The organism is Mycobacterium sp. (assembly GCF_044370595.1).
GTDB lineage: Bacteria > Actinomycetota > Actinomycetes > Mycobacteriales > Mycobacteriaceae > Mycobacterium.
In genome coordinates this window covers 1-51,145 of sequence record NZ_JBILVF010000009.1, presented here as the reverse complement: position 1 = coordinate 51,145, position 51,145 = coordinate 1, and the positions used below count along the sequence as shown (strand labels likewise).

The 51,145-nt window shown below is 67.8% G+C and carries 46 protein-coding genes and 1 pseudogene; 24 read left to right on the top strand and 23 right to left on the bottom strand.

The window, feature by feature from the left end:
* A partial coding sequence (locus ADBZ5N_RS02625) for a pentapeptide repeat-containing protein (protein WP_526255926.1) occupies positions 1 to 1,871 on the bottom strand: 1,871 nt, incomplete at its 3' end.
* A gap of 588 nt (positions 1,872 to 2,459) precedes the next feature.
* Positions 2,460 to 3,962, bottom strand: a complete 1,503-nt coding sequence (locus ADBZ5N_RS02620; RefSeq protein ID WP_526255925.1) for an SDR family NAD(P)-dependent oxidoreductase — start codon at positions 3,960 to 3,962, stop codon at positions 2,460 to 2,462.
* Positions 3,963 to 4,011: 49 nt separating this feature from the next.
* Between ADBZ5N_RS02620 and ADBZ5N_RS02615 the strand changes: the two genes are divergently transcribed.
* On the top strand, positions 4,012 to 5,676 hold the full coding sequence (locus ADBZ5N_RS02615; RefSeq protein ID WP_526255924.1) for an ABC-F family ATP-binding cassette domain-containing protein: 1,665 nt from the start codon (positions 4,012 to 4,014) through the stop codon (positions 5,674 to 5,676).
* A gap of 37 nt (positions 5,677 to 5,713) precedes the next feature.
* Here ADBZ5N_RS02615 and ADBZ5N_RS02610 read toward each other — a convergent pair whose 3' ends face one another.
* Both ADBZ5N_RS02610 and ADBZ5N_RS02605 read right to left on the bottom strand, forming a co-directional pair.
* Positions 5,714 to 6,499: a glycoside hydrolase domain-containing protein gene (locus tag ADBZ5N_RS02610; RefSeq protein WP_526255935.1), complete on the bottom strand. Its 786-nt coding sequence runs from the start codon at positions 6,497 to 6,499 to the stop codon at positions 5,714 to 5,716.
* 134 nt (positions 6,500 to 6,633) lie between these two features.
* Entirely contained in the window at positions 6,634 to 7,347 is a 714-nt protein-coding gene (locus ADBZ5N_RS02605; protein ID WP_526255934.1) for an SIR2 family NAD-dependent protein deacylase, read from the bottom strand.
* Between the two features lie 233 nt (positions 7,348 to 7,580).
* Here ADBZ5N_RS02605 and ADBZ5N_RS02600 point away from each other — a divergent pair, with 233 nt between their 5' ends.
* Complete coding sequence (locus ADBZ5N_RS02600) at positions 7,581 to 7,961, top strand: Rv1152 family transcriptional regulator (protein WP_526255923.1); 381 nt, start codon at positions 7,581 to 7,583, stop codon at positions 7,959 to 7,961.
* Here the strand turns inward: ADBZ5N_RS02600 and ADBZ5N_RS02595 are convergent.
* A complete protein-coding gene (locus tag ADBZ5N_RS02595; protein ID WP_526255922.1) occupies positions 7,944 to 8,771 on the bottom strand; it encodes a class I SAM-dependent methyltransferase in 828 nt (275 codons plus the stop codon). The two genes, ADBZ5N_RS02600 and ADBZ5N_RS02595, sit on opposite strands and share 18 nt — an antisense overlap.
* Before the next feature lie 42 nt (positions 8,772 to 8,813).
* Here ADBZ5N_RS02595 and ADBZ5N_RS02590 point away from each other — a divergent pair, with 42 nt between their 5' ends.
* Both ADBZ5N_RS02590 and ADBZ5N_RS02585 read left to right on the top strand, forming a co-directional pair.
* On the top strand, positions 8,814 to 9,257 hold the full coding sequence (locus ADBZ5N_RS02590; protein WP_526255921.1) for a PPOX class F420-dependent oxidoreductase: 444 nt from the start codon (positions 8,814 to 8,816) through the stop codon (positions 9,255 to 9,257).
* 30 nt (positions 9,258 to 9,287) lie between these two features.
* Positions 9,288 to 9,494: a DUF5302 family protein gene (locus ADBZ5N_RS02585; protein WP_526255920.1), complete on the top strand. Its 207-nt coding sequence runs from the start codon at positions 9,288 to 9,290 to the stop codon at positions 9,492 to 9,494.
* A gap of 3 nt (positions 9,495 to 9,497) precedes the next feature.
* On the opposite strand, the gene ADBZ5N_RS02580 is transcribed toward ADBZ5N_RS02585, so the two are convergent.
* Positions 9,498 to 11,132, bottom strand: coding sequence for a monocarboxylic acid transporter (locus tag ADBZ5N_RS02580; protein ID WP_526255919.1), 1,635 nt, complete (start codon positions 11,130 to 11,132; stop codon positions 9,498 to 9,500).
* Entirely contained in the window at positions 11,129 to 11,470 is a 342-nt protein-coding gene (locus tag ADBZ5N_RS02575) for a DUF485 domain-containing protein (protein WP_526255918.1), read from the bottom strand. Before ADBZ5N_RS02575 ends, ADBZ5N_RS02580 begins: the two co-directional genes overlap by 4 nt.
* A 461-nt stretch (positions 11,471 to 11,931) precedes the next feature.
* Here ADBZ5N_RS02575 and ADBZ5N_RS02570 point away from each other — a divergent pair, with 461 nt between their 5' ends.
* Positions 11,932 to 12,531 carry an HhH-GPD-type base excision DNA repair protein gene (locus ADBZ5N_RS02570; protein WP_526255917.1) on the top strand — a complete coding sequence of 200 codons (600 nt, stop codon included), beginning with the start codon at positions 11,932 to 11,934 and terminating at the stop codon, positions 12,529 to 12,531.
* An 8-nt stretch (positions 12,532 to 12,539) separates the two neighbouring features.
* A complete protein-coding gene (locus tag ADBZ5N_RS02565) occupies positions 12,540 to 12,686 on the top strand; it encodes a DUF1059 domain-containing protein (protein ID WP_526255916.1) in 147 nt (48 codons plus the stop codon).
* Here ADBZ5N_RS02565 and ADBZ5N_RS02560 read toward each other — a convergent pair.
* The 3 genes from ADBZ5N_RS02560 to ADBZ5N_RS02550 all read right to left on the bottom strand — a co-directional run bounded on the left by ADBZ5N_RS02560 (position 12,683) and on the right by ADBZ5N_RS02550 (position 15,808).
* Entirely contained in the window at positions 12,683 to 14,122 is a 1,440-nt protein-coding gene (locus ADBZ5N_RS02560; protein ID WP_526255915.1) for a wax ester/triacylglycerol synthase family O-acyltransferase, read from the bottom strand. The genes ADBZ5N_RS02565 and ADBZ5N_RS02560 overlap by 4 nt on opposite strands.
* A gap of 87 nt (positions 14,123 to 14,209) precedes the next feature.
* Positions 14,210 to 15,196: an Rv1157c family protein gene (locus ADBZ5N_RS02555; protein ID WP_526255933.1), complete on the bottom strand. Its 987-nt coding sequence runs from the start codon at positions 15,194 to 15,196 to the stop codon at positions 14,210 to 14,212.
* 42 nt (positions 15,197 to 15,238) lie between these two features.
* Positions 15,239 to 15,808, bottom strand: coding sequence for a hypothetical protein (locus tag ADBZ5N_RS02550; RefSeq protein ID WP_526255914.1), 570 nt, complete (start codon positions 15,806 to 15,808; stop codon positions 15,239 to 15,241).
* 191 nt (positions 15,809 to 15,999) lie between these two features.
* On the opposite strand from ADBZ5N_RS02550, the gene ADBZ5N_RS02545 reads away from it, so the two are divergent.
* The gene (locus ADBZ5N_RS02545; RefSeq protein ID WP_526255913.1) at positions 16,000 to 17,205 is read left to right on the top strand and encodes a mannosyltransferase; all 1,206 of its coding nucleotides are present in this window, start codon (positions 16,000 to 16,002) and stop codon (positions 17,203 to 17,205) included.
* Here ADBZ5N_RS02545 and ADBZ5N_RS02540 read toward each other — a convergent pair.
* The 3 genes from ADBZ5N_RS02540 to ADBZ5N_RS02530 are packed head-to-tail and all read right to left on the bottom strand — an operon-like array spanning position 17,147 to position 18,254.
* Complete coding sequence (locus ADBZ5N_RS02540) at positions 17,147 to 17,434, bottom strand: 4a-hydroxytetrahydrobiopterin dehydratase (protein WP_526255912.1); 288 nt, start codon at positions 17,432 to 17,434, stop codon at positions 17,147 to 17,149. The genes ADBZ5N_RS02545 and ADBZ5N_RS02540 overlap by 59 nt on opposite strands.
* An 18-nt stretch (positions 17,435 to 17,452) precedes the next feature.
* Complete coding sequence (locus ADBZ5N_RS02535; RefSeq protein WP_526255911.1) at positions 17,453 to 17,929, bottom strand: hypothetical protein; 477 nt, start codon at positions 17,927 to 17,929, stop codon at positions 17,453 to 17,455.
* Positions 17,871 to 18,254: a hypothetical protein gene (locus ADBZ5N_RS02530; protein ID WP_526255910.1), complete on the bottom strand. Its 384-nt coding sequence runs from the start codon at positions 18,252 to 18,254 to the stop codon at positions 17,871 to 17,873. Before ADBZ5N_RS02530 ends, ADBZ5N_RS02535 begins: the two co-directional genes overlap by 59 nt.
* 51 nt (positions 18,255 to 18,305) lie before the next feature.
* Between ADBZ5N_RS02530 and ADBZ5N_RS02525 the strand changes: the two genes are divergently transcribed.
* The 5 genes from ADBZ5N_RS02525 to ADBZ5N_RS02505 all read left to right on the top strand — a co-directional run bounded on the left by ADBZ5N_RS02525 (position 18,306) and on the right by ADBZ5N_RS02505 (position 23,976).
* Complete coding sequence (locus ADBZ5N_RS02525) at positions 18,306 to 18,692, top strand: (deoxy)nucleoside triphosphate pyrophosphohydrolase (protein ID WP_526255909.1); 387 nt, start codon at positions 18,306 to 18,308, stop codon at positions 18,690 to 18,692.
* A gap of 222 nt (positions 18,693 to 18,914) precedes the next feature.
* On the top strand, positions 18,915 to 20,828 hold the full coding sequence (gene typA, locus ADBZ5N_RS02520) for a translational GTPase TypA (RefSeq protein ID WP_526255908.1): 1,914 nt from the start codon (positions 18,915 to 18,917) through the stop codon (positions 20,826 to 20,828).
* Between the two features lie 108 nt (positions 20,829 to 20,936).
* Positions 20,937 to 22,727: an ABC transporter family substrate-binding protein gene (locus ADBZ5N_RS02515; RefSeq protein WP_526255932.1), complete on the top strand. Its 1,791-nt coding sequence runs from the start codon at positions 20,937 to 20,939 to the stop codon at positions 22,725 to 22,727.
* 32 nt (positions 22,728 to 22,759) lie between these two features.
* Positions 22,760 to 23,614: an N-acetyl-1-D-myo-inositol-2-amino-2-deoxy-alpha-D-glucopyranoside deacetylase gene (gene mshB, locus ADBZ5N_RS02510; RefSeq protein ID WP_526255907.1), complete on the top strand. Its 855-nt coding sequence runs from the start codon at positions 22,760 to 22,762 to the stop codon at positions 23,612 to 23,614.
* The gene (locus ADBZ5N_RS02505) at positions 23,611 to 23,976 is read left to right on the top strand and encodes a hypothetical protein (RefSeq protein WP_526255906.1); all 366 of its coding nucleotides are present in this window, start codon (positions 23,611 to 23,613) and stop codon (positions 23,974 to 23,976) included. The genes mshB and ADBZ5N_RS02505 overlap by 4 nt, the downstream gene beginning before the upstream one ends.
* Before the next feature lie 19 nt (positions 23,977 to 23,995).
* Here the strand turns inward: ADBZ5N_RS02505 and ADBZ5N_RS02500 are convergent, their stop codons facing one another.
* A complete protein-coding gene (locus ADBZ5N_RS02500; protein WP_526255905.1) occupies positions 23,996 to 25,393 on the bottom strand; it encodes a hypothetical protein in 1,398 nt (465 codons plus the stop codon).
* 174 nt (positions 25,394 to 25,567) lie between these two features.
* Here ADBZ5N_RS02500 and ADBZ5N_RS02495 point away from each other — a divergent pair, with 174 nt between their 5' ends.
* The 4 genes from ADBZ5N_RS02495 (at position 25,568) to dapC (ending at position 30,362) form a co-directional block, all read left to right on the top strand.
* Positions 25,568 to 28,081: a bifunctional FO biosynthesis protein CofGH gene (locus ADBZ5N_RS02495; protein WP_526255904.1), complete on the top strand. Its 2,514-nt coding sequence runs from the start codon at positions 25,568 to 25,570 to the stop codon at positions 28,079 to 28,081.
* Positions 28,082 to 28,158: 77 nt separating this feature from the next.
* On the top strand, positions 28,159 to 28,839 hold the full coding sequence (locus tag ADBZ5N_RS02490) for a hypothetical protein (protein ID WP_526255903.1): 681 nt from the start codon (positions 28,159 to 28,161) through the stop codon (positions 28,837 to 28,839).
* A gap of 81 nt (positions 28,840 to 28,920) precedes the next feature.
* Positions 28,921 to 29,244 (top strand): ferredoxin, encoded by a 324-nt coding sequence (gene fdxA, locus ADBZ5N_RS02485; RefSeq protein WP_526255902.1) that lies wholly within the window; start codon positions 28,921 to 28,923, stop codon positions 29,242 to 29,244.
* On the top strand, positions 29,241 to 30,362 hold the full coding sequence (dapC, locus tag ADBZ5N_RS02480; RefSeq protein WP_526255931.1) for a succinyldiaminopimelate transaminase: 1,122 nt from the start codon (positions 29,241 to 29,243) through the stop codon (positions 30,360 to 30,362). The genes fdxA and dapC overlap by 4 nt, the downstream gene beginning before the upstream one ends.
* 77 nt (positions 30,363 to 30,439) lie before the next feature.
* On the opposite strand, the gene mspA is transcribed toward dapC, so the two are convergent.
* The 6 genes from mspA to rpmF form a co-directional block, all read right to left on the bottom strand.
* Positions 30,440 to 31,078 (bottom strand): porin MspA, encoded by a 639-nt coding sequence (gene mspA, locus ADBZ5N_RS02475; protein WP_526255901.1) that lies wholly within the window; start codon positions 31,076 to 31,078, stop codon positions 30,440 to 30,442.
* A gap of 526 nt (positions 31,079 to 31,604) precedes the next feature.
* Positions 31,605 to 32,102, bottom strand: a complete 498-nt coding sequence (locus tag ADBZ5N_RS02470) for a MogA/MoaB family molybdenum cofactor biosynthesis protein (protein ID WP_526255930.1) — start codon at positions 32,100 to 32,102, stop codon at positions 31,605 to 31,607.
* A gap of 80 nt (positions 32,103 to 32,182) precedes the next feature.
* A complete protein-coding gene (locus ADBZ5N_RS02465) occupies positions 32,183 to 33,535 on the bottom strand; it encodes a S1C family serine protease (protein ID WP_526255900.1) in 1,353 nt (450 codons plus the stop codon).
* A gap of 74 nt (positions 33,536 to 33,609) precedes the next feature.
* Entirely contained in the window at positions 33,610 to 35,058 is a 1,449-nt protein-coding gene (locus ADBZ5N_RS02460) for a HAMP domain-containing sensor histidine kinase (RefSeq protein ID WP_526255929.1), read from the bottom strand.
* 271 nt (positions 35,059 to 35,329) lie between these two features.
* Positions 35,330 to 36,016 (bottom strand): response regulator transcription factor, encoded by a 687-nt coding sequence (locus tag ADBZ5N_RS02455; protein WP_526255899.1) that lies wholly within the window; start codon positions 36,014 to 36,016, stop codon positions 35,330 to 35,332.
* Positions 36,017 to 36,097: 81 nt separating this feature from the next.
* On the bottom strand, positions 36,098 to 36,271 hold the full coding sequence (gene rpmF / locus ADBZ5N_RS02450; RefSeq protein WP_293359953.1) for a 50S ribosomal protein L32: 174 nt from the start codon (positions 36,269 to 36,271) through the stop codon (positions 36,098 to 36,100).
* 205 nt (positions 36,272 to 36,476) lie between these two features.
* Between rpmF and ADBZ5N_RS02445 the strand changes: the two genes are divergently transcribed.
* The 7 genes from ADBZ5N_RS02445 to ADBZ5N_RS02415 all read left to right on the top strand — a co-directional run bounded on the left by ADBZ5N_RS02445 (position 36,477) and on the right by ADBZ5N_RS02415 (position 45,631).
* Positions 36,477 to 38,183 (top strand): acyclic terpene utilization AtuA family protein, encoded by a 1,707-nt coding sequence (locus ADBZ5N_RS02445; RefSeq protein ID WP_526255898.1) that lies wholly within the window; start codon positions 36,477 to 36,479, stop codon positions 38,181 to 38,183.
* Positions 38,184 to 38,185: 2 nt separating this feature from the next.
* Positions 38,186 to 39,343 carry an acyl-CoA dehydrogenase family protein gene (locus tag ADBZ5N_RS02440; protein WP_526255928.1) on the top strand — a complete coding sequence of 386 codons (1,158 nt, stop codon included), beginning with the start codon at positions 38,186 to 38,188 and terminating at the stop codon, positions 39,341 to 39,343.
* Positions 39,344 to 39,402: 59 nt separating this feature from the next.
* Positions 39,403 to 40,935, top strand: coding sequence for an acyl-CoA carboxylase subunit beta (locus tag ADBZ5N_RS02435; protein ID WP_526255927.1), 1,533 nt, complete (start codon positions 39,403 to 39,405; stop codon positions 40,933 to 40,935).
* Positions 40,936 to 41,077: 142 nt separating this feature from the next.
* Positions 41,078 to 43,033 (top strand): acetyl/propionyl/methylcrotonyl-CoA carboxylase subunit alpha, encoded by a 1,956-nt coding sequence (locus ADBZ5N_RS02430; protein WP_526255897.1) that lies wholly within the window; start codon positions 41,078 to 41,080, stop codon positions 43,031 to 43,033.
* A gap of 11 nt (positions 43,034 to 43,044) precedes the next feature.
* Positions 43,045 to 44,208 carry an acyl-CoA dehydrogenase family protein gene (locus tag ADBZ5N_RS02425; protein ID WP_526255896.1) on the top strand — a complete coding sequence of 388 codons (1,164 nt, stop codon included), beginning with the start codon at positions 43,045 to 43,047 and terminating at the stop codon, positions 44,206 to 44,208.
* A 1-nt stretch (position 44,209) separates the two neighbouring features.
* The gene (locus ADBZ5N_RS02420; protein WP_526255895.1) at positions 44,210 to 44,992 is read left to right on the top strand and encodes an enoyl-CoA hydratase family protein; all 783 of its coding nucleotides are present in this window, start codon (positions 44,210 to 44,212) and stop codon (positions 44,990 to 44,992) included.
* Positions 44,993 to 45,052: 60 nt separating this feature from the next.
* Complete coding sequence (locus ADBZ5N_RS02415; RefSeq protein ID WP_526255894.1) at positions 45,053 to 45,631, top strand: DUF1707 domain-containing protein; 579 nt, start codon at positions 45,053 to 45,055, stop codon at positions 45,629 to 45,631.
* A 73-nt stretch (positions 45,632 to 45,704) separates the two neighbouring features.
* On the opposite strand, the gene ADBZ5N_RS02410 is transcribed toward ADBZ5N_RS02415, so the two are convergent.
* The 3 genes from ADBZ5N_RS02410 to ADBZ5N_RS02400 all read right to left on the bottom strand — a co-directional run bounded on the left by ADBZ5N_RS02410 (position 45,705) and on the right by ADBZ5N_RS02400 (position 50,881).
* The gene (locus ADBZ5N_RS02410; protein WP_526255893.1) at positions 45,705 to 47,075 is read right to left on the bottom strand and encodes a hypothetical protein; all 1,371 of its coding nucleotides are present in this window, start codon (positions 47,073 to 47,075) and stop codon (positions 45,705 to 45,707) included.
* Between the two features lie 421 nt (positions 47,076 to 47,496).
* The gene (locus ADBZ5N_RS02405) at positions 47,497 to 49,491 is read right to left on the bottom strand and encodes a hypothetical protein (RefSeq protein ID WP_526255892.1); all 1,995 of its coding nucleotides are present in this window, start codon (positions 49,489 to 49,491) and stop codon (positions 47,497 to 47,499) included.
* Positions 49,484 to 50,881 (bottom strand): sigma 54-interacting transcriptional regulator, encoded by a 1,398-nt coding sequence (locus ADBZ5N_RS02400; RefSeq protein ID WP_526255891.1) that lies wholly within the window; start codon positions 50,879 to 50,881, stop codon positions 49,484 to 49,486. Before ADBZ5N_RS02400 ends, ADBZ5N_RS02405 begins: the two co-directional genes overlap by 8 nt.
* Positions 50,882 to 50,957: 76 nt before the next feature.
* Here ADBZ5N_RS02400 and ADBZ5N_RS02395 point away from each other — a divergent pair.
* Positions 50,958 to 51,145: pseudogene (locus ADBZ5N_RS02395) on the top strand (DUF6670 family protein); the annotation flags it as partial.

Genomic DNA, 51,145 nt, shown 5'->3' with positions numbered 1-51,145 from the left:
GTGGCGAGGTTCAAGTTGGTGCCGGTCAACGTCGTGCCGGTCAGGTCCGCGCCCGTCAGGTTGGCCTGGACCATGCTGGCGCGGGTCAGGTCGGCGCCGCTCAGGTTCGCACCGGTGAGGTTCGCACCGCCCAGATAGAACGCTGTCAGATTCCGGCCGCTCAGGTTCGCCCCGCTCAGGTTCGCCCCGCCCAGCAGAGCGCCGGTGAGAATCGTCTCGGTCAGGTCGGCCCCGGGCAGCTGTGTGTAAAAAAGGAGTGCCTCGGTGAAGTCGGTCCGAGTCAGGGTCGCTCCGGTCAGGTTCGCATAACCGAGGTCGGTGCCGCTGAGGTCGATACCGGTCAGATCCAGCCCGGTCAGGTTGGCGTAACTCAGGTTCAGTCCGGCCAGCTTCACGCCGTTCAGATCGACGCCGGTCAAATCCACACCGGTGAGCTTCGCCCCGGTCAGGACCGTGTCGGTCAGGTTCGCACCGACCAGACTGACCCGGGTCAGGTTCGCCCCGGTCAGGTCGGTGCCGGTCAGATCCCTACCGGCGAGGTTGATCCCGGTCAGGTTCGCCCCGGTCAGGTTCGCCCCGGCTACCGTCGTGCCGGCCAGGGGATCGCTGCCGAATCGCCAGGGGCCGGACAGATCGACCCCGGTCAGGTTCGCTCCGGTGAGACTCGCCCCTACCAGGTAGGCGTCTTTCAGTCGCGCTCTGGTGAGGTTCACCCCGGCCAGGTCTTTATCTGCCAGGATCGCGAAGTTCAGCCGCGCCTCGCTGAGGTCCGCGCCGGTCAGGATCGTCCCGATCAGATTCGCACCACTGAGTTCCGCGTTGCGCAGCGTGGCGCCGGTCAGGTTTGCCCCGTTGAGGGCGGTTCCCAACAGGTCCGCGCCGGACAAGTCCGCGTGGGTGAAGTCCGCTCGGGTCACCACCACCTCGCTGCCACGGATGAACGCGTTCCGGAGTTCCGCGCTCATCAGATTCGCGTCGGTCAGGTTCGCGTCGGTCAGGTTCGCGTAATGCATAGTCGCGTTGGAGAAGTTCACCCCCGTGAGGTCCTGGCCGGCGAAATTCACCCAGTTCAGGTCCTGTCCCGAACAGTCCTTGGTGGCCACACACGCCGCGGTTCCCCACCTACCCACCGAGGCGCCGGCCGGGAACAGGGTGCGGCGCACCAACCACAGTGTGCCGGAGAGGAAGTCGGTGACCGGGTTGGCCGGGAAATGCGAGAGCCAGGTGCCGACGGTGTCGACGAGGCGTTCGATCGTGAATCGCGCAGCCGATATCGTCTGCTGCGGAGTCGGCGATCCGGGCCGGCAGTGTGCGCAGGTGAAATTCTCCAGTTGAGGTGTCGCGGCTGCCGGGACCACCGATGTGGCCGGAGGTTCCGACATGACCGCGGCCGCCGCCGGTGGCGAGACCACGGGTGCACCCGCCACCACGGGCGCGCCGACCGAGGAGTCCGCCGTGGACGAAACCGGATCGCCTCCAACGCTTTCCACGGTGTCGATGGCCGCCGACACCGGCCCTCGATGTCCACTGCGCGGTGCCGGTGACGCTGAGGACCGGCGCGGATACGCCGAAGTGGCAGCGGGCGTCGCGCGCGTCCAGGGCTCCACCGAGGCTGCGGCACGCGGCGTCCTTGTCGGGGCGGGGCCGTCGGGGTTGGCGCTCTCCCGGATCGCACGGCCGGCCGGGGAACGTCGCGACGGCGGGGTGCGCCCGCCCGCGGCCGTCGACTCCGCGGTATCTGCGGATATCGACGGGGAACCGGCATCAGGGCTGTCGGCGGCGGCGATACCTGCGGCCTGCGGCCCGGCCAGCGAGAGCCCGACGACGAACGCCGCAGCTGTGACCCTGGCGCTGCTACTGAAACGTGACACGAACCGAATCCCCGATCCCTGTCAGAGAAACAGCCGCTGCCAGTTTGGTTTAAGGGGAGCCTAACTAGGCTTTCACTCGCTGGTCAAACGGGGGGCTGTCAATGTGGGTTGCAGAAGCCCAGTTCGAAGGGCCGCGATCACCCAGCTAGCGATCGGGCTTTACTAGGCCCAACCGCATTCGCGCTGTGCGAGCGGGTTTACCCCTGGATCAGGCACCAACAAAGCCGCGGCAGGGACGATCGGTAGCCATAGGTGAAACGGCCCACATTGATTTCCGCCCACTGCTCCACCTCAGGCAGGTTCCCCGCGCACACTCTTCACGCACGGGCCGGTAGGGCTTACGTCGCGGCCAATCTGCGCAAGCAGCGCGCTGCAGCCAGCACCGTGCAGGTGCGCATCGGTCGGACTGTGACTCCGCAGGATGTTGATGACGTAATCACCCGGATACTGGCCGCGCCTCGTCTACTCGATGGCGCTCAACGCGGCGGTCCCCTGCCCGTGTAGCAGTCGGCTCTGTTGGCCCGCCGGGCGTCGAAGCAAGGTGGTGATCGTTTGCAGCACAACGTGGTTCGCAGCTGCGGTGCGCCGTCACCAATCGGCGCGGCGGTAGTCCTTGAGGAACACCCCGTAAAGGTCGACCCCGGACTCGCCTTGCACGATGGGGTCGTAGACGCGAGCCGCGCCGTCGACAAGATCGAGCGGAGCGTGGAAGCCTTCCTCGGCCAGGCGGATCTTCGTCGGGTGCGGACGTTCGTCAGTGATCCATCCGGTGTCGACACTGGTCATCAGGATTCCGTCGGTCTCGAACATCTCTCCCGCGCTGGTACGGGTCAACATGTTCAGGGCGGCCTTGGCCATGTTGGTGTGCGGATGTCCCGGCCCCTTGTAGCGACGGGAGAACACACCCTCCATCGCAGAGACGTTGACGACGTATTTACGTCGCGCCGTTGATGCGGCCATCGACGACCGCAGCCGGCTGATGAGCAGGAAGGGTGCGGTCGTGTTGGCCAGTTGGACCTCCAGCATCTCCAACGGCTCGACCTGCTGGACGTGCTGTGTCCAGCTGTTCACGTGATGCTCGTCGGGAACCAGTCCGCCGGCGTCGATCGCGGTTCCCGCCGCCAGTCGCTGCAGCGAGGTCGAACCGGCTGCCAGCGCCGCTTCCGTCAGGCCTTGGGCCTGCGCGACGACAGCCGTCAGCTCATCCGCGCGCGAGGCGGCCGCCGCCAGTATCGGATGGCTGCCCACCGAAGCGGCCAGGGCCTGCGGGTGTGGGTCATTGGTGTGTCCGAAGGTCAACAGCTCGGGGCTGGGCCCGTCCGGCAGCGGCGCCAACTCGGCCTCGGCCAGCGGAGCGTAGGCACCTGGGGATCGCCGCACCGTCTGGGCGGCGTTGTTGATCAGGATGTCCAGCGGCCCGGCGTCGGCGACGGCATCGGCGAGGCCGACCACCTGGGCCGGGTCGCGCAGGTCGATGCCGACAACCCGCAGCCGGTGCAACCAGTCCCCGGAATCGGGCAGGCCGGAGAACCGCCGCACGGCATCGCGGGGAAACCGCGTGGTGATCGTGGTGTGGGCGCCGTCCCGAAGCAGTCGCAGGGCGATGTACATGCCGATCTTGGCGCGGCCGCCGGTGAGCAGGGCACGCCTGCCGGTCAGATCGGTGCGGGCCTCCCGTTTCGCGTGACTGAAGCGCGCACACTCCGGACAGAGCTGGTGATAGAACGCGTCGACGTGCGTGTAGTGCTGTTTGCAGACGTAGCAGGCGCGCGACCGGAGCAGCGTGCCCGCGCTCGGTGCCGTCGCCGACGTGGACAGTGGGATTCCGCGGGTCTCGTCGTCGATGCGGTCGGGGGCGCCGGTCGCGGTCGCGGCGACAACCGCGCGGTCGGCGTCGGCGATCGCCGTCCGCCGTTCCTGCCTGCGGGACTTCTTCACCGACTTGAACATGTGCGCGGTCGCATGCCGGACTGCGATGAAATCCGGATGCTTCTCGTCGAGGAGGTGCAACTCGGACAGCACGGCCAATGTCACCTGCAATCGTTCCGGGTCGATACCGCCCGGACTCGCTGACTGCCCGTCAAAACTCACGCCAGAGTGTATCGACGGCCCGCGCGCCGGCTCCTGAGACCATAGGTCGGTGACCGCAACGCTCGTCGCGAAGAATCTGGCCGGTGGATTCGCCCACCGCACCCTCTTCGAGGGCCTCGACCTGACCGTGGCGCCTGGCGACGTCATCGGCGTTGTGGGTGCCAACGGTGCCGGCAAGAGCACACTGTTGCGGATCCTGGCCGGCGATATGGACCCACTCGACGGGACGGTCAGCATCGCCCCAGCCGACGCGTTCGTCGGATGGCTGCCGCAGGAGCATCAGCGGACACCGGGTGAGACCGTCGCCGCCTACATCGCGCGCCGCACCGGTTGCACCGCGGCGACCGTCGCCATGGAGCAGGCCGCGGAGTTCCTGGCCGCTCCCGACCCGACGCCGGCGCAGCCCGATCCCGCTGAGGTCTACTCCGCGGCGTTGGATCACTGGCTTGCCGCCGGCGCGGCGGATCTCGACGAGCGGGTGCCCGCCGTGCTGGCTGAACTCGGACTGAATTCTGATGCTGTGCAACCGGATTCGACCCAGATGACCGCACTGTCCGGCGGCCAGGCGGCGCGGGTGGGACTGGCGGCGCTGATGCTGTCGCGGTTCGACGTCGTCCTGCTTGACGAGCCGACCAACGACCTCGACCTCGATGGTCTTGCCCGGCTGGAGGGCTTCGTCGCGGACCTTCGTGGCGGCGTCGTGCTGGTCAGCCACGACCGGGAATTCCTGGCGCGCTGCGTGACCCGGGTACTGGAACTCGATCTGGCCCAGAACACCACCACGGTGTTCGGCGGCGGTTACCACAGCTATCTGGAAGAGCGTGAGGTCAACCGACGGCACCGCCGCGAGGCGTACGAGGAGTTCGCCGACAAGAAGGCAGACCTGGTGGCGCGGGCCCGCACTCAACGGGAATGGTCGAGCCAGGGTGTCCGCAATGCCATCCGCAAGGCCCCCGACAATGACAAGATCCGTCGCCGCGCGGCCACCGAATCCAGTGAGAAGCAGGCGCAGAAGGTGCGCCAGATGGAGAGCCGGATCGCCCGGCTCGAGGAGGTGGCCGAACCCCGTAAGGAATGGACCCTGCAGTTCACCATCGGCGCCGCGCCGCGGTCCAGTTCGGTCGTCGCCACCCTCGACGAAGCCATTGTGCGACAGCGGGATTTCGTTCTGGGCCCGGTGTCGCTCCAAGTCGACGCCGGCGAGCGGATCGGCATCACCGGCCCCAACGGGGCCGGAAAGTCCACCTTGCTGCGGCTTCTGCTCGGCCGCCAGGAGCCTGACGAGGGCCGGGCGAGTTTGGGCGCCAACGTCGCCGTCGGCGAGATCGACCAAGCCCGCGCCGAGTTCTCCGGCGTCGGCCGGCTCATCGACCGCTTCGAACAACGCGTGCCGACATGGACGACCGCCGATGTGCGAACTCTGCTCGCCAAGTTCGGACTGCGCGCCGGCCACGTTGAACGCTCGGTTGAGGAATTGTCGCCCGGCGAGCGGACCCGCGCCGGACTGGCCCTGCTGCAGGCGCGTGGCACCAATGTGCTGGTGCTCGACGAGCCGACGAATCACCTCGACCTGGTCGCCATCGAGCAGTTGGAGCAGGCCCTGGAAACCTACGACGGCGCGCTGCTGTTGGTGACCCACGACCGGCGGATGCTGCAGAACGTGCGTTTGGATCGGCGCTGGACGATCGGCGACGGTCGGGTGGCTGAGGTTTAAGGCGTTACGCCTTCAAAGGCGTGCCGTGCCTGCGTGCTCACGGATGAAAGTTCCACTGGCCGCAATCCTGGGCCAGGACGTCGTTGACGTCGACCTCGATCCCGCCGACAAGAGGACCCGGATTGGAGGCGGTGCTCACTATGCGCTGGTAGAGAACGGCGGCCGGGTCGATCCGATTGCCCGACCAGGCCCGGGTCTGCCAGGCCCACCGGCGGCCGGGCGAGCGCGAACTCCCGATGACGCCGTCGGCGGCGGCCCACTGGCACACATCGATACCGCCGTAGACGCCGGTGCGCTGCACGCCAAGCACCGAGTTGACGCCGCGAAACCACTGCAGCGCCAATGTGTTCCAGGTCTCGCGGTCAATGTCGTCGTCGACGCTGAAGAAGATCGGGGCACTCTGGCCGCCACCGGCCGCGGTATGCAGATGCCACGCGGTGCGTGCGTCGGCGATGCCGCCGGCGTAGCCGCGGGTGAAGTCCGAAGGGGCTGTGCCGCCAGGCTTGCCGTACTGGTAGTTGCTGACGATGACCAGCCCAGCGGCGGCCAGCGACTCGGCGTAGGGCCGGGTGATCGGCTTGGCGCCGAAGGATGACCCGGGACGAGACAGCGAGACGTAGTTGATCACGCCGGCGTAGCCAGCTGCCCGGATGTCCTGCGCCGGGATCTGGCGCATGGCGTAGTCGATCAGCATGGGAGCGGCGGCCGCCGCGGTGCCGGCACCTGCTGCGGCCGCACCCAGGCCGACAAGCGCCGGCGCGGCGGCGGCGTAGCGCAGGGCGTCACGCCGGGAGACCGGCCGCGATCCCGACGACTCGTGCACCGGGGCCATGTTACCAATGTGACTGTTGTTAACGATGCAACCTGGCCGGGGCGCTGACTCCAGCGCATGCCGCGAGGCTGCGGCCGGCCATGCTCATCAGAGTGCGGCGGTTGGTGTCCGGCACACCGCAGACCCTAATTCAGCAGTTCGGGCAGCCGCAGCAGCAGAGTCGGCAGCGCGACGGCCGCGCTCTCTCGCACCGATGCCGTCACCGACGACGACAACGGGGTGGGTTCGGGGTTGACCTCGATGACCGCCGCGCCGCGGGCCAACGCCATCTCCGGCAAAGCGGCGGCCGGGTAGACGATCCCGGAGGTGCCGACGACCACCACCAGGTCGGCGGTCGCGACCGCCTCAACCGAGGCCTGCCATGGCTCATCGGGCAGTTGTTCGCCGAACCAGACGATCCCTGGCCGGATCAACCCCCCACACTCACAGTGCAGCGGGGATTTCTCCAGTTGCGGCTCGGGCATATCGGGCAGCGGTCCGTGGTAGCGGGAACCGCAAGTGTCGCACCAGAACTCAGCAAGGCTGCCATGCAGGTGGTGCACCGTCTGGCTGCCGGCCCGCTCATGGAGGTCGTCGACGTTCTGGGTGACGACCGTGACGTCGGCGTAGTCCTGCCACGCCGCCACCGCCCGGTGCCCGTCGTTGGGCTGGACCTCCTTGACCAAGTGGTGCCGCCACAGGTACCAGGCCCACACCCGCTCGGGATGCTTCTGCCAACCGTCGGTGCTGGAGATCTCGTAGGGGTCGTACTTGGACCACAGACCGGTCTCGTCATCGCGGAACGTCGGGACTCCACTCTCGGCGGAGATCCCGGCGCCACTGAACACGGCGATCCGGATCCGGGGGGACCCGTCGGTGGAGTCGATCAACGCGGCGCCTTTCCTGTGAAGGCCCACCCCGTCCGGACGGACTCGGCCCACCGTAGCGAAACATGAACCCGAAGCGCGAACAAACGGCCATAGATATGACCGTTGTCGAGAGCGTGATGATATCGCTTAAGCTGCGCTTTTCGACGGACACGGCGGTGCTGTCAGGGTCCCGGTCGGCAACATCGGTGAGCCATACTGGGCAGGTGTCGGAGTTAGCCGGGTGGCTCGGGGTGGACGGGCGGTCCAGCACACCGATCTTCGAGCAGTTGCGGGTCGGTGTCATCGCCGCGGTGGGCGACGGCCGGCTGGCTCCCGGCGCTCGCCTACCCACGGTGCGCGAGCTTGCCGCCGATCTGGGGTTGGCGGTCAACACCGTCGCCCGCACCTACCGCGAACTGGAGACCGCCGGCATCGTCGAGACCCGCGGCCGCAACGGCACATTCGTGGCGCGACGCGACCCCACCGACGCGGCGATGGCGGAGGCCGCCCGGATCTACGCCGAGAAGGCCCTTGCGTTGGGAGTGGAGTTGGCCCGGGCGCGCCGCTACCTCGACGCCGCTTTCGGCTCAGCCGAACTCGAGTAGTGCGTAGACCCCGCGGAACGGCTTGGTCGGCCCGAATCTCCAGAACGCCGGGAAGACCGTCTTGAAGACGAATCCACGGCCGGCCGGCATGGCCACATCGCGGACTGCTTTGAGCCCCGGCACCCTGCCAATCAGCGCGCGCAACTGGTTGATCGACAAGCTGAACGGCATGGGCGGCACCCGGTAGTGCTTGGAAGCCCGGATGCCCTTCGGTGCCACCTTCTTGACGATCGTCGGCGGCAGGTCGAAGAACATCTGCCCACCCGGAAAGCGCTTGGCGCACTGGGTGATCAGATCCATCGCCTGATCGGGCTGCAGGTACATCAGCAGACCCTCGGCGGTGATGAATACACCGTCGGCGGAGTCGACGTGGTCCATCCAGCTGTAGTCCAGGGCGGACTGGGCGAGGTTGGTGATTCGCGGGGACGCGGGCAGCAGTTTCTCGCGCAGTTCGATCACCGGCGGTAAATCGACTGAGACCCAACGGAACTGCGGATCGGGTGCCGCCTTGTCCAGCCGCCAGAAACTGGTCTGGAACCCCTCGGCCAGCGCCACGATGGTGGCCCTTGGGTGGGTGCGCAGGTAGTCGCTGGTGCACCCGTCGGCGGCCAGCGAGCGCAGCGCCATCTCCTGGCCCTTGCGGCCGAACTTGTCGAAGTCGACGTCGAAGGCGTCCCGCAGTTCGATGGCCATCGGGTCCGACAGGATCGCATCCGGCAGCGAGGCCTGATGCGCCCGGCCGTTGAGCGTTAGCAGTGCTGTCTCGGATACGCCGGTCAGTTCGGCGGCGTCCACCCTGGGCTTGTTCATCGAGGCCAACATACCGGCGCCCGGCGCATTAGGCTCGGCGGTATGACGCGCCGGGTGTTCGACGACAAGTTGCTGGCGTTGATCGCCGACAACTCGCTGGGCGTGCTGGCCACCATCAAAAGCGACGGCCGCCCGCAGATGTCCAACGTCACCTATCACTTCGACCCGCGGGCGCTGGCCGTCGAGATCTCGGTCACGGAGCCGAGGGCGAAGACCCGCAACCTGCGCCGGGATCCGCGCGCCTCGCTGCTGGTGTCCTCCGAGGACGGTTGGTCCTATGCGGTGGCAGAGGGCGATGCGGTGCTCAGCGCCCCGGCTGCCGCACCCGACGACGACACCGTCGAGTCACTGATCACCCTCTACCGCAACGTGGCCGGCGAGCACCCCGACTGGGACGAGTACCGCCAGGCGATGGTGGTCGACCGGCGGGTGCTTCTGCGGCTGCCGATCAGCCACCTCTACGGGATGCCGCCGGGTCTGCGCTGAGGCGGCCGGTGCAGGGTCTAACCTGCCCTCATGGCCCCCGAGCAATCAGATCCTGCCCAGCCCGAGCCCCCGAACGACCCGCAAGACGAAACCAAGCGCAAGTTCCGGGAAGCCCTCGAGCGCAAGAAGGCCAACGCCGCCGGTGGCGCCGGCCACACGGACCCGTCCGGCAAGCAGTCCCATGCGCACGGACCAGCCGAGCAGCGCCGAACCTTCCGCCGCAAGAGCGGCGGCTGAAGATCAGTGGTGGGTTGCCTTCTCCGCACCCACACCGGTCAGTGACCGCACCTCCATCTCAGCGGCCAACGCCGGGTCCTCGGTGTCGCGGGATGTCAGCGTTCCGACGACGCCCAGCAGGAAACCCAGCGGGATCGACACGATGCCGGGGTTGGACAGCGGGAACCAGGCAAAGTCAGAGCCGGGCAGCATCGACGTCTTGGCCCCCGACACCGCAGGGGAGAACACGATCAGCACGATGCAGCTGATAAGCCCGCCGTACATGCTCCACAGCGCGCCGCGGGTGTTGAACCGCCGCCAGTAGAGCGAGTAGATGATGGTCGGCAGGTTCGCTGAGGCCGCGACCGCGAACGCCAGCGCCACCAGGAATGCGACGTTCTGCCCGTTGGCGAGGATGCCCAGCCCGATGGCCAGCACACCCAGCACCACCGCGGTGATCCGGGAGACCCGCATCTGCTCGTCCTCGGTGACCTTGTGGGACTTGAGCACACTGGCGTAGACGTCGTGGGCGAAGGAGGCCGACGCGGTGATGGTCAGCCCGGCCACCACGGCCAGGATCGTGGCGAAGGCCACCGCCGAGATCACCCCGAGCAGGATCGTCCCGCCGAGTTCGAAGGCCAACAGCGGGGCGGCGGAGTTCTGGCCGCCCGGTGCGCTCAGGATGGTGTCCGGCCCGACCAGTGCCGCGGCGCCGTAGCCGAGGATGAGGGTGAACAGGTAGAAGGCGCCGATCAGGCCGATCGCCCAGACCACCGAGCGCCGGGCCTCCCGGGCGGTGGGAACCGTGTAGAAGCGCATCAGCACGTGCGGTAGGCCGGCGGTGCCCAGCACCAGGGCGATGCCCAGCGACAGCAGATTGATCTTGGAGGTGGTCGAGGTCCCGTACTGGGCGCCCGGGGCCAGCACATCCCGGCTGGAGACACCCTTGGTGGTGGACTGCGTGACCATCTCCTGCGCGCGGCCCAGAAGATCGGAGATGTTCATGCCGAACTTCACCAGCACCAACGCGGTCATGAAACCCGCACCGGCGATCAGCAGCACAGCTTTGATGATCTGCACCCAGGTGGTGCCGGCCATTCCGCCGATCAGGACGTAGAGGATCATCAGGACGCCGACGATCGCGATGACGATCGACTGGGCGAAGCGGCTGTTGATATCGAGCAGCAGTGCCACCAAACCGCCCGCCCCGGCCATCTGAGCCAGCAGGTAGAACAGCGACACCGTCATCGTCGAGACGGCCGCCGCCAGCCGGACCGGCTTCTGCTTGAGCCGGAAGCTCAACACGTCGGCCATGGTGAATTTGCCGGTGTTGCGCAGCAATTCGGCTACCAGCAGCAGAGCGATTAGCCAGGCGACCAGGAAGCCGATGGAGTAGAGGAACCCGTCGTAGCCGTAGACGGCGATCGCGCCGGCGATGCCCAGGAAGCTCGCGGCGGAAAGGTAATCGCCGGCGATCGCGACACCGTTCTGCCGGCCGGTGAACGCGTGGCCGCCGGTGAAGTACTCGGTGGCGTTGGTGTTGCGCCGGCTGACACGGATCACGATGGCCAACGTGATGATGACGAAGATGACGAAAATGCCGATGTTGACCGCCGGGTTGCCGAGCTGGCCCGCGGCCAGAACCGAGCCGGGGTTCACTGCTCGCTCCAGTGCATCTCGGCGCGGATGGCGGCGGCCCGCGGATCCAACTGACGGTTGGCGAACCTGATGTACAGACCGGTGATGAGGAAGGTGGTCAGGAACTGGGCCAGACCGAGGAGCAGGCCGACGTTGATGTTGCCCCAGACCTTGGTGGCCATGAAGTCATGGGAGAAGGCGCCCAACAGCACGTAGGTGGCGTACCAGATGAGGAAAAACACTGTCGTCGGGAAGACGAAACGGCGCAGCCGACTCCGTAATTCCTGAAATTCCGGGCTTGCCTGCACCGCCAGGTAATCGGCTGGTGGCGGTACATGCTGGATGTCGGCTTGGGACATCACACACTCCTGAGCTCGGCGGGGGGACTCCGCTCAGATTATGTGGGAGCGCCCGCCCCCCGCGGTGCGATACCCGACCCGTGACAGCGGTAGTCCGTTTTCCCAACAGTCCTACCGAGTCCGGTCTACGGCAGGGTCGGCTTCTGAATCTCTCATCGCGCTTCGGGCATCCATGACCGCGCCAAGGGCCAAGCTGACGGCTTCGGCTTCGTCGACTCTGACGTTCTCCAGCATCCACTCGAGCAACCGTTCCGTCTGAAGAAGACGCGTGCCAACCAGCTCTGTAGCAAATTCTAGTGTCACGATAAAGCTGTTTTCTTAAAGCGCATAGTCACCTAAGTCTACGCTACTGGCGAATGCACCTCTGATGCTCCGCTGCACTGGTGGAGGTCAAGCGCGATACGCGGGCACACTCGTCAATGACCCGATCTGAACAGTCGTGGAGCAACTAGACTGACCGAGTGCCGAAACTGCACCTCACCGGCGACCCTGAGTCCGATCAGTTACTCACCGAAGAGCCGTTTGCGCTGCTGGCCGGGATGCTGCTGGATCAACAGATCCCGATGGAGGTCGCGTTCGCCGGGCCGCGCAAGGTCGCTGACCGGATGGGCGGCATCGACCCCCGGTTGATTGCCGACTGCGACCCGGACCGGTTTGCCGCGGTGTGCGCCGAAACCCCTGCGGTCCATCGGTTTCCGGGTTCGATGGCCAAACGTCTGCAGGATCTGGCCCGCGAGATCGTCGACCGCTACGGCGGTGACGCCGCTGCGCTGTGGACCAGCGGAGACCCCGACGGAGCCGAGGTGCTGCGCCGGCTCAAAGCCCTTCCCGGGTTCGGTGAGCAGAAGGCGAAGATCTTCCTGGCCCTGCTGGGCAAGCAGTATGGGGTCACCCCGCTTGGCTGGCGGGCGGCAGCCGGCGACTACGGCAAGACCGGTGTCCACATGTCGGTCGCCGATGTGGTGGACAAGGGCTCGCTGGATCAGGTTCGGGCGTACAAAAAGAAGATGAAGGCAGCAGCGAAGGCCGAGAAATCAGGCTCAACGCAGGCGAAGGCATAGGAGCGGCAATGAAGACCCACCTCAACTGCCCGTGCGGGGAAGCGATCAGGGGCAAGGACGAGGACGAACTCGTCGATCTTGCTCAGGCGCACCTCGCCGAGGCGCACCCGGACATGCATTACGAGCGCGAGCACATCCTGTTCATGGCTTACTAGCCGGCGGCGCCGCCGCCGATGCCGACCGCGGCTTCCAGATCGGTGAGGGCCTGCTCGGTGAGTGGGATCAACTCGGCGACACGGGGCATCACATCGGCGTCGGTGACGTAACCCACCGCGATGAGATCGGCGTAGCTGCACACCGTCACGTTGAGGCCCATACCGTCGAAAACCGATGAGACGGGGTAGATCTCGTCGAGGTGGGCGCCGTTGTAGTACATCTGTGTCCGCGGCCCCGGCACGTTGGAGATCGCCAGGTTGCAACTCGGCGGGAGCAGCGTGCCGAACGGCAGCAGCGGGATCACCACCGTGGAGCCGATCGCCGGGCCCATCACCGCCAGCATGGCGTCGGATCCCTTGGTCGCGACCTGTTTCTTGACGTTCGTCATCGCCAGGTGGACGAATGCGAGCCGCTCGGCAGGATCGGAGATGTCGGTGCCCAGCGGGCACAGCCCCAAACCGAACTTGTTGCCGATGTCGGACTCCGGCGTCGATGATCCGTCCCGGTCACGGACCGACACCGGGCACATCGCCACCAGGGTCCGATCGGGAAGCTGGCCTCGCTCGAGCAGCCAGGCCCGCAGCGCACCGGCGATCACCGTGGTGGTCACGTCATTGCCGGTGACCCCCGCGGCCTTCTGGACGGCCTTGATCCGGCCGCGGTCAAGGCTGGTGCCGGCGGCGGCGCGGCGCGGACCGAGCTTGGCGTTGAATCTGGTCTGCGGGGCGTCGAAGGGTGAGACGACGGTGTCGGTGACCATGCTGCCGATGATGTTGGCCAGTTCGGCTGCCGCGACCCGGCGGGTCAGATCCAACCCGGCCGCGGCGGCGTCGGCGACCGCCCGAGCCGCGGCGAACGGATTGGGCAGCCCGGGCCGTTTGGCCGCCTTCTCTCGAGGCGGCCGAGCATCCGTCACCTGCTCGGCGTAAAACGGTGGCATCGAGCGGCGATCGGGGTCGGTAGTCAGCGAGCCGCTGATCATCCGCAGTCCGGCGACACCGTCGATGACGGTGTGGTGGATCTTGATGTAGAGCGCGAAACGTCCATCCGGAAGCCCGTCGATGAGGTGGCTATCCCACATCGGCACCGACATGTCCAGACGGCCGCCGTGCAGTTCGGACACCAATTCCCACAGATCGGCGGGTCCCGACCCGGGCGTGAGGGTCGTGCGGTGCACGTGGGCGCGCAGGTCGATCTCGGGGAGCTCGCGCCACGCCCAGATGCCCCCGGTGTCGGCACCGCGATGGGGATGCCGCCGAAGTCGTGCGTCAACCTTCCGGTCGGTGATCAGTCCGTCCTCGTACAGCCGGTCGACGTAGGTCTTGGGATCCACGTCGGGCGGCGGGGTGAGAATGAGGACGACGCCAACATGCATTGCGCTGCCGACTTTTTCGCCGGCGAGCATCAGCGAGTCCAGCGCTTCCAGCGTCTCCACGTCGGTGTTTGCTCCTTATGTCGGCTGAACTCGAGCCTAGTCAGTGCTGCCCCAGTGCTGCTGCCCCAGTGCTGCCCCAGTGCCGCCTCACGGAACGACCGACGAGCCGATCGTCGGCATGAAGGTGCACTGCTTGTCGGTGGTGGTCACCTGTCCGAAGATCGTCGACATGATGCTGCCCGCGCCGGTGTCCACGATGGCGGTCAGCGTGGTCGGGCCCTGCGGATTGATCTCCGGGTTGGGCTTGAGGGTGGCGCTCCCGGATTGACCGGTGGTCAGGTTCACCCACGTGACGTTGAGCGGCAGCTTCTGCTCGGCCGCTGGTGCCGGGGTGCCCACCGCGGTGAACACGTAGGCCGTCTGTCCCGCACCCGGACCGGGAGCCGGGATCTTGGCCGGCCCGGCCACCGAGATCGCGGTGGCGATGACATTGCCGCCGTCCTTGAGGCATCCGTTGCTGATCGAGGGATACATGAAGTCCTGGGTCGGTGGCGTGTTCGGGTCATACGGTGTGGCCGCCGCGGCGGGGGCCGGCTGGCCGGGCTGGCTGAGGGCGGCGGGCACGGCGACCGGGACCTCCGGGGCCGGGGCGGCGACCGGGCCGGCGGCGTGCTGCGGGTTGACCCCGGTCGGCAGATGCGCTTCGGTGCCGGGCACCACGCCGGCGGCGGGGACATGCTGCTGCAGCGGAATCGGGCCGTTGCCCGGGCCGGGGGTGAGCAGCGGCGCCGTCCCGTGCGCCAGACCGACCGCCGCCTGATCGTTCACCGTCGCGGCGGGGGCCAGTCCGGCCGCTCCACCCTCCTGGACGAACCGGGTGACCGCCTGGGCCAGCGACAGCGAGCCCTCCGGGGTGGTTGCGTTGCCGGCCAACTGGGAGGCCGCCGCCAGCAGCAGTTCCTGCGCCGAGCCGGGGTCGGCCGCCGCCTGCTGGACCACCGGGCTCAGGCTCTGCACCGCCTCAAGGCCGGGTAGCTGAACCGGATCCAGCGGGACGGAGGGGTCGGCCACCGCGACCGGGCTGAGAGCCACGGTCAGGGCGATGGTGGTCAGGCCGGTGGCCAGTTTGGCGATGTTCAGCACGGCGTGCTCCCGTCGGTTGGTTGTCAAGGGTTGTCAGGGCAGCGCGTTGAGCAGAAGCAGTGGGTTGACGGCGCCACCGGCCGGGGCGACCGGGGTCACGGGCGCGACGGGCAGTGGCGCGGCCACCGGGGCGACCGGGGCGACCGGGGCGACCGGGGCGACCGGATAGGCGCCGGCCGGGCTTCCGATGATCGGAAGATCCGCCGGTGCCAGCCCCACCAGGTTGGCGGGCACCCCGAGTTGGTTGAGCAGCGGACCCAACGTCGGTGTGGTGCCGAGGGGCGCCGGTGCCGGTGCGACCGGGGCGGGCACGACCGGTACCCCGGGCGCGCCCTGGATGGGCGAGACCGGCAGTGTGTTGGGGGCGGGGGTGCCGACAAGGGTCGAAGCCCCGTTGAGGGCGGTGGCCGCGGTCTGCAGCACCGCGCCCACGCTGGCCGGGTTGGTTGCGAACTGCTGGATCATGTTCAGCGCCGGCACGCCGGGAACCGACGGCGGCATCACCGGGTCGGCGGCCGCCGACGCGCTCAGGGCGACCGCAGCCGAGCACAGCCCGGCGGCTGCAATCGCATTGGCGGCGAACAGCTTTGCGAAACGTGACATGAGATCCACTCCCTCGATTGCAGGTCTGTGACCCCGACGGTATTCCGATGTAGGAGTTACTCAAGTGACACGTGTGGCGTTTATTCAACCGTTACGGGAGCGATGGATATCGGTGACCGGGCGGGTTTCGGACCGCCGCTCTCGCCCCGTCCTGATCATCCGAACGAGCCGAGGATGCCTAGAGTCGGGTTGTGACCAGCGCCCGGACCGCCGCCCTGGTGCTGGCGCTCAGCGTCACCGCCCGGCTGGCGTGGACCTACCTGGTGCCAAACGGGGCCAACTTCGTCGACCTGCATGTCTACCTCGGCGGCGCGGCCACCCTTGACCACCCGGGCACGCTGTACTCCTACGTCTATGCCGATCAGACCCCGGATTTCCCGCTGCCGTTCACCTACCCGCCGTTCGCCGCGCTGGTGTTCTATCCGCTGACCAAGCTCCCGTTCGCAGTGGTGGCGCTGGGCTGGCAGTTGGGGATCATCGCCGCGCTCTACGGGGTGGTCCGGGTCAGTCAGCGACTGCTCTGTATCTGCAATCACCGGACGGCGATGCTGTGGACCGCGGTCGGTATCTGGACCGAGCCGCTGCGCAGCAACTTCGACTACGGACAGGTCAACGTGATCCTGGTGCTGGCCGTGCTCGCCGCGGCCTGCAGCACCCGGTGGTGGCTTTCGGGTCTGCTGGTCGGCCTGGCTGCCGGGATCAAGCTGACCCCGGCGATCGCCGGGGTGTACCTCGCCGGGATGCGGCGCTGGTCGGCGGCGGCGTTCTCGGCGGTCGTCTTCGCCGTGTCGGTAGCGGTGTCGGTGGCGGTGATCGGACAGCAGGCCCGCTACTACTTCACCGACCTGCTGGGCGATGCCGGCCGGGTGGGCCCGATCGGGACGTCTTTCAACCAGTCGTGGCGCGCGGGGATCTCCCGGATCCTTGGTTACGACGCCGGCTACGGGCCGCTGGTGCTGGCCGGGATCGCCGCTACCGGCGTGTTGGCCGTGCTGGCCTGGCGGGCGCTGGGCGCGGTTGAGGCGGGGGGTGGCCGGGACCGGCTCGGGTCGCTGCTGGTGGTCGAACTGTTCGGGTTGCTGATCTCGCCGATCTCCTGGACCCACCATTGGGTCTGGTTAGTGCCGCTGATGATCTGGCTGTTCGGCGGGCCGTGGCGAAATCGCCCCGGCGCTCGGCTGCTGGGTTGTGGATGGCTGGCGCTGAGCCTGATCGGGGTGCCGTGGCTGCTGAGCTTCGCCCAGCCGACCATCTGGGAGATCAGCCGGCCGTGGTACCTGGCCTGGCCGGGACTGGTCTACATCGCCGCCACGCTCGTCACGCTGGGCTGGATCGCGGCTAGCGGTCGCCCACCAGCCCGTCGATCTCCCGGGCAAGTTGCACATCCTTCTCGGTGATACCGCCTTCGGAATGCGTGGCCAGGGTGAAAGTCACGGTTCGCCAACGGATGTCGATGTCCGGGTGGTGGTCGGCACGTTCGGCGGCCTCAGCCACCCGGCGCACGCCCTCAACGCCGTCCAAAAAGGATCCGAATGTCACCGAGCGGCGCAGCGCGCCGTCGGTCCGTTTCCAGCCGTCCAGGGTTGCAGCAGCGGCATCGACCTCGTCATCGCTCAAAACAGCCATACCCCACCGTAGCGCTGGTCACCTAACTCTGATGCAGAGCACCTCGTCGAGAGTGGCGCCGGCGAACCGGGTGCCATCGGAACTCGTGCGGAGGCGGTTGACGTCGACCATGTTCGGGCCGTGGGTCACGAAGTGCGATTCCGGGTCGGTCAGCACGTAACGGCCGGTGCCGGGATTGGTGCGGGTGGTTTCGGCGGGGGCCGCGGCGCCGGTGAGGGTGGCGGCGTCCTCCCAGTCGCCCATCTCCACGCGGCGGGCATACCAGGTGCGCCCGTTCTCGAAGTCCAGGGCGTGGTAGGAGCTCTGCGCCAGGAAAAACACCGACCTCTCATCGTCGGGATGGTCGCTGACATAGGCCAACAGCACCGCCGCGTCCTTGGCCCACTTCTCCGGGTCCTTGCCGCGCGCGCCCAACCGCCGGGAGTGAATCTGAAGGTCATCGCACAGGTTCGCGTCGGTGAACGGCTCGTCGCAATTCGCGAACTCGTGCAGCACCCCCTGGTAGTACCAGGGCACCCCGTCGCGGAAGAGCTGGCGGCGCCAGAAGATGTTGCCGGGATCCTCGCGGATTCACACGGCGTAACAATCGGCGGTTGTGTCCGAAGTCGCGCCAGGGTCGCTCGTGCAATTCGCCGGGGATGGCGAGCCGTTGCATATGGCTGGTGATGATGTCTTGGGTGCCGTCGCTCGAGCCGGTGTCCACCACCACCCAGTAGTCGATGTAGGGCGCGGTGGCGTCGAGGACTTCACCGACGCTGTGTGCTTCGTCGCGCACGATCATCGTCAGGCAGATGGACTGGCGCCGGGCATCTTTGGTCATCGCATTCCGCTCCTTCCCGCGTTGACGGGTGAACGGCTACCGTCACACATCATGCAGGTTGTGGTGGCCGGCGCGCTGATCTCCGGGGGCGCGCTGCTACTGGCCCAGCGACAGCGTCCGCCGGAGCTGGCCGGGCTGTGGGAGTTGCCGGGCGGCAAGGTCGCCCCGGGCGAGACCGAAGCCGAAGCGCTGGTGAGGGAGTTGGCCGAGGAACTCGGCGTCGAGGTGGTCGTGCACGAACGGGTCGGTGAGGACGTCGTGATCGGGGAGTCGGTGGTCCTGCGCGCCTACCGCGTCACCCAGACCGGCGGCACCCTGCATCCGCACGACCACGGCGCGCTGCGCTGGGTCGACGGTGCCGAGTTGCCGAATGTCGCGTGGGTGCCGGCCGACCGGGCCTGGCTGTCGACGCTGCGGGAGCGGCTTGCCGCGCAGTGAGACTGACGCCCACCCGGAGCGTGGGGACCGGCTGACGACCTGGCTCAATATGGTCGGATGCCTGGCCTTCGGTGCGTCGGCCGTAGGTGCCTTCGTCCGGCGTTCCGGGGTCACCGAGGTTGGCCAGCAACGCATCCTCGGGGCGCTGTGTTTCCTCGTCGCCGTCCTGCTCGGGCTGCCGCCGTTTCGCGAACGGGGTCGGTCACTGAGACAATTTGCGGCGTGACTAGCCCTGCAACCAAGCACGACTTCCGTAACGTCGCCATCGTGGCGCACGTCGACCACGGCAAAACCACGCTGGTCGACGCCATGTTGCGGCAGTCCGGAGCCCTGACCCACCGAGGCGACGACGCCGTCGAACGCCTGATGGACTCCGGTGATCTGGAGAAGGAAAAGGGCATCACGATCCTGGCGAAGAACACTGCGGTGCACCGGCATCACGCCGACGGCGGTATGACGGTCATCAACGTGATCGACACCCCCGGGCACGCCGACTTCGGCGGTGAGGTCGAACGCGGACTGTCGATGGTCGACGGGGTGCTGCTGCTGGTGGACGCCTCCGAAGGTCCGCTGCCGCAGACCCGTTTCGTCCTGCGCAAGGCACTGAGCGCGCACCTTCCGGTGATTCTGGTGGTCAACAAGACTGACCGGCCCGACGCCCGGATCGCCGAGGTCGTCGAGGAGAGCCACGACCTGCTGCTCGACGTCGCCTCCGATTTGGACGCCGAGGCGCAGGAGGCTGCCGAGCGCGCCCTGGGCCTGCCCACGCTGTTCGCCTCCGGCCGGGCCGGTATCGCCAGCACCACCGAACCGGCCAACGGCGAGAACCCGCAGGGCGACAACCTCGATCCGCTGTTCGACGTTCTGCTCGAGCACATCCCGCCGCCCAAGGGTGATCCTGAGACGCCGTTGCAGGCGCTGGTCACCAACCTCGACGCCTCGGCGTTCCTGGGCCGTCTGGCGCTGATCCGCATCTACGCCGGCAAGATCCGCAAGGGCCAGCAGGTGGCCTGGATGCGGGAGGTCGACGGGTTGCCGGTGATCGCAGGAGGCAAGATCACCGAACTGCTGACCACCGTCGGCGTCGAGCGCAACCCGACCGAGGAGGCCGTCGCCGGGGATATCGTCGCCGTAGCCGGCATGCCCGAGATCATGATCGGCGACACCCTGGCCGACCCCGACCACGCCCACGCCCTGCCGCGGATCACCGTCGACGAACCCGCCATCTCGGTGACCATCGGCACCAACACCTCCCCGCTGGCCGGCAAGGTCTCCGGTCACAAGCTCACCGCGCGAATGGTCAAGTCCCGCTTGGACTCCGAGCTGGTGGGCAACGTCTCGATCCGCGTCGTCGACATCGGCCGCCCCGATGCCTGGGAGGTGCAGGGCCGCGGCGAGTTGGCGCTGGCCGTGCTGGTCGAGCAGATGCGCCGGGAAGGTTTCGAGCTCACCGTCGGCAAGCCCCAGGTGGTCACCCGCACCATCGACGGCAAACTGCACGAGCCGTTCGAGGCGATGACCATCGACTGCCCCGAGGAGTTCGTCGGCGCCATCACCCAGTTGATGGCCAACCGCAAAGGCCGCATGGAGCAGATGACCAACCATGCCGCCGGGTGGGTGCGGATGGACTTCGTCGTCCCCAGCCGCGGTCTGATCGGCTTCCGCACCGACTTCCTCACACTGACCCGCGGCACCGGGATCGCCAACGCGGTGTTCGACGGCTACCGGCCGTGGGCCGGGGAGATCCGGGCCCGCCACACCGGATCGTTGGTCAGCGACCGGACCGGTTCGGTGACGCCGTTCGCGATGATCCAACTCGCCGACCGCGGGCAGTTCTTCGTCGAACCCGGCGACGACACCTACGAGGGCCAGGTCGTCGGGATCAATCCGCGCGCCGAGGACCTCGACGTCAACGTCACCCGGGAGAAAAAGCTCACCAATATGCGCTCCTCCACCGCCGACGTGATGGAGACTCTGGCCCGGCCAATGGAACTCGACCTCGAACAGGCCATGGAGTTCTGCGCCGCCGACGAGTGCGTCGAGGTGACCCCGGAGATCGTCCGTGTCCGCAAGGTCGAACTCGACGCCACCAGTAGGGCCCGGACCCGATCCCGTGCCAAGGCCCAGAAGGTTTGACCACCCGGATCTAGTTCGGGGATCTAGTTGACGGGGGCGGCAGCCTCCGGCCGATACGCTGTGGACGTGCCGACCCGATCCCGCAGACTCCCGGCTGCGGCGTACGGCATGGCGGTGGTCCTGCTCGGCGGGTGTGCCGTCGACCCGCCGCCGGCACCGCAGAGCACCGAAACACCGCAGGCCGCCGCCCCAGCACCCAAGGCCACCCAGATCATCATGGCGATCGACTCGATCGGCGCCGGCTTCAACCCGCACCTGCTCTCCGACCAGTCGCCGGTGAACGCCTCCATCAGCGCGCTGGTCCTGCCCAGTGCGTTCCGGCCGGTGCCCGACCCGGCCTCACCGAGCGGGTCCCGCTGGCAGATGGACCCCGCCCTGCTGGTCTCCGCGCAGGTGACCGCCACCAATCCGTTCACCGTGACCTACAAGATCCGGCCGGAGGCGGCCTGGACGGACAATGCGCCGATCGCCGCCGACGACTTCTGGTACCAGTGGCGCCAGATCGTCAGCCAACCCGGCGTCGTCGATCCCGCCGGCTACGACCTGATCACCGGGGTGCAGTCCCTGGACGGCGGCAAGAAGGCCGTCGTCACCTTCTCCCAGCCGTATCCGGCCTGGCGGGAGTTGTTCAACCATCTTCTTCCGGCGCACATCGTCAAGGATGTGCCAGGCGGCTTCCTGGCCGGGCTGAGCCGGGCGCTGCCCGTCACCGGCGGCCAGTTCCGGGTCGACACCATCGATCCGCAGCGCGACGAGATCCTGCTGGCCCGCAACGATCGGTTTTGGGGCTCGCCAGCGAAGCCCGACCAGATCCTGTTCCGGCGCGCCGGTGTTCCCGCCGCATTGGCCGACTCGATCCGCAACGGCGACACCCAGGTAGCCCAGGTGCACGGGGGAGCGGCGGCCTTCGCGCAACTCTCGGCGATTCCCGATGTACGTACCGCACGGACCATCACCCCGCGGGTAATGCAGTTGACGTTACGTGCGCAGCTGCCCAAGCTGTCCGATCCGGTTGTGCGCAAAGCGATTCTGGGACTGCTCGACGTGGAACTGCTGGCCGCCGTCGGCGCCGGCAGCGACAACTCCGTCACCCTGGATCAGTCCCTGGTGCGGGCGCCCAGCGATCCCGGCTACGTCGCCACCGCGCCGGAGCCGCTGGGGCGGGAACGGGCGCTGGAGCTGTTTGCCCAAGCCGGTTTTCAGGTCGACCGCAGCGCCACGGAGTCGCCCGTCCCGCCGTCAACGGGTGGCGCCGCCGGCACCGCCAAACCCGCCCGCGGCCGCATCAGCCGGGCCGGCCAGACTCTGGCCCTGGTCATCGGTGCCGCGGCCAATGACCCGACCTCGGTGGCGGTGGCCAACACCGCCGCAGACCAACTGCGCAGCGCCGGGATCGCCGCCTCGGTACTGGCGCTGGACCCCCCGGACCTCTACGGGCCGGCACTGGCCAAGAACCAGGTTGACGCGATCGTCGGCTGGCGGGCTGCCGGCGGTGATCTGGCGACCCGGCTGGCGTCGCGCTTCGGGTGTCCGGCGCTGGAAGCCAGCCCGGTGGCGACCACCGGGACACCGCCCAGACGTCCGGCCCCGCAAGCCCCGACGACGTCGACGAAACCCACCGATCCGGCGCCGCTGGTGCGCGCCCCGTCCAACCTCACCGGTATCTGCGACCGGTCAATCCAGTCGCGGATCGACGGCGCGGTGACCGGCGCGCTGAACATCAACGACGTCGTCGCGGCCGTGGAGCCCACGCTGTGGGCGATGGCCACCGTGCTACCGATCATGCAGGACACCACGATCGTCGCTGCCGGGCCGACTGTCCGCAACGTCAGTCTCACCGGCGCCGTGCCGGTGGGGATCGTCGGCGACGCCGGACGGTGGGTCAAGACGGCGCCCTGAACGGGGCGTCGCTGTAGTTGAAGGAGGGGTTCATGCCGACTGTCCCGCGGCTGCTGTTCGTGCACGCCCACCCCGACGACGAGACCCTCAACAACGGCGTCACCATTGCCCGCTACGCCGCCGCCGGGGCCGAGGTCACCGTGCTCACCTGCACCCTCGGCGAGGAGGGCGAAATCATCGGTGACCGCTGGGCTCAACTCGGTGTGGATCACGCCGACCAACTCGGCGGTTACCGGATCGGCGAACTGACTGCGGCGCTCGGCCATTTGGGCGTCCCGGGACCGCGCTTCCTCGGCGGCGCCGGGTGCTGGCGCGACTCGGGGATGGCCGGCACCCCGCCGCGTCACCGGACCCGGTTCATTGATGCCGACCCCGATTCGGTGGTGGGTCAAGTCGCCGACGTGCTCGTCGAAATGCGGCCCCATGTCGTCGTGACCTACGACCCCAACGGGGGATACGGCCACCCCGACCACATTCAGGCGAACCGGGTCACCACCGCGGCACTGTCCGCTGCCGCCGACCGCTGGCAGGTGCCGAAATTCTATTGGACTGTTGTGTCGGGCAACGCTTTTCGGCGGGGACTGCAACAGCTGGAGTCCGCCGACGTGTTGCCGGATTGGATCTGGCCCGAGGACGCCGGATCGTTCACCGTCGACGAGGATCAGATCACCACCGTCATCGACGCGCCGCAGTGCCGTTCCAACAAGGTCGCCGCGATCGCCGCGCACGCCACCCAGGTGACGCTGGGGCCGACCCGTCGGGCGTTCACCCTCTCCAACAAGGTCGTGCTGCCGGTGTTGACCGAGGAGCACTACGTGCTGGTCGAGGGACAGCCGGGCAGCACCACCGGCCGGGAGGACGACCTGCTTGCGGGTCTGGACCTGTGACGGCGGGTTCGCCGACGGCCCGGGTGGTGCTGGGCCTGCTCGGGCTGGACGGCGTGCTCTCGGCGATCATGGGCGCGTTTTTTCTGCCGCTCCACCTGGGTTGGGTGCCATTCCCGGTGAGCGCCCTGCTCAGCGGTCTGCTCAACATGGCGCTGGTGTGGGCGGCCGCCTACTGGTCGGAAAACGGCAGGCTGGCCGGCCTGCCGCTGTGGACCTGGATGGCTACGGTGGCGGTCCTCGCCTTCGGCGGTCCCGGCCGCGACATCCTTTTCGGCGGACCGGGGATCATGGGCTTCTCGCTGATATTGCTGATGACCCTCGGCGCGCTGCCGGCGGCGGTGCTGTTGCGCCGGATGAGCTGACCCCGATCGCTGACTGTCGTCAGGTGCGGCCAGCGGTGGCCCGGCTGGGCCGTTCGGCGTTCTCTGCTGCCTCGGCGCCTGCCGACGCAGTGTCGTCGCTGTCGTCCGGCTCGGATGACTCGGGGGCCACTTCGGGCTCGACCTCCGCCCCGATTGCCTCGACGGCCTCGACCGTCTCGATTGCCTCAACGGCCTCCGGCGTGGCTGCGGGCTCAACCCCAGCTTCGACCCCAGCCTCGACCCCGGATTCAACCCCAGCCTCGACCCCGGATTCAACCCCGGATTCAACCCCGGCCTCGACATCGACATCCGGCGCGGCGGCCTCGTCGGCGTCGGCGGCCGAGGTGGCCGGGGCGGCCGGGGTGGCCGGGGTGGCCTCGTCGGTCGCCGGAGCCACCGGTGCGAAGCTGGCCGGCGCCGGGGCCTCCCCGACAGCTGCGGCGTCCGTGGCCCCAGCGTCCACGTCCTCTGCCGCGGCGATCGGAACGGTCGCCGCACTCAGGGCCACCGAGGCACCCGGGAACGGCGGCAGCGGCGGGAACGGCGGCAGCGGAACCAGGCTGTTCAGCCAGGCAAGTCCGTAGGTGACGGCGTTGTTGATCGAGGTTTGGATCCCGGTGTTGATGTCAGGCCCGATCTGATCGAAGTTCAGACCGAGCACATCGGCAAAGGTGTAAACCCCGGCCTGTACCAGCGGCTCGATGGTGAAGTAGGCGAAGTCGACACCGGGGGCGATCCACCACAGGCCCGGGATGAAGCCGAGGACGTACTGGGTCAACTCGAAGCCGTAGGCCACCCACGGCTCGACGACGTTATAGGTGTTCTTGATCGCATCCTCGACGGGACTGGCCACCGCGGAGGCTCCCGGCGCGGCCAGCAGATCGGTCGCGGCAGCAGGCAGGGCCGCTGCGCTTGCGGCCACCGATGCGCCCGGCAGCGGCGGAATCGGAGGCAGCGGCGGGAAGGGCACCAGGCTGTTCAGCCAGGCGAGTCCGTAGGTGGCCGCATTGCTGGCCGAGGCGGTGATACCGGCGTTCACGTCCGGGCCGATCTGCGCGAAGTTCAGGCCGACCACGTCGGCGAAGCTGTACACCCCGGCCCGTACCAGCGGCTCGGTGGTGTAGTAGGCGAACGGCACCCCGGGCGCGACCCACCACAGCCCCGGAATCAGGCCCAGGATGTATTGGCCCCACGCGGCACCGTAGGCAGCCCACGGCTCGACGACGTTGTAGGTGTTCTTGATCGCCACCTCCAGAGGGGTGGTGATCGACGTCATGGCGACATCCGACGCCATCGTCGTGGGGGACAACTCCGGCGCGCTCACCGGCGTCACCGCCGCGGTGCCGACCATTGCGGCACTGACACCCGCGATCAGCAGTGAACGGGTGGACACTCCGCTTGACGCGATTCGGCTCATTCCGGGCACCTCACAGGTTTGCTGGTATTTGCCTGAGAAAATACCTGAGGCAACCTGAGAAATCCACAGTCGGCCTTTTCGGCTGCGCACGACGGTCAACGCCGACCGGCCAGATCCCCGGTACTAGGGTGGTGCCATGGTAACGGGCGTCGCCGCAGACCGGGGTGGACGCAGGTGAGCGCCGCCGCGCTGCGCCGGGTGCTGCGCCGGGCGCGCGACGGGGTCACCCTCAACGTTGACGAGGCGGCCCTGGCCATGACCGCCCGCGGTGCGGACTTGGCCGATCTGTGTGCCAGTGCGGCGCGGGTGCGCGACGCCGGCCTGCGTTCGGCCGGCGGGCCGGGGCCCACGGGTCGGCTGCCGGTCTCCTACTCCCGCAAGGTGTTCATCCCGGTCACCCATCTGTGCCGGGACACCTGCCACTACTGCACCTTCGTGACGGTCCCGGGCAAGCTGCGCGCAGCCGGAAGGGCTATGTACCTGGAGGCCGACGAGATCGTCGCCATCGCCCGCCGGGGCGCCGAACACGGCTGCAAAGAGGCGCTGTTCACCCTCGGTGACCGTCCGGAGGCGCGTTGGCCCGAAGCCCGTCAGTGGCTCGACGAACGCGGCTACAACTCGACCCTGGACTACCTGCGGGCGGCCGCGATCCGGGTGCTCGAGGAGACCGGCCTGCTGCCGCACCTCAATCCGGGCGTGATGAGTTGGGCGGAGATGTCGCGGCTGCGGCCGGTCGCACCGTCGATGGGCATGATGCTGGAGACCACATCACGGCGGCTCTTCGAGACCCGCGGACTTGCCCACTACGGCAGCCCGGACAAGGACCCGGCCGTGCGGCTACGCACCCTGACCGACGCCGGCCGGTTGTCCATTCCGTTCACCACCGGCCTGCTGGTCGGGATCGGCGAGACGCTCACCGAGCGGTCCGACACCGTGCACGCAATTCGCAAGGTGCATAAGGAGTTCGGCCACGTGCAGGAAGTCATCGTGCAGAACTTCCGGGCCAAGGACCGGACCGCCATGGCATCGGTTCCCGACGCCGACTTCGAGGACTTTCTGGCCACCGTTGCCGTCGCCCGCCTGGTTCTCGGGCCCGACATGCGCGTCCAGGCACCGCCCAACCTGGTGTCGCGTGCCGATTGCCTCGCGCTGCTGGGCGCCGGGGTGGACGACTGGGGTGGGGTTTCGCCGCTGACCCCCGACCACGTCAACCCCGAACGGCCCTGGCCGGCGCTGGATGATCTGGCTGCGGTGACCGCCGAGGCCGGGTTCGATCTGGTGCAGCGACTCACCGCCCAACCCAAGTACGTCCAGGCCCCGGCCGGCTGGATCGACCCGCGGGTGGCCGGGCACGTCGCGGCGCTGGCCGACCCGCAGACCGGCTTCGCCCGCGACGTCAACCCGGTCGGCCGACCCTGGCAGGAACCCGACGAGGCCACCGAGTCGCTGGGCCGGGCCGATCTCGGCACGGCGATCGACACCGAGGGTCGCCGCGACGCCGCCCGCAGCGACCTGGCGAGTGCGTTCGGGGACTGGGAGTCCATCCGCGAGCGGGTCAGCGAACTGTCCGCGCGGGCACCTGAGCGTATCGACGCCGACGTCGCCGCCGCCCTGAGATCCGCCGAACGCAATCCGGGAGGCTGTAGCGACGCCGACTACCTGGCGCTGGCCTGTGCCGACGGTCCGGCGCTGGACGCGGTTGCGGCACTGGCGGATTCACTGCGCCGCGAGGCCGTCGGCGACGATGTCACCTTTGTGGTGAACCGGAACATCAACTTCACCAACATCTGCTACACCGGCTGCCGGTTCTGTGCCTTCGCTCAGCGCAAGGGCGACGCGGACGCCTTCTCGCTGTCCACCCGCGAGGTGGCAGACCGGGCTTGGGAAGCGCATGTGGCCGGTGCCACCGAGGTGTGCATGCAGGGCGGAATCGACCCCGACCTGCCGGTCACCGCCTACGCCGACCTGGTGCGGGCGGTCAAGGCTGCCGTTCCGTCGATGCATGTGCACGCCTTCTCGCCGATGGAGATCGCCAACGGAGTCACCAAGAGCGGCAACAGCATCAGGGACTGGCTGGTCCAACTGCGCGAGGCCGGTCTGGGAACCATCCCCGGGACCGCGGCGGAGATCCTCGACGACGAAGTGCGCTGGGTTCTGACCAAGGGCAAGCTGCCCACCGCACTGTGGATCGAGATCGTCAGCACCGCACACGATGTCGGCCTGCGGTCGAGTTCGACGATGATGTACGGCCACGTCGACACGCCGGCGCACTGGGTGGGTCACCTCAACGTGCTGCGCGCAATCCAGGACAACACCGGTGGTTTCACCGAGTTCGTCCCGCTGCCGTTTGTACACCAGTCCTCGCCGCTGTATCTGGCCGGAGCCGCCCGGCCCGGCCCCACCCACCGCGACAACCGCGCGGTGCACGCGCTGGCCCGGATCATGTTGCACGGCCGGATCTCCCAAATCCAGACCAGCTGGGTCAAGCTCGGCGTGGAGCGCAGCCAGGTGATGCTCAACGGCGGCGCCAACGACCTCGGCGGCACCTTGATGGAGGAGACCATCTCCCGGATGGCCGGCTCGCAGTACGGGTCGGCCAAGACCGTCGCCGAACTGATGGCCATCGCCGAGGGCATCGGCCGTCCCGCGCGCCAGCGCACCACCACCTACTCGACGCGGGCGGCCTAGGACCGCGCCGGAGCCGCGCTCCCGTCAATGTGCCCACCTCGCGGCCATCGGCTCGGCCGGACGGCATACTGCCACCCATGAACAGGCGTGTGCCGCTGGTCGCCGCGGTGGCGTTTGCGGTCCTGTCGGTATTCGCGATCGTCGTCGTCCCCCTTGGCCCGGGAGTCGACCGTCCCGGAACCGAGGTGGTTCAGCACATCAGCGCCCACGCCGGCCAGATACGGCTTCAGGCCCTGCTGACCGCGCTCGCGCTGTTGGCGGCTGTCGTGGTGATTGGGTTCGTCCGCGATCGAGTCGACGGCCCGGCCGGCCACATCTTCACCATCGGGGCGGCGGTGTTGATCGCCCAGGTCGGAATTCAGATGTGGATCAACGCGGGGATGGCCCTGCACCCCGGCTCGCTGGATCCGGCCACCGCCCGCATCCTGGCCGACATCGCCGCGATGTGGGGTCCGCTGCTGACCGTGGCGGCGATCCTGATGGCCGGCCCGGTGGTGTGGGCGGCGCGACGGGGCCGTTTCCCGCGCTGGATGGCGCTGATCGCCGCGGTGTTGCTCGTCGAGCAGGTGGTGGCGCTGTTGACGATCATCGGCCCGGTCGGCAGCTTCATCGCCCCCGGCGGGCCGCTGGTGATCTTCGGCGGCGGCGTGCTGTTCGGCGTTTTCTTCTTCGCTCTCGGCCTGGCGGTGGGACTTCCGGACGAACAGCCGACCGTCGGGGCTGCCGCCTCTGCGCCTGACCAGTTCACGGCCCCCTAGGCACACCGCCTAGTATCAGCAACGCGATCGACTCAATTACGACAGTCAGACCGACACGAGAGCAGATGGAGGAGAACCTTCGTGACCTACGTGATCACCGAAGCGTGCGTCGACATCAAGGACAAGGCCTGCATCGAGGAATGCCCGGTCGACTGCATCTACGAGGGCGCCCGGATGCTCTTCATCCACCCGGACGAGTGCGTGGACTGCGGCGCCTGCGAGCCGGTCTGCCCGGTCGAGGCGATCTACTACGAGGACGACGTTCCCGACCAGTCGTCGCAGTACACCCAGATCAACGCTGACTTCTTCGCCGAATTGGGTTCGCCGGGTGGCGCGTCGAAGGTGGGGATGACTGAGAACGACCCGCAGGTCGTCAAGGATCTCCCGCCCAAGGGCGAGGACTGACGCCGCACGGCGGTCGCTCAGCGGCGCCGGTTTCGGCGTCGCTGCCGGTGTTTCCGTGGGACACCCTCGCCCAGGCCTCCTCGGCTGCCCGCGCCCATCCAGGCGGGATCGTCGACCTGTCGGTCGGTACCCCGGTAGACCCGGTGGCCCCGGTCATCCGCGCTGCCCTCGCCGAGGCGTCCGCGGTACCCGGCTATCCGATGACGGCGGGCACGCGAGAGTTGCGGGAGTCCGCCGCGGCGGCCCTGCACCGCCGCTACGGGGTCACCGGTCTCGACCCCGACGCGGTGCTGCCGGTGATGGGGACCAAGGAACTCATCGCCTGGCTGCCGACTCTGCTGGGCCTGGGTTCCCAGGACGTCGTCGTCATCCCGGAACTCGCCTATCCCACCTACGAGGTCGGTGCCCGCCTGGCCGGCGCGCAGGTGCTGGCGGCTGATTCGCTAACCCAACTGGGGCCGCAGACCCCGGCGTTGATCTACCTCAACTCGCCGAGCAACCCGACCGGGCGGGTGCTGGGGGTCGATCATCTGCGCAAGGTGGTGCAGTGGGCCCGTGAGCGTGGCACGCTCGTCGTCTCCGATGAGTGCTACCTGGGTCTGGGGTGGGAGCAACAACCGCTGTCGGTGCTGCACCCCGATGTGTGCGCCGGCGACCATACCGGCCTGTTGGCGGTGCACTCGCTGTCCAAGACGTCCTCGCTGGCCGGCTACCGGGCCGGCTTCGTCGCCGGCGATCCGGGCGTGGTCGCCGAACTGCTCGCGGTCCGCAAGCACGCCGGGATGATGGTGCCCGGGCCGGTGCAGGCTGCGATGGTGGCCGCCCTCGACGACGACGACCATCAACTCGTCCAACGCGGTCGGTATGCGCACCGACGTGCAGTGCTGCTGCAGGCCTTCAGATCCGCCGGGTTCACCGTCGAGCACTCGCAGGCCGGGCTGTACCTGTGGGCCACCCGCGGCGTGTCGGGCCGCGACACCGTCGACTGGCTGGCGCAGCGCGGAATCCTGGTGGCTCCGGGGGAGTTCTACGGCCCCAGCGGGGCCGACTACGTGCGGGTCGCGATGACCGCGACCGACGAGCGGGTTCAGGCCGTCGCCGAGCGGTTGGCCGGCTAACCCCCGCCCAGCGCCGCGCCGGCGTAACGCTCGCCGGCCAGGGTTGCTCTGGTGTGACGTTCGGGGGGAAGCCGGGCCTAGTTCATGTTCCAGGGTTCGCCGTAGGTGGTGACGCTGTCACCGGTGCCCGAGATCAGCCGGGCGAACGGGCGCAGTAGCACCCCGCCGGCCGCGCCGGTCACCGTGCCGTGGGCGTTGGCCACCGCGACGGTGCCCTCCGGGCCCTCGACGTCCACCGAGAACGTCGCGACCTCCTGAATGCCGGGCCCGTTGCCCAGGTCCGAGCTAATCGAGGCACCCGGGAACAGGTTGGGGGTGATCACCGAGCCCAGCGGGTCAAAACCCAGCGGGGAGATGGAGACGTCGTCGAGCAGGATGTTGGGGGTGGTGTAGCTGAAGTTGATCCCCACACCCAGCGACCACGGGAAGCCGACCTGATAGCCCAACTCCAGGGTGCCCTTGAACTCATCAGCACCCTCACCGACCACGGTGTACTTGGCCTTACCGGAGTGGAACCACTCCCGGGTCAGCCGGTTGCGGTCCAACGGGTAGACCCCGTCGAGGTAGGTGTCCCACTGCTGGATGGTCATCGTGCGGCCACCACCGTCGACCAGGCTCATCTGGTTGTCCATTTCCGCCTGCGCGGTACCCGGCACGGCGAAAAACCCCGCCACCGAGATACTCAGCGCACCCAGAACACGACCGATTCCCTTCATGGTCTCCCTAGCTGCTTCGGCGGTGACTGCTCACCGGCGGGGCGCCTTCCCATCCGTTGATTACGGCGCCTTGGTCTAACGATGTCATGAGGAAGATATCGGTACGGCAACGGTGTGGGCAACGCGAACGGACAAAACGCATCGCGCGTTACACCCCGGCAGCAATTCGCTGGGGAGACTCGGCGCGTTCTCCAGGGTCGGCAGTGCAGTTCTGCGTTCGGTCCGGGGATAGCCGTCTGCGCACCGGGCAACGGGGCCAGCGAACCCGTAATTGACATCAAAGATGATGGGGCGGAACATTTTCCCGCAACCAGCCTTCCCGTTCCTCACGCTCTCTGGCCGCATCGGGATCGCGTTCATCGCGGGATTCCTGCGGAAGTTCCGCACCGAAGACAGAGTTAACTGACGCCCGGTCGGGGCGGGGACCGCCAGTCATCGCCCGATGCGGGTGTGATCAAGGTCACACTTATGGTAACGTCGCACGTCACCGGCTGGAAACACGGTGTTCATCCCCCGGCGACTCCGGTCAGATGTCCAGGCTGGACAGCTCGGCGATCACCTGAGCGGCCATCGGACCGAGCGTCGCCATCCCGTCGCGTACCGCCGACCGAGAGCCCGCCAAATTGACCACCACGGTGCTGCCTGAGATACCGGCAAGTCCTCGGGACAGCCCGGCGTCGGTGCTGCCGGCCGCCAATCCGGAGGCCCGTAACGCCTCGGCGATGCCGGGCACTTCCCGGTCGAGTACCCCGCGGGTCGCCTCCGGAGTCACGTCGCGGGGTGTCACCCCGGTGCCGCCGACCGAAACCACCAGATCGACACCGCCGATTACAGCGGTGTTCAAGGCGTTGCGGATCTCCACCTCGACCGCGGCGACAACCACCACACCGTCGACCACGAATCCGGCCTCGGCCAACAGTTCGGTCACCAGCGCACCGCTGTGGTCTTCGGCGACCCCCCGCGCCTGGCGGTCGTCGACCACCACCACCAACGCCCGCCCTGACGCACCTTCCGGCTGTTCCATGGATGTCACCGTATATCCGTCCGGGTCCACCCGCGACGACTCCGCGATCAGCGTGACCCGCCGGTCGGGGACCGGACGGATCACTGGTCAGCCTTGCCCAAGGTGACCTCGACGGTCTTCGGTGCCCCGTCGCTGTCGAGGTAAGTCAGGGTCAGCTTCTCCCCCGGCGCACGCGAACGCACAGCTGCAACAAGGGCGTTGGCGCTGCCGATCACCCGGTCGTCGACTTTGGTCACGACCACCCCGTTAGGCAGCCCGGCGGTCGCGGCGGCACCACCCTTGACGACCTCGACGATCTTGGCTCCCTGTGCATTCACGTCATTGCTGACCTGGACACCCAGCGAGGCACGGGAAGCCGAACCGGTCTTGATCAACTCGTCGGCGATGCGCTTGGCCTGATCGACCGGGATGGCGAAGCCAAGCCCGATGGAACCGCTCTGGGACTGCGGGGAGTCACCGCCGAGGGTGGCGATCGCCGAGTTGACCCCGACCAGTTCGCCGGCCATGTTCACCAGCGCGCCACCGGAGTTCCCGGGGTTGATTGCGGCGTCGGTCTGAATGGCGTCCAGCACCGTGTTCTGGTTGGTGGCATCGCCACCGGCGGCAACCGGCCGGTTGAGGGCGCTGACGATGCCGGTGGTGACGGTGCCCTCCAGTCCCAGCGGCGACCCGATCGCCACGACGTCTTGGCCGACCCGCAGGCTGGCCGATGAGCCCAGCGTGATCGGCGTCAATCCGGACACCCCCTCGGCGCGGACCACGGCGATATCGCTGGACGGGTCGGTGCCGACGATGGTGAACGGTGCGGTACGCCCATCGGCGAAGGAGACCACGGTGGTCTTTCCCCCAGGTTTGATGGACGGATCGGCCGACTGGCCCGGCAGCGGCGACGGCGGGCCCGGCGGGGCCTTGGGACCACCATCGCCGCCGATCGCCGATACAACGTGGCTGTTGGTCAGGATCAGACCGTCCTCGGAGAGGATGATCCCCGAGCCCTCCTCGGAGGCCCGTCCCAACTTGGTCTCCAGTTTGACCACGCTGGGTACCACTTTGGCCGCCACCTGCTCGACCGACCCCATCGGCGCATTGGCGGTCGGGAGCGTGCGGGCACCCGGAGAGGCCTGGGTCACCGTCGGCGACTGCGGGGTCTGCACCTGGGTGGCGACCACTCCGCCGACGCCGGCCGACACCGCGGCGACGGTCAGTGCACCGACCGCCAATGCGAAGGGACGCGAACGCTTCCGGCGCGGCTGCGGGGCTGGGGCCATGGTGTTGCCGCCAGCCGGCCCGCGATACGGATCGTACGGCTGCTGCTGACCGTTGGCGTAGCGCCAGTCGTATGGCTGCTGGTATCCGGTCGGTGTGTATCCGGGTGCTTGCTGATTCGGCAGCCGCTGGCCTGACTGCGGCGTGTACCGCGGGTCCTCTGTCATCGTTGCTGCTGTGCTCTTTCTAGTCGTCGGCGCGTGATCACACCGTTTGCTGATGTCCAGCCTGCCGGGTGCTGTTAAGAATCGACTGAGATGACACTCGGCGCGACTGAAGCGTTCCTTTCGTTAACGCCGGCGTCGCCATTTGTCGCACCGATTTCGCTATGGGCGGAAGATAAATGATACGTCGCGGCCGTTGGAGTCCCCGGCAACAGCACGTAGAAGGCGGTTCCCGGGGGTTGTCCACCGGGCACTGTCTCGCCGATACGAATCATGCCCCCGTGCTTAACGACAACCTGTTTCACGATCGCCAGGCCCAGCCCGGAACCAGGCATCGCGCGAGCAGATGTCGACCGATAGAACCGCTCGAACACCAAAGCGCGCTCTTCCGGTGAGATTCCGGGCCCCTCATCGCTGACAACGAGTTCGGCGTGCGCGGTGTCGACTTGGCGCAGCCGCACACCGACGGTCCCGCCGGGTGGACTCCACTTGGCCGCGTTATCGAGCAGGTTCAGCACTGCCCGCGACAGGCCGGCCGGATCGCCGTGAATCTGCCAGCCGATAACGTCAACGTCGAACCGAATGTCGTTGCGGCGGCGGCGAACCCGCTCGAGGCTGCGGTCGATCACCTCGGTTATGTCGACATCCTCGAGCACGGTTCCGCCGGCGTTGTCCTCCCGGGTCAGATCTACCAGATCGCCAACCAGGGTCGAGAGTTCCTCGATCTGGCCGATGACATCGGCACGCAATTCAGCGAGTTCGCTTTCCGGGATCGGGGGGGCGCCCGGAGCGCTGGAGACCATCAGCAATTCGACGTTGGTACGCAGCGACGTCAGCGGCGTCTTCAGTTCGTGGCCGGCGTCGGCGACCAGACGGGCCTGGCGTTCGCGGGACTCGGCCAGCGCGCTCAGCATGGCGTTGAAGGCTTCGGTGAGCCGGGCCAACTCGTCGCTTCCGAGGACCGGGATGGGCCGGAGGTCATCGGTGCGGGCGACGCGTTCGGCGGCTTCGGTGAGCTGACCGACCGGACGCAGACCGGTCCTGGCGACCATGCCGCCGGCCACCGCGGCGATCACCACGCCGAGCCCACCGACCGCCAGTAGCACCCATTTGAGCTTCGTCATCACCGCGTTGGTGGGCTGCAGACTCTTGGAGATCAACAGCGAACTGCCGTTGGGCAGGTGGATGGCCAGCACCCGCTGGTCGCCGACGGTGCGCCGGGACATGAACAGTTCACCGCGGATGACCGCCTTCTCCGGCTGTCCGACCGGTAGCGCCTGACCCTGCTGGTTGGCGGTGTAGATGGAGCGCCCGGGGTTGACCAGCATGGCGTTGACGTCGGAGTAGGCGGTGCCTTCGATGGCCTTGGCCGGATCGGCGGCCAGCGATCCGCTGGCGATCAGCAACTGGGCACGGCTCTGCAACTGATTATCGATATCGGTGTAGAGCGCAGCAGAGACCACCGCGTACACCGCGACAGCCATCAGCACCACGACCATCGCGACCATCGACATGGCGAGCAGCATCACCCGCCACCGCAGCGACAGCGACGAGGTTGCTTTCACCCGAACTTTCGGGCCCTGAACTTTCGGGCCCTGAACTTTCGGGCCCTGAACTTTCGGGCCCTGAACTTTCGGGCCCTGGGTGGGGCGGGGCGGTGTGGCGCTTGGCAGCGTCGGGCTTGGCGCAGCCGGCACCGGCACGGCTCGCGCCGGATCGGCACCGAGCGCATGGGCTTGGGTGCGGCGCTTGAATCCGAACATCAGGGCGTCAACCCCCCGGTCTGGGCCCCGAACGTCACGGCGGAGTTTCGCGCAGCACGTAACCCACTCCGCGCACGGTGTGGATCAGCCGCGGCTCTCCTTCGGCCTCGGTCTTGCGCCGCAGATATCCGACGTACACCTCGAGCGCGTTACCGGAGGTGGGGAAGTCGAAACCCCACACCTCTTCCAGGATCCGGCTCCGGGTGAGCACCCGGCGGGGGTTGGCGATCAACATCTCGAGCAGGGCGAACTCGGTGCGGGTCAGACTGATCGCACGTTTGCCGCGGTAAACCTCACGCGTCGCCGGGTCCAAGGTCAGGTCACCGAAGCTCATGATGACGCTCTCGGTGGGCTCTTCGGGGCCGGTGCGGCGCAACAACGCCCGTAGCCGCGCCAGCAGTTCCTCCAGGGCGAACGGTTTGGGCAGATAGTCATCAGCTCCGGCGTCCAGACCGGCCACCCGTTCGGACACCGAGTCGCGGGCGGTCAGCACCAGGATCGGCAGATCGTCACCGGTGCTGCGGAGCTGGCGGCAGACCTCCAACCCGTCCAGTCGCGGCATCATCACGTCCAGGATCACCGCGTCGGGGCGTTCGCTGGTAATCGCCTCCAGGGCTTCCACACCGTCCTCGGCCAGGTCGACGGTGTAACCGTTGAACGACAGGGACCGCCGGAGGGACTCCCGTACTGCTCGGTCGTCGTCGACCACAAGTATTCGCACGATGGCTAGTGTCAACCAGACGACTTAGATTCGTCTGAGAGACGCGCCGCGCGAGCAGGCAATTCGCGGGTGGCTAACGGATCAGCGCTTGTCGAGGTCGATCAGACCGAGGCGGGCTGCCTTGAGCAGCCGACGGGGCACCTTGTGCTGACGGCCGCCGACAGAGACGGTGACGAGACCGGGCTCGGTCGCCTTCCACTGCGAACGCCGACTGCGGGTGTTCGAACGCGACATCCGGCGCTTGGGAACAGCCATGACGAAAGATCTCCTTGTGAGTGCGGCCGCGCAGACGACCCGCGCGTCCGGTTCTACAGGATAGCCGCCGACCGGTGGCTTCTCCAAAGCGGCCGGGACGTTGACACCGGCCGGGAGCCGGACGATAACCTACCGGTTGGTTGGCCCGCCCGATCTTTTTCCGACTTGGTCGGCCCTACGACGCGCCGAGGGAGGACGCACCCCGATGACAGTTCCCCCCGGACCCGTTCGGATCGGCAACTGTTCGGGGTTTTACGGCGACCGGGTGGCCGCGATGCGGGAGATGCTTACCGGCGGCGATCTGGATTATCTGACCGGGGACTATCTGGCCGAACTCACCATGCTGATCCTGGGCCGGGACCGAATGAAATATCCGGAGCGAGGCTACGCCAAGACCTTCCTGACCCAACTCGAGGAGTGTTTGGGCCTGGCGCAGGACCGGGCAGTGCGCATCGTGACCAACGCCGGGGGCCTCAACCCGGCCGGTCTGGCCGTCGCGGTGCGGACACTGGCCGACAAGTTGGGGGTCACCGTCACCGTCGCCCACGTCGAGGGCGACGACCTGCTGCACCGGGCCGCCGAACTCGGCTTCCCGGGAGTACTGACCGCCAACGCCTATCTGGGGGCCTGGGGCGTCGTGGACTGTCTGTCATCCGGGGCCGACATCGTGGTGACCGGCCGGGTCACCGATGCCTCGGTGGTGGTGGGTCCGGCCGCCGCCCACTTCGGGTGGACCCGGCAGGACTACGACCGCATCGCCGGTGCGGTCGTCGCCGGGCATGTCATCGAATGCGGGGCGCAAGCGACCGGCGGGAACTACGCCTTCTTCACCGAGATCACCGACCTGGGTTACCCGGGTTTCCCTCTCGCCGAGATCCACGATGACGGTTCCTCGGTGATCACCAAACATCCGGGTACCGGCGGTCAGGTGAATGTTGGCACCGTCACCGCGCAGTTGCTCTACGAGATCACCGGCGCGCGGTACGCCAATCCGGACGCCACCGCAAGGTTCGACACCATCGCCCTGACTGACGATGGGCCGGACCGGGTGCGGATCAGCGGTGTGCGGGGCGAACCGCCGCCACCGACGCTCAAGGTGTCGCTCAACAGCATCGGCGGCTATCGCAATTCCGCGACCTTCGTGCTCACCGGTCTGGACATCGACGCCAAGGCCGACCTGGTCCGCCGCCAACTCGACGCGGCCCTGACTGACCGGCCGGCCGAAGTGCAGTGGACGTTGGCTCGCACCGATCAACCGGATGCCGGCACAGAGCAGACCGCCAGCGCGCTGTTGACCTGCACGGTTCGCGATCCGGATTCCAACAAGGTCGGCCGGCGCTTCTCCTCGGCCGCAGTGGAACTGGCGTTGGCGAGTTATCCCGGATTCCACACCACCGCGCCGCCGTCGGACGGCGCGGTCTACGGGCTGTTCACGCCCGGCTATGTGCCGGCCACGGAGGTGCCGCATACCGCGGTGCACGCCGACGGTACGAAGGTGCCGATCGCACCGGCCGCCGAGACGCTGGAGTTGACCGCGGCCGAGGAACCGGCGGTGCCCGAGCCACTGCCCGTCGGGCCTACCCGACGCCTGCCGCTGGGCACCATCGCCGGCGCCCGCAGCGGCGACAAGGGCGGCGGCGCCAACATCGGCGTGTGGGTGCGCACCGACGCGCAGTACCGGTGGCTGGCCAACACTCTGACGGTGCAACGGCTGCGTGAATTGTTGCCAGAGGCAGCCGATCTCACCGTGACCCGTCACCTGCTGCCCGGCATCCGGTCGTTGAACTTCGTCATTGACGGCATCCTCGGCAAGGGCGTGGCCTACCAGGCCCGGTTCGACCCGCAGGCCAAAGGATTGGGCGAGTGGCTGCGCAGCCGTCATATCGACATCCCGGAGGGGATTCTGCAGTGAGCATTTCGGCACCGAGTATCTGGACCACGCCCGAGCGTCAAGAACTGCGCAAGGCGGTGCGCACCTTCGCCGAGCGGGAGATCCTGCCGCATATCGACGAGTGGGAACAAGCCGGTGAACTTCCCCGCGAACTCAGCCGCCGCACCGCCGAAGCCGGACTGCTCGGCGTCGGTTTCCCCGAAGCGGTCGGCGGCGACGGCGGTGACGGGGCCGACGTGGCGGTCATCTGCGAAGAACTGCACGAAGCCGGAACTCCCGGCGGGGTTTTCGCGTCGCTATTCACCGTCGGGATCGCCGTACCGCACATGATCGCCTCCGGTGATGAACGGCTGATCGAGAAGTTCGTCAAGCCCACCCTGCGGGGTGAGTTGATCGGGTCGCTGGCCATTACCGAACCGGGCGGCGGATCCGACGTCGGACACCTGCGCACCACCGCGGTGCGGGACGGCTACGCCTACGTGGTCAACGGTTCCAAGACCTACATCACCTCGGCGGTGCGCGGTGACTACGTGGTGGCCGCGGTCCGCACCGGCGGTCCGGGGGCGGCCGGGATCTCCATGCTGGTCATCGAGAAGGGCACCCCCGGATTCGAGGTGAGCCGCAAACTGGCCAAGATGGGCTGGCGTTCGTCGGACACCGCCGAACTGTCCTTCTCCGATGTGCGGGTTCCGGTGGAGAACCTGGTGGGGGCGGAGAACACCGGCTTCTTCCAGATCGCGCAGGCCTTCGTCTCCGAGCGCATCGGCCTAGCCGTGCAGGCCTATTCCAGCGCGCAGAGGTGTCTGGACATCACCGTGCAGTGGTGCCGGGACCGGGAGACGTTCGGCAAGCCACTGATCGCCCGGCAGACCGTGCAGAACACCCTGGCCGAGATGGCGCGACGGATCGACGTCGCCCGGGTGTATTCCCGTAACGTCATCGAGCGGCAACTGGCCGGTGACCAGAACCTCATCGCCCCAGTGTGTTTCGCTAAGAACACCGCCGTTGAGGCCGGTGAATGGGTGGCCAATCAGGCAGTCCAACTCTTCGGCGGGATGGGGTACATGGCCGAGTCGGAGGTCGAACGGCAGTACCGGGATATGCGCATCCTCGGCATCGGCGGGGGCACCACCGAGATCATGACCAGCCTGGCCGCTAAGACCTTGGGCTATCAGGTGTGAGCACTCTGCGAACCGCCATCGACACCGCCGCAGCGGCCTACACCGAAGCGGCGGCGGCGATGCTGGCCAAACTCGCCGAACTCGAGATCGAACTGGGCAAGGCACTGGCCGGCGGCGGGCCGAAATACGTTCAGCGCCATCACACCCGCGGCAAGCTGACCGCTCGGGAACGCATCGAGTTGCTCGTCGACCCGGATTCGCCGTTCCTGGAACTATGCCCGTTGGCCGCCTACGGCACCGAATTCCAGGTGGGGGCCAGCCTGGTCATCGGCATCGGCGTGGTCGAGGCCACCGAATGCATGCTGGTGGCGCATGACCCAACCGTCAAGGGCGGTACCTCCAATCCCTGGACGCTGAAGAAAGTGCTGCGGGCCAACCAGATTGCGCTGGAGAACCGACTGCCGCTGATATCGCTGGTCGAGTCCGGCGGGGCGGACCTCCCCACCCAGAAGGAGATCTTCATTCCGGGCGGGCGGATGTTCCGCGACCTCACCCGTTTGTCGGCGGCCGGAATCCCCACCATCGCGTTGGTATTCGGCAATTCCACCGCCGGCGGTGCCTACGTCCCGGGGATGTCGGACCACGTGGTGATGATCAAAGAGCGCTCGAAGGTGTTTCTGGCCGGCCCGCCGCTGGTGAAGATGGCCACCGGGGAGGAGTCCGACGACGAGTCGCTGGGCGGAGCCGAGATGCATGCCAAGACTTCGGGACTGGCCGACTACCTCGCCCAGGACGAACGGGACGCGATCCGGATCGGGCGGCGGATCGTGGCACGGCTGAACTGGTCGAAAAAGGGTCCTGCGCCAAGTCCGTTCGGCGAACCACTGGCCGACGCGGAGCAACTCCTCGGCATCGTGCCGGCCGATCTGCGGATACCGTTCGACCCGCGGGACATGATCGCACGCGTCGTCGATGACTCCGACTTCGACGAGTTCAAACCGCTTTACGGCGCCTCGCTGGTCACCGGGTGGGCCAGCGTCCACGGCTACCCGGTGGGGATTCTGGCCAACGCCCGCGGGGTGCTCTTCAGCGAGGAGTCCCAGAAGGCCACCCAGTTCATCCAACTGGCCAATCAGGCCAATACGCCGTTGTTGTTCCTGCACAACACCACCGGCTATATGGTCGGCAAGGCCTACGAGGAAGGCGGGATGATCAAGCACGGCGCGATGATGATCAACGCCGTGTCGAATTCGGCCGTCCCGCATATCTCCCTACTCATCGGCGCCTCCTACGGCGCCGGTCACTACGGAATGTGCGGCCGCGCCTACGACCCGCGGTTCCTGTTCGCCTGGCCCAGCGCGAAGTCGGCGGTGATGGGCGGGGCGCAACTGGCCGGAGTGCTCTCCATCGTCAACCGGGCCGCCGCCGCGGCCCGAGGGCAGGCCGTCGACGAGGATGCCGACGCCGCCCTGCGCGCCGCGGTCGAGGCGCAGATCGAGGCCGAGTCGCTGCCGATGTTCCTGTCCGGCCGACTCTATGACGACGGCGTAATCGACCCCCGGGACACCCGCACCGTGCTGGGGATGTGTCTGTCCGCCATCGCCAGCGGCCCGATCGAGGGGACGTCGAACTTCGGCGTCTTCCGGATGTGAGGGCGGCGGCGATGAGCGCTTGCGCGAAGAGCAGACAACACCCGATGAGCGCTTGCGCGAAGAGCACACAACACCCGATGAGCGCTTGCGCGAAGAGCAGACAACACCCGATGAGCGCTTGCGCGAAGAGCAGAGGCCAGGCGTGATTACCAGGGTTCTGGTGGCCAACCGCGGTGAGATCGCGCGGCGGGTGTTCACCACATGCCGGCGTCTGGGCATCGGGACGGTCGCCGTCTACACCGAGCATGATGCACACTCCCCGCACGTCGCCGAGGCCGACGCCCGGGCGTGCATCGACAGCTACCTGGATCCCGATGCGCTGTTGGCGGCGGCCCGGGCCGCCGGTGCCGACGCCGTCCACCCGGGGTACGGATTCCTCTCGGAGAACGCGGGTTTCGCGATGGCGGTGGCCGATGCGGGACTGACCTGGATCGGTCCGCCCGCCGCGGCGGTAACGGCGATGGGCTCCAAGATCGAAGCCAAGAAGCTGATGGCGGCCGCAGGTGTGCCGGTGCTGGCCGAACTCGACCCCGCCACCGTGCGGGCCGACGAGTTGCCGGTCCTGGTCAAGGCCTCCGCCGGCGGTGGTGGTCGCGGTATGCGGGTGGTGGCGCAGCTCGCCGACCTGACCGCACAGGTGCACGCCGCCCGACGCGAGGCGGAGTCGGCGTTCGGGGATCCGACGGTGTTCTGCGAGCGCTACCTGCCCCGCGGTCGTCATGTCGAGGTTCAGGTGATGGCCGATCAGCACGGCACGGTGTGGGCGGTCGGCGAACGGGAGTGCTCGATCCAGCGTCGGCACCAGAAGATCCTCGAGGAAGCGCCGTCCCCACTGGTGGATCGCGTGGCCGGCATGCGGGAGCGGCTGTTCGAGGCGGCGCGACTGGCGACCGGTGCGATCGGGTACACCGGGGCCGGGACCGTGGAATTCCTGGCCGACGACGCCGGGGAATTCTTCTTTTTGGAGATGAACACCCGCCTGCAGGTGGAGCATCCGGTGACCGAACTGACGACCGGTCTGGATCTGGTGGAATGGCAATTGGCGGTCGCCGAGGGTGAGGCGCTGCCCGCGCAGCCGCCCGCCACCACCGGGCATTCCATCGAGGCCCGGCTCTACGCCGAGGACCCGGCGCGGGGCTGGCAGCCACAAGCCGGCCGGATCCACCACTTCGATGTGCCGGGCGTGGTGAGCCGATTCAGCCCGCTGACGGGCACCGGAATCCGGCTGGACTCCGGGATCGTCGACGGATCGGTGGTCTCGATCTTCTACGACCCCCTGCTGGCCAAAGTCATCGCTCGAGGGCCCACCCGGGCGCGCGCGGCCGGTGTCCTGGCCGATGCGTTGGCCCGGACCCGTCTGCACGGCCTTCGAACCAACCGTGATCTGTTGGTCAACGTGCTGCGTCACCCCGCGTTCCTGGCGGGTGACACCGACACGGCATTCCTCGACACCCACGGCCTGGACCACCTCGCCACCGCGCTGGCCGACGAGCGGGCGGTGCGGCTTTCCGCGGTGGCCGCCGCACTGGCCGACGCGGCAGCCAACCGAGCCGTCGCCCCGGTTCTCGGTTCGGTGCCCAGTGGCTGGCGGAATGTGTTGTCGAGCAACCAGATCAAGGTTTACCGCGATGCGGGCGGGGCCGAACATCGGGTCGCCTACCGGTTCACCCGCGGCGGTCTACAGCTTCCCGACGACCCGGAAATCAGCCTGGTCTCCTCGGCTCCGTCCGAGGTGGTGCTAGCCCACCACGGGGTAGCCGCCGCATTCACCGTCGCCCGCTACGGCGACGAGGTCTACGTCGACTCACCGTTGGGCTGTGTCGCCTTCGCCGCCGTCCCGCGCTTCCCGGAAACGGAGTCGGTCCTCGAGAAGGGGTCGCTGGTCGCCCCGATGCCAGGGTCTGTGATCCGGCTCGGGGCAGACCTCGGTGACACCGTCACCGCCGGACAGCCGCTGGTGTGGCTTGAGGCGATGAAAATGGAGCACACCATCACCGCGCCCGTCGACGGCGTCCTGATCCAACTCGACGTCAACGTCGGCCAGCAGGTCGAGGTGGGCGCCGTTCTGGCACGGGTTGAGACCCCCGAACCGAACTGAGGAGAACAGCAATGAGCACCGACTTCATCGAAAGCACTGAGCGGCAGGCGCTGCGCAAGTCCGTGGCGGCACTTGCCGCCAACTACGGTCCCGATTACTACCTCGGACAGGCCCGCGCCGGCGGGCACACCGACGAATTGTGGCGCGAGGCAGGACAACTCGGCTTCATCGGAGTGAATCTCCCCGAGGAGTACGGTGGCGGCGGAGCCGGCATGTATGAGCTGGCCCTAGTGATGGAGGAGCTGGCGGCCGGCGGTTGCCCATTGCTGATGATGGTGGTCTCGCCGGCCATAAACGGCACGATCATCGCCAAGTTCGGCACCGACGAGCAGAAGAGACGCTGGGTTCCCGGGATCGCCGACGGGTCGATCACCATGGCGTTCGCCATCACCGAGCCGGATGCCGGGTCGAACTCCCATCGCATCACGACCACCGCCCGCCGGGACGGCAGTGACTGGATCCTGTCCGGCCAGAAGGTGTGGATCTCCGGGCTGGACCAGGCGCAGGCCGTCCTAGTGGTCGGCCGCAGCGAAGAGTCCAAAACCGGCAACCTGCGTCCGGCGCTGTTCATCGTCCCCACCGACGCCCCGGGGCTGTCCTTCACCAAGATCCCGATGGAACTGACCATGCCGGAGAGCCAGTTCCAGGTGTTCCTCGACGAGGTCCGGCTCCCCTCGGATGCGTTGGTGGGCGCCGAGGACACCGCGCTAGCCCAACTGTTCTCCGGGTTGAACCCGGAGCGGATCATGGGCGCAGCCAGCGCCGTGGGCATGGGCCGACTGGCTTTGGAGAAGGCCTGCGATTACGTCAAGACCCGGCAGGTATGGAAGACCCCGATCGGAGCCCATCAGGGCATCGCTCATCCCCTGGCGCAGAACCACATCGAGCTGGAACTGGCCAGGCTGATGATGCAGAAGGCTGCCAGCCTCTACGACGCCGGCGACGATGTCGGTGTCGCCGAGGCGGCCAACATGGCCAAGTATGCGGCCGGTGAGGCGTCGACCCGGGCTGTAGATCAGGCCGTTCAATCGATGGGCGGCAACGGTCTGTCACAGGAATACGGGGTCGCCGCGATGCTGGTCGGCTCCCGGTTGGCCCGCATCGCCCCGGTCAGCCGGGAGATGATCCTCAACTTCGTCGCCCAAACCTCATTGGGCCTGCCCCGGTCGTACTGACATGACCGTGGTCCAGTACACCGGCCCCGCTGAGATCGGTGGGCACGTCGCGCGGTTGACGCTGGATTCGCCGCACAACCGCAACGCACTGTCCTCGGCGCTGGTGGCGCAACTCCGCGAAGGACTGCGCCGGGCCACCGCGGACACCGAGGTGCGGGCGGTGGTGCTCGGCCACACCGGCGGAACCTTCTGCGCCGGTGCCGACCTGTCCGAAGCCACCGACGGCGACCCAGGCCAGGCTGCGGCCGGGCGGGCGCACGAACTGGCCGGGTTACTGCGCTCGATTGTCGAGTGCCCGGTTCCGGTGATCGGAGCCGTAGACGGGCACGTGCGGGCGGGCGGTATGGGTCTAGTCGGCGCCTGCGACATCGTCATCGCCGGGCCGCGCAGCACCTTCGCGTTGACCGAAGCCCGGATCGGGGTTGCGCCGGCGATCATCTCGCTGACCCTGCTGCCGAAACTGGATCCCCGTGCCGCCGCCCGCTACTACCTCACCGGGGAGACCTTCAACTCCCGACGGGCCGCCAAGATCGGGTTGGTGACCAGCACCGCCGACGACGTCGGATTCGCCGTCGATGCGGTGACCGCCGAACTGTCCAAGGCCTCACCGCAGGGGCTTGCGGCCTCCAAGGCGCTGACCACGGCGGCAGTGTTGGCCGGTTTCGATCGCGACGCCGACCGGCTGGCTGAAGAGTCGGCGCGACTGTTTGTTTCCGAGGAGGCACGGGAGGGCATGCTCGCGTTCCTGCAGAAGCGACCGCCGCGGTGGGCCGCTGACGGGTGACGGTTCGGCACCGACTTTTGCACTCGAGTGAACGGGTCGTAGGCTCGAACAGTCATGAGCATGAGCAATGTTTCGCCCGGCGACTCCATGCAGGCGTCTGCCGACGACCGCATCCAGGTCGCCCAGTTGCTCTCCGAGGCCGCCTCGAATGGCCGAATTACCCTCGAGGAGTACGAGACCCGGCTTTCGAAGGCCTACTCAGCCTCCACCTACGACCAACTCGAGCGGCTGACCTCCGATCTTCCCGAAGCGTTGGAATACCGGCGGCATAAGAGCAGGCCGGCGCCGGCGACCATGCTGCTGGCGATCCTGAGCGGCTTCGAGCGGCGCGGCCGCTGGAACATTCCCGGCCGGATGACGACGTTCACCCTGTTCGGCGGAGGTGTGGTCGACCTACGCTACGCCGACTTCACCTCACCGGATGTCGAGATCCACGCCTACTCGATCCTCGGCGGACAAACTATCCTGCTGCCGCCGGAGGTCAATGTCGATGTGCAGGGCCACGGCGTGATGGGCGGGTTCGATCAGAAGGTCGACGGCGCCGGCACACCGGGGGCACCCACGGTTACCATCAAGGGCTTTTCGCTGTGGGGCGGCGTCGGGATCAAACGCCGCAACCGCACAGCCAGTGCAGACTGACTTCTGCAGGCAGTCCCGAGCACCAAACACGATGGCCCCCTCCGCGCGGAGGGGGCCATCGTGGTTATGCAGGTCAGCTGTCGCTGTCGCTCGTGTCCGATCCGGCGCCGGCACCGGCGCTGTCGCCGGCATCGGCGGAGTCGGCCTTCGACGGCTCGTCTGCGGTCGCGCTCGCCGCGTTGTCCGCCTCGTCGCTCACCGAGCCCTTGGGGGCGTCTGCCGGGGCGTCGTCGGCCACCTCGAGATCCTTGAGGTCGAGGTCCTCGACGGCGATGTCGACCTCGGGGACGTCCACCGCCGGCGCCTCGGGGGCGTCGGCCGGCTTGGTCTCGACCTCGGGAGCGATCTCCTCGATCTCGACGGCCGGAGCCTCGTCGACGACCTCGGCAGCCGGAGCGGGATCGACCACCTCAGCCTCCGGAGCCGCGTCGGCGACCGGAGCGACGACTGCCGGGGCCTCCGCCACCGGGGCCTCAACAACCGGGGCCTCAACAACGGGGGCCTCGGCCGGAGCGTCGACCGCGGGAGCGCTCTGGATCACCTCGGCGGAGACCACCTTGGCGGTGTCAGCCTCGGCCACTTCAGCGGCCGCCTCCTGTGGCAGCGGGCTGGTGCCACCGGTGGGGAACGGCACCGCACCGGTGACGATGTCGATCCAGTAGTTCAGTGTGCCGGACAGTCCGTACTGGTAGAAGCCCAGGCTCGGGTTCGCCGGGTCGATCGGAAGGTCACCGAGGTAGGCCAGGATGCTGTTGCCCGCGAACGGACCGGCCAACGGGACGGCCTGAAGCAGGCCCGCAACCGTCGACAGCGCGAGGTTGTAGGCGATCGAGAGGTTCGCCGGACCCCAGAACAGCGCGGCAAGGGGAACAGTCAGTTCCGGTACCGCTTGGCCGAGCGTTCCCTGCAGCACGTACCAGAGCCCGGCGCTGTAGCCCAGATTCTCGTACTGGAAGCTCGGCGAACTGCCGCCACCGCTACCGATCGGGAAGAAGCCGTTGGGCTCGGCGAAGTAGTTGACGAAACTGATCGGCCAGTTGTCGACGTCGTCGAAGCCGTTGCCGTTGCCGTTGATCAGAGCGTCGAGGAACAGGTACGACACCCCGGGGATTCCGGACTGGGTGCAGCCGTTGTCGCAGTAGACAACCCACGGGTTCACGAACCCGGGCTGGCCGAGCGCGTCTGTGGGCGCCGCCCACTCCGGTCCGTAGCTCTCCGTGCCGAGGGTGCCGCCCCAGTCAGTGTTGCCGAAGAGGATGTCGGTCCACACCTCCGGCGGGATGGACAGCACGTCGGCGAAGGTGGTCAGCTCGTAAGCGGCCGTCGAGAGGGCGGCCGGGGAGGGCACACCCAGATGGGGGGCCACCGCCGGTGTCGCAACGGCGATCGCCGCGGCGCTCGCCAGCGCTGCTGCCGAGATCAGGGGCTTGGTACGAGACGCCATGAAAGTGTCCTTAGGTTCGGCCCGCCGGCTCGGCGGGAATCACGCTTTGCTGAGCACCATCATCGGATGGACGCTTCGATCGTACGGGGATGTTTGCCGCGAGGCAAATCGGTGGACCGAAATTGACACCCGTCCAATTCAGGGCCTTCGGCAGGTTGACCAGCAAACTGGCACTTTTACCGCCTGTGAGCATGCACGCCCTCGGCCCATCAGCGCAGATTGGGGTAATTCATAGGTCCTTCTAAGGATGAAAACGCCCCGGAGTGTTTGCCAGAGTCCCGCGTTCGCTGTCAGCGGACATAACCCCAACCCACGGCAGACCATTAGCCGTCAGCAAACACCGCCTAGTCGGGCGGGCGCAGGTGACCACGATATAGCGATTTGATAACAGTTCCCGAGCAATCTGAACTGCAGATATGCGTTATCGGCGACGGCGCGATCGCAGGTAGTCCCCCACCACTGCAGCGCCCAGGCCGTCCAGATCGGGGACCACGACCCGACCCTGGACCCGTCGGGCCACCTGGTCGATGAACCGGGCCAGCCCGGGATCGTCGCCGAGCCGGAAAATCGTCACCTGGGCCCCGAGTCGGGCAACCTCATCGAGCCCGCGGACGGTGTGGGCGATCGTGCGGGGATGCGGCGGGTAATCAAAGAACACCGAAGAACGCTGGCCCGCGCCGCCGAAATTTTCCAAGTGGGCGGTGGGTTCACCGTCGGTGACGATCAGCACCACCGGTTGCGCGCCGGGGTGCCGGCGTAGGTGCCGGCCCGCCAGTGCCAGCGCGTGGTGCAGGTTGGTGCCTTGTTCGTAGACACCTTCCAGTCCGGTCAATTCCGCGGCGCTCACGGTGCGCGCATAACGGCCGAAGGCGACGATCTGCAGGGCGTCCGACCGGAACCGGGTACTGACCAGGTGGTTGAGCGCCAGGGCCGTCCGCTTCATCGGTAGCCAGCGGTTCTCCATCACCATCGAGAACGAGGTGTCGACCAGCAGTGCGACCGCCGCCTGGGTGCGGGTCTCGGTTTCGGACACCTCGACGTCATCGACGGCGATCCGCAGCGGCCCGTCGTCACTGCGCTGCTGCCCTCCGGCTCGGCGAAGCACGGCGTTGGTAATGGTTCTGGTGACGTTCCACGGCTCGGTGTCGCCGAACTCCCACGGCCGGGTGGCACCGGTCAGTTCGCCGGCCGCCCCGGCGCGGCGGGTTTCGCGTTCGCCGTGGCGTCCGGAAAGTTGTTGGGCCACATCGCGAAGCGCCGCCCGGCCGAGTTGGCGCATCGCCTTTGGTGACAGCCTCCACTTTCCGTCCGATCCGCGGTCCAGGAAGCCCTGGTTCATCAGGGCGCGCTCCAACTCCGCCAGGGTCCTGGCGTCGACGGCGGCCTGGTCGCCGAGTTGGCGGGCCAGGGCGTCGAGGTCGACGTCGTCCATAGTGGCCCCCGGGTAGCTCTGGGACAGCTGCTCGGCGAGTTGTTCGAGTTCGGCGATGTCGGCCATCGCCTGCGCTCCCTGACCCATACCGAGCGGGTTGTCGCCGGAGAACTCAGCAGAACCGTCCCAGTCCTCGCCTGGGCGGGCCGCCCGCAGGTGGGAGTCCAGCCGACTCAGCGCCTGCATCAACTGCGGGGAGCCGAATGCCTGCTGCGCCAGCGCATCCAGTTCGGCGCGCTGCTCGGCGCTCAGGCTGTTGCGGAACCGCTGCGCGGCGGCTGCCCGCTTGGCCAGCGAGTCCAGCAATTCCTCGACGTTGCGAGGGTTCTCCGGAAAGTACTGCCCGTGCTTGGCCATGAAGTTGCCGAAGTCTTCTGCTGTGTCCTCGCCCCGGGCGTGCTTGTCGAGCAGGTCGTTGAGGTCATCGAGCATCTGGTTGACAGCCTGCCGATCCTCATCTCCCGCGTTCTCCAGTGCCTGCTTCATCCCGGCGAACCGCTGGTCGAGCATCTCCCGGCCCAGCAGATCCTTGATCTGGTCGTAGCGCTGCCGGGCCTCGGGGCTGCGCCAGTTGTAGTCGGACAATTCCTGCACCGCTTTGGCCGGTGACGGCGAGAGCGACTCGATCTGCATCTCGGCGAAACGCGCGTCGTCGTCCAGCGCCCGGGCCAGCTCCTTGCGTTCGGCCAGCACCGCCTCATCGAGGAGTTTTTTGATCTCCTGCAGTGTTCCATCAAGGTTGTTGCGCGACAACAGTTCCCGACGCCGTCGATTAACCTCCGCGGCCAGCCGGTCAGCACCCTTGAGGTTCTTGTTGCCACGGCGGAGCAGTTCGGACAGGGCACGGCGGGGCGAGGCGCCCTCCATGACGTCCTGGCCGATCTGCTCGAGTGCCTCCCGCAGATCAACCGGCGGCGCCAGCGGATCGGGCCCGCCGGTGTAGGCGGAGTAGCGGGAGTCGTGGCCGCGGCCTGCTTTAGCCATAGACGGTTTCGCCGTCGCCGGTGTTTTTGTCGATCTTCTTGGCCAGATAGAGCGCCTCCAGTGCCAGTTCCAGGGCGGCCGCCCGCTCACCCTCACTGTTGGCTCCGAGACGACCGGCGATTTTTTCGGTCACCGGCAGATCGGGCAGGGCGGACAGGACGTTCTTGGCCGAGACCTGCTCACCGGTGGTCACCGCGGACTTCTCGACCGCGGGCACCAACGGGCCGACGTCGATACCGCCGAGCGCCTTCTGCGCGGTCTCGGCGGTGGCCCGGCGCAGCAGATGTTCCAGCACCGCCAGTTCGCGGCCCTCTTCGCCGGACTCGAACTCCAGTTTGCCGCGCAGCACGTCGATCACGGTGCCGAGGTCCACCACGCGGGCCACCGGTTCGTCTTCGCCGAGAATGGCGCCGCGGTGCCGCGCCGAGGCGGCGACGGTCTCGGCGGCGGCGATGGCGAAGCGGGCCGACACCCCGGAGCGCTGGTCCACCGAGTGTGACTCGCGTAGCAACCGGGTGAAGCGGGCGATGATCTGCAGGAGGTAGTCCGGCACCTTCGCGGTCAGGTGGGCTTCCTGCTCGATCACGCCCACCTCGGCGTCGAGTTCACGCGGATAGTGGGTGCGGATCTCGGCACCGAAGCGGTCCTTGAGTGGGGTGATGATCCGGCCGCGGTTGGTGTAGTCCTCGGGGTTGGCGCTGGCCACCACCAGCACGTCCAGCGGCAGCCGCAGGGTGTAGCCGCGGACCTGGATGTCGCGTTCCTCCATCACGTTGAGCATCGCCACCTGGATGCGTTCGGCGAGGTCGGGCAGTTCGTTGACCGCGACGATGCCGCGATGGGCCCGCGGGATCAGGCCGTAGGCAATGGTCTCCGGATCCCCCAGCGTGCGGCCCTCGGCGACCTTGATCGGGTCGATGTCGCCGACCAGGTCGGCCACGCTGGTATCGGGGGTGGCCAGTTTCTCGGTGTACCGCTCGCTGCGGTGCCGCCAGGTGACCGGCAGATCGTCGCCCAGTTCGGCCACCTGCCGGATGGACTGCGGGGTGATCGGAGAGTAGGGGTGCTCGCCCAGTTCAGCCCCGGCGATCACGGGAGTCCACTCGTCGAGCAGGTTGGCCAGTGAGCGCAGCAACCGGGTCTTGCCCTGGCCGCGCTCGCCGAGCAGAACGAAATCGTGTCCGGCGATCAGTGCACGTTCCAACTGCGGCAGCACGGAGTACTCGAAGCCGAAGATCCCCGGCCAGACCTCTTCACCGTCGGCCAGGGCGGTCAGCAGGTTCTCCCGGATTTCCTGCTTGACGCTGCGCTCCCGGTGGCCGGAGGCGCGCAGTTCGCCGAGCGTGGTGGGCAGGCCGGCGGGCTGATCGTCATTCTGCGCTACAGTCACGCCCCCCACGCTACGACTGCTGTCGAGTGGGCGTCGGCGTCAGCGGCTTTCTGGGCGGTTCTGACAGGATCTCGTCATGCATTGGGCCGCCGCAGCGGGCATCCGCCGGACCCTCACGGCGTTGACGGCCATTCTCGACACCGCGGAGTCCTCGTCGCGGAGGCCCTTCGACGAACCCGCCATCATGGTGCCCAACGTCAACTCGAAGCGGTTCGGCTGGACTCACTACGGGGTGATGATTCCTGATCTGCCCGAACGGCACCG

Excerpts from the sequence above, each read along its gene's own strand:
- ADBZ5N_RS02530 (WP_526255910.1), bottom strand. The coding sequence starts at position 18,254 with ATGACCAAAGATGCCCGGCGCCAGTCCATCTGCCTGACGATGATCGTG.
- ADBZ5N_RS02415 (WP_526255894.1), top strand. The coding sequence starts at position 45,053 with ATGAGCAATGTTTCGCCCGGCGACTCCATGCAGGCGTCTGCCGACGAC.
- ADBZ5N_RS02585 (WP_526255920.1), top strand. The coding sequence starts at position 9,288 with ATGGCCCCCGAGCAATCAGATCCTGCCCAGCCCGAGCCCCCGAACGAC.
- ADBZ5N_RS02435 (WP_526255927.1), top strand. The coding sequence starts at position 39,403 with ATGCTGGCCAAACTCGCCGAACTCGAGATCGAACTGGGCAAGGCACTG.
- ADBZ5N_RS02500 (WP_526255905.1), bottom strand. The coding sequence starts at position 25,393 with ATGAGCCGAATCGCGTCAAGCGGAGTGTCCACCCGTTCACTGCTGATC.
- mshB (WP_526255907.1), top strand. The coding sequence starts at position 22,760 with ATGCCGACTGTCCCGCGGCTGCTGTTCGTGCACGCCCACCCCGACGAC.
- ADBZ5N_RS02465 (WP_526255900.1), bottom strand. The coding sequence starts at position 33,535 with ATGACAGAGGACCCGCGGTACACGCCGCAGTCAGGCCAGCGGCTGCCG.
- ADBZ5N_RS02425 (WP_526255896.1), top strand. The coding sequence starts at position 43,045 with ATGAGCACCGACTTCATCGAAAGCACTGAGCGGCAGGCGCTGCGCAAG.
- rpmF (WP_293359953.1), bottom strand. The coding sequence starts at position 36,271 with ATGGCTGTTCCCAAGCGCCGGATGTCGCGTTCGAACACCCGCAGTCGG.
- ADBZ5N_RS02445 (WP_526255898.1), top strand. The coding sequence starts at position 36,477 with ATGACAGTTCCCCCCGGACCCGTTCGGATCGGCAACTGTTCGGGGTTT.
- ADBZ5N_RS02405 (WP_526255892.1), bottom strand. The coding sequence starts at position 49,491 with ATGGCTAAAGCAGGCCGCGGCCACGACTCCCGCTACTCCGCCTACACC.
- ADBZ5N_RS02420 (WP_526255895.1), top strand. The coding sequence starts at position 44,210 with ATGACCGTGGTCCAGTACACCGGCCCCGCTGAGATCGGTGGGCACGTC.
- ADBZ5N_RS02490 (WP_526255903.1), top strand. The coding sequence starts at position 28,159 with ATGAACAGGCGTGTGCCGCTGGTCGCCGCGGTGGCGTTTGCGGTCCTG.
- ADBZ5N_RS02515 (WP_526255932.1), top strand. The coding sequence starts at position 20,937 with ATGGCGGTGGTCCTGCTCGGCGGGTGTGCCGTCGACCCGCCGCCGGCA.
- ADBZ5N_RS02460 (WP_526255929.1), bottom strand. The coding sequence starts at position 35,058 with ATGCTGCTCGCCATGTCGATGGTCGCGATGGTCGTGGTGCTGATGGCT.
- ADBZ5N_RS02575 (WP_526255918.1), bottom strand. The coding sequence starts at position 11,470 with ATGTCCCAAGCCGACATCCAGCATGTACCGCCACCAGCCGATTACCTG.
- ADBZ5N_RS02590 (WP_526255921.1), top strand. The coding sequence starts at position 8,814 with ATGACGCGCCGGGTGTTCGACGACAAGTTGCTGGCGTTGATCGCCGAC.
- ADBZ5N_RS02410 (WP_526255893.1), bottom strand. The coding sequence starts at position 47,075 with ATGGCGTCTCGTACCAAGCCCCTGATCTCGGCAGCAGCGCTGGCGAGC.
- mspA (WP_526255901.1), bottom strand. The coding sequence starts at position 31,078 with ATGAAGGGAATCGGTCGTGTTCTGGGTGCGCTGAGTATCTCGGTGGCG.
- ADBZ5N_RS02550 (WP_526255914.1), bottom strand. The coding sequence starts at position 15,808 with ATGTCACGTTTCGCAAAGCTGTTCGCCGCCAATGCGATTGCAGCCGCC.
- ADBZ5N_RS02540 (WP_526255912.1), bottom strand. The coding sequence starts at position 17,434 with ATGGCTGTTTTGAGCGATGACGAGGTCGATGCCGCTGCTGCAACCCTG.
- ADBZ5N_RS02525 (WP_526255909.1), top strand. The coding sequence starts at position 18,306 with ATGCAGGTTGTGGTGGCCGGCGCGCTGATCTCCGGGGGCGCGCTGCTA.
- ADBZ5N_RS02595 (WP_526255922.1), bottom strand. The coding sequence starts at position 8,771 with ATGAACAAGCCCAGGGTGGACGCCGCCGAACTGACCGGCGTATCCGAG.
- ADBZ5N_RS02565 (WP_526255916.1), top strand. The coding sequence starts at position 12,540 with ATGAAGACCCACCTCAACTGCCCGTGCGGGGAAGCGATCAGGGGCAAG.
- ADBZ5N_RS02470 (WP_526255930.1), bottom strand. The coding sequence starts at position 32,102 with ATGGAACAGCCGGAAGGTGCGTCAGGGCGGGCGTTGGTGGTGGTGGTC.